A 57,671-nucleotide genomic window follows, 5' to 3' on the forward strand; every position below is an offset into this window, starting at 1 on the left:
AGGAAAACCTTTCTGACGATGTCATCAAAGCAACAGACGATTGGAAGAAGAAAATCGCGGACGGACTCGAGATCCCTTCAACTGAAAAAGAATTGAAATCCTTCAAGGCTGAGTAAGAATCAGGGGATAAGGAGACTTTCGTGCTTATCCCCTCTCTTTTTTGAAAAGAGCGGTGAAGGAAAAGCTGCATCTTTTGCAGCTTTTCTTTTGCCAAGCTCTTTTTCATCAAAGCATCTCTAAAAAGGAGCGTCAAATCGGTGGATTATATCATTGAAATGCTTAATATACGCAAGGAATTTCCGGGAATCGTCGCCAATGATGACGTCACGCTTCAAGTAAAAAAAGGCGAAATACACGCCCTGCTCGGTGAAAACGGCGCGGGAAAATCGACACTCATGAACGTTTTATTCGGCCTGTATCAGCCGGAAAAAGGCGAGATCCGGGTGCGGGGTGAACGCGTTCACATCAACAGCCCGAACAAAGCCAATGATCTCGGCATCGGAATGGTGCACCAGCATTTTATGCTTGTGGATACCTTTACCGTCTCAGAAAATATTATTCTCGGAAAAGAACCGAAAACATTGGGCCGGATTGACAGAAAGCGCGCCGCCCGGGACGTGCGCGATATTTCCGGCCGTTACGGCCTGCAGATTGATCCCGAAGCCAAAGTTGCCGATATTTCTGTCGGCATGCAGCAGCGGGCGGAAATATTAAAGACCCTCTACAGAGGTGCCGACATTCTCATTTTTGATGAACCGACCGCGGTGCTGACCCCGCACGAAATTCAAGAACTGATTCAGATTATGAAAAACCTGGTCAATGAAGGAAAATCAATTATCCTCATCACCCACAAATTAAAAGAAATTATGGAAGTCTGCGACCGTGTCACCATCATCCGGAAAGGAAAAGGCATTACAACACTCGATGTCGCACAGACGGATCAAGATGAACTGGCAAGCCTTATGGTCGGGCGCGAAGTTTCATTCAAAACGGATAAACAACCGGCTGATCCGAAACAAGAAGTGCTTTCGCTTTCTGATGTAACGGTTAAAGACGCGCGCGGAGTTGAGGCAGTCAAACAGCTCTCCCTCTCTGTCAGAGCCGGTGAAATCGTCGGCATTGCGGGCGTTGACGGAAACGGCCAGTCTGAATTAATTGAGGCGATTACAGGTCTCAGAAAAACACATGCCGGCACGATCACATTAAACGGCAGACAGTTGCAAAACATGCCGCCGCGGAAAATGACTGAAGCCGGAATCGGGCATATACCGCAGGACAGGCATAAACACGGGCTCGTCCTTGATTTTCCGATCGGAGAAAATATCGTGCTGCAAAGTTATTATCAAAAGCCCTACTCTTCTTTCGGCATATTAAATAAACACGCGATTTATGACAAAGCGCGAAGCCTGATTGAAGAATACGACGTCAGAACGCCTGATGAATATACGCCTGCGCGCGCGCTGTCGGGAGGAAATCAGCAAAAGGCCATTATCGGGCGGGAAGTGGACAGAAATCCGGATCTTTTAATTGCGGCCCAGCCGACGCGGGGACTCGATGTCGGCGCGATTGAATTCGTCCATAAAAAGCTCATTGAGCAGCGTGACGCCGGTAAAGCGGTGCTGCTATTGTCTTTTGAGCTTGATGAAATCATGAATCTCAGCGATCGCATCGCCGTCATCTTTGAAGGCAGCATCATCGCAAACGTCAATCCGCTTGAAACAAGCGAGCAGGAGCTCGGACTTTTAATGGCGGGAAGTAAGCAAATGGAGGCAGGGAAAATACATGATTAATCGACTTTCTCATCTGGCTGTGCCGCTGATTGCGATCATCCTTGGTTTGGCTGCGGGCGCAGTCATCATGCTCGCAAGCGGCTACAATGTCGCAAGCGGGTATTCGGCTCTTTGGAACGGCATTTTCGGCGAGGTGTATTACATCGGGGAAACGATCCGGCAGATTACGCCTTATATTTTGTCCGGATTGGCTGTGGCGTTCGCATTTCGGACCGGCCTGTTCAATATCGGTGTTGAAGGACAGCTCCTTGTCGGCTGGACCGCCGCGGTTTGGGTCGGTACTTCCTTTGACGCCCCCGCTTACATCCACCTTCCGCTTGCGTTATTGGCGGCTGCTGCCGCGGGAGGCATTTGGGGGCTGATTCCCGGATTTTTAAAAGCCCGTTTTTTTGTCCATGAAGTGATTGTCACGATCATGATGAATTATATCGCTCTTCATTTAACCAATTATCTCATTTCCGATGTCATGACCGATCACCGGGACAAAACAGGCAAAATTCATGAAAGCGCGTCGCTCCGCTCGCCGTTTTTAGAGCAGCTGACAGATTACTCCCGCCTTCACTGGGGCATTCTGATCGCTCTCTTCATGGCAGTCTTCATGTGGTTTATTATTCATAAAACAAAAAGCGGATTCGAATTCCGGGCTGTGGGATTTAACCAGCACGCCGCACAATACGCCGGAATGAGCGTCAGAAAAAATATGATGTACGCCATGATGATTTCCGGTGCATTCGCGGGGCTGGCCGGTGCGATGGAAGGACTCGGAACCTTTCAATATGCGGCGGTTAAAGGCGCGTTTACCGGAGTCGGATTCGACGGCATCGCGGTTGCGCTTCTCGGCGGCAGCACGGCAATCGGCGTGGTTCTTGCGGCATGTCTTCTCGGCGGCCTTAAAGTCGGCGCCTTAAATATGCCGATTGAATCCGGCGTGCCTTCTGAAGTCGTTGACATCGTCATCGCCATTATTATTTTATTTGTGGCATCAAGCTACGCCATCCGGCTCATCCTTGATAAATTGAAGAATAAGGGGGCGAAGTAAGTGGACTTCCTGCAGATTTTATCCATTATTGTCCCGGCAACACTCGTATATGCGGCTCCGCTTATTTTAACCGCTCTCGGCGGCGTGTTTTCCGAAAGATCAGGGGTTGTCAATATCGGTCTGGAAGGACTGATGATTATCGGCGCCTTTACAAGCGTCATGTTCAACTTATTTTTCGGACGCGAGCTCGGTGCCGCTGCTCCGTGGCTTGCCTTGGCTGCCGCCATGATTGCGGGCGGGCTGTTCTCGCTGATTCACGCGGCTGCCGCGGTTTCTTTCCGTGCCGACCAGACGGTAACCGGTGTGGCGATCAATATGCTCGCATTAGGAGCGACACTGTTTATCGTCAAGCTGATTTACGGAAAAGCTCAGACTGATAAAATTCCCGTGCCCTTTTACAAAGCGAACATCCCCGGGTTAAGCGATATTCCGGTTTTAGGAAAGATTTTCTTTTCTGACGTATATTATACGTCGATTTTAGCTATCGTACTGGCCTTTGTTTCCTGGTTTATTTTATTCAAAACGCCGTTCGGCCTCCGTATCCGTTCTGTCGGCGAACACCCGATGGCGGCCGATACGATGGGAATCAATGTGTTTGGCATGCGCTATATCGGCGTCATGATCAGCGGGCTGTTCGGCGGGCTCGGCGGCGGTGTATATGCTTCCACGATCGCGCTTGATTTCACGCACTCTACCATTTCCGGGCAAGGCTTTATCGCTCTTGCCGCTCTTGTTTTCGGCAAATGGCATCCGATCGGCGCGCTCGGAGCGGCGCTGTTCTTCGGATTTGCGCAAAGTTTAAGCATTATCGGCTCGCTTTTGCCCCTGTTCAAAGACATTCCGAATGTATACATGCTGATGGCCCCTTACATCCTGACCATTCTCGCGCTTGCCGGCTTCATCGGCCGCGCTGATGCGCCTAAAGCCAACGGCATCCCTTACATTAAAGGAAAACGCTGATCATCACACAAAAAAGAGTTCCGCGCCCTGGTGCCGGAACTCTTTTCATTTATAGACGATTCTTATATACTCACGCGGCTGAAACGGTGTTTGTATTGATTCAGCCGCACTCAGCTTGCCGTGTGCGTATTCCGCACCGAGAAAAAAACTCTCCCATTCATCTGCCTCCGTCTGCTGCCGTCCTTTGCAAAAACCGTCCGCTATGAATGTTCCTGCGATAATAGAGCAAAATATTCCAATACAGGCCGCCGCCTTTCTCTTCATCTGACCAGCTCCTTTTTTAAAGCTTGATCTGAAAGATAAAAGTATATACAAAGATCAGGAAATTTGATAAATTTATTTTGGGTTCAAAAGACCACAAAAATACAGAGAGGAATACATTATGCCGTAGCAGGGTAAAAAAAAGTGCGATATAATTTGTACTGGGTCCTATGACCGTGAATTGATTGGTTCACTCTTACATAAAGCAGTTGCTTGATGAAAAACAAGCAAAGGAGGTCTTTTGTTGCAGCTGTTACATTTCGCGATTTTGGCGCCTTTTTTATTTGCATTTATCGTTCCCTTTCTCTATAAACGGGTAAAACGGGTCCATACAGGCTGGTTTGTGCTGATATTGCCCGTTGTGCTGTTTGTTTACTTTATCAGCAAGCTCCCTATTACAATGGCCGGAGAGACCGTCCGGTATGCGGCCGAATGGATTCCGTCCCTCGGCATTAACTATACCGTTTATATTGACGGACTCGGGCTGTTATTCGCTTTATTGATTACGGGAATCGGCTCTTTGGTGACTCTTTACAGCATTTTTTACTTATCGAAGGACAAAGAAAAGCTCGGCCCCTTTTATGTGTACCTGCTGATGTTTATGGGCGCGATGCTCGGCGTTGTGCTCGTCGATAATGTCATTGTGCTTTATATGTTTTGGGAGCTGACAAGCCTGTCATCCTTCTTATTAATCGGGTATTGGTATAAGCGGGAGAAATCACGCTACGGGGCGGAAAAATCACTATTGATTACCGTCGGCGGCGGACTGTGTATGCTCGGCGGCTTTATCCTGCTGTATCTGATGACAGACTCATTCAGTATCAGAGAAATGGTCAACCAGGTGCATATTATTGCCGGCCATCCGTTCTTTATTCCGGCGATGATTCTCCTGTTACTGGGAGCCTTTACGAAATCAGCGCAGTTTCCGTTTTACATCTGGCTGCCTGATGCCATGGAGGCGCCGACTCCTGTCAGCGCCTATCTGCACTCGGCTACAATGGTGAAAGCGGGTATTTATCTGATTGCCAGATTCAGCCCGATTTTTGCATTTTCACCCGTCTGGTTTTGGACGGTTGCCTCAGTCGGTCTCATCACGATGGTATGGGCTTCCTTCAACGCGGTCAGACAAACCGATTTAAAAGCGATTCTGGCTTTTTCCACAGTCAGCCAGCTCGGTATGATTGTATCTATGCTCGGTGCAGGAGCCGCCGCGCTTCATTATCAGCATTCAGAGTATTTTACGTTGGCTGTGACCGCGGCTGTGTTTCACTTAATAAACCATGCTACTTTTAAAGGAAGTTTATTTATGGTGGTCGGCATTATCGACCATGAAACGGGGACACGGGATATCCGCAGGCTCGGAGGACTGATGGCGCTCATGCCGGTAACGTTCACCGTTTCATTGATCGGAACGTTTTCCATGGCGGGCCTCCCTCCTTTTAACGGCTTTTTAAGTAAAGAAATGTTCTTTACAAGCATGCTGCGGATTGCTCATGCAGATATTTTCAATCTTGATACGTGGGGCGTGCTGTTCCCCGTTCTCGCATGGATCGGCAGTGTCTTCACTTTTATCTACAGCATGAAGCTGTTTTTCAGAACGTTCAGAGGCGCGCGCAAACCTGATCAGCTTGAAAAGACGCCGCATGAAGCTCCGCTCGGCATGCTGATTTCGCCGGTAATTCTTGCCGCTTGCGCCGTCAGTCTGTTTTTCGCACCGAACGTTTTGTCCTACAGCCTGATTGAACCGGCGATGAATTCCATTTATCCGGCTCTGTTAACCGGCGGAGATACATTCCACGTCCATATTTCCCAGTGGCACGGGGTGACGGCTGAGTTATTGATGACCCTCGGGATCATCATTGTCGGCACAATCGGTTACGTGACGCTGTCTAAATGGGAGCGGCTGTACGGACTGTTTCCGAAAAAACTGTCATTGAACCGGCTTTACGATGCGGTGACGGGCAATATGGAAAAAAGATCTTATCAGCTGACGTCATCTTATATGACCGGATTCTTGCGGGATTATCTGCTGTATACTTTTGCGGCGTTTATCATTCTCATCGGAACGGCGTTTGTGATGAAAGGCGGCTTTTCCGTGACAACGAAAGGAATGGCTGAAATCGGCCTGTATGAAATCGTGCTCTCCCTCGTTATGGTGAGCGCGACGGCGGCGACTGTGTTTGCCAAATCGCGGCTGACGGCCATTATCTCACTCGGTGTTGTCGGGTACACGCTCGCGCTGTTTTTCGTGATTTTCAGAGCGCCCGATCTGGCGCTCACACAGCTTGTCATTGAGACGATATCCGTCGCCTTGTTTCTTCTTTGTTTTTATCATCTGCCGAAAATGCGGCGGAAAAAGAAGACAAGAACATTCCGGATGACGAATTTTATCATTTCTCTCGGCGTCGGCGTCATCGTGACAATGCTCGGGATCGCGTCTTCCAGCGAAAAAACAAAAGACAGCATCGCCTCCTTTTTCACCGCTTACAGCCATAAGCTCGGGGGAGGCAACAATATCGTCAACGTCATCCTCGTTGATTTCAGGGGATTTGATACGATGTTTGAAATCACAGTGCTGTCGATTGCCGCACTCGGCATTTACAGCATGATCAGAACGAAAGTAAAAGAGGAGGGAGAAGAGCGTTGAGACAGCAAAAAACAAACGACATCATCCTTCAGACGGCTACGAAGCTTGTATCTTTTATCATTCTGCTTTTCTCTTTCTATTTATTTTTAGCGGGGCATAACGCTCCCGGCGGAGGATTTGTCGGCGGGCTGATTACGTCTTCGGCCATCGTGCTTTTGCTTTTGGCCTTTGATTTAAAAACCGTCAAATCGATTTTGCCCGTCAATTTTATTTATGTAGCGGCCGTGGGTCTGCTTATCGCAATTGCGACGGGTGCAGGTTCGTTCTTATTCGGGGCGCCCTTTCTCACCCATACATTCGGCCATTTTCATCTCCCGGTGCTTGGGAATACGGAGCTTGCGACGGCCACTTTGTTTGATTTAGGTGTGTATCTCGTTGTTGTCGGCGTTACGATGACCATTATTCAAACGATTGGAGAGGAAGAATAGTGGAAATCTTAATGTCTGTCATAGCCGGTATTTTGTTTATGGCGGCAACCTACCTGCTGCTTTCTAAAAGTCTGCTGCGCGTGATTATCGGCACCGCGCTTTTAAGCCACGGCGTCCATTTGCTGCTTCTGACCATGGGCGGACTGAAAAAAGGCGCCCCTCCCATACTGGGCGGGAAAAGCACATTGTTTGTCGATCCGCTGCCGCAGGCACTCATACTGACGGCGATCGTTATTTCGTTCGGCGTCACGTCCTTCCTGCTCGTAATGGCGTTTCGCGCCTATCAGGAACTGAAATCGGACGATATGGATCGAATGAGGGGAAATGATCAACATGAATAACTTTGTGATATTGCCTATCCTGGTGCCGCTGCTTGCCGCGGTGCTGCTGATTTTTATGAACAGGCACATTATGCTGATGCGGATATTCAGCACCGCCGCTTCCGCTGTCTCCATCGTCATCAGCGCCATTCTCGTTCAGACGGTTTTTACACACGGGATTCAGACGCTGACGCTCGGCGGCTGGAAAGCGCCGTACGGCATTGTGCTCGCCGCAGATCAGCTCGCCGCACTGCTTGTTTTGACAACCGCGGTCATCGGATTGCTTGTCATTTTGTACTCCTTCCGCTCCATCGGAGAAAAACGGGAGCGCGCTTTCTATTATTCAGGGGTGCAGTTTCTTCTGGCCGGTGTAAGCGGAGCGTTTTTGACGGGTGATCTGTTCAACATGTACGTCTTTTTTGAGTTACTGCTGATCGCGTCTTACATGCTGATCGTGCTTGGCGGAACGAAAATTCAATTAAGAGAATCATTGAAGTATATCGTATTTAACATTGTGTCATCCGCGTTTTTTGTCATCGGTGTCGGTTACTTATATGCGGTGACGGGCACGCTGAATATGGCTGATCTGAGCGTAAAAATAAGCGAATCGGGCCAGACCGGGTTGATAACCGTCATCGGCGTCCTGTTTATCGTCGTTTTCGGTTTAAAGGGCGGGATATTCCCGCTGTATTTTTGGATGCCGGGCTCTTATTACGCCCCGCCGGCTGCGATTTCAGCCTTATTTGGATCTCTTTTGACGAAAGTCGGCCTGTATGCCATTTTGAGAGTATTCACCCTGATTTTTATTCACGATACAGGCTTTACCCACCAATTGATGATGTGGCTTGCGATGCTGACGGTGTTATTCGGCGTAATCGGATCTATCGCCTTTTCGGATGTCATGAAAATCGTCATCTACAATATTATTACAGCCGTCGGCGTGATTTTGTTCGGCATTGCCATGAACACGCCTGCCTCCATTCAAGGAGCGGTGTATTACTTGATTCACGATATGCTGATTAAAGGAGCCCTGTTTATGCTGGCGGGCACGCTTATCGCGTTGACAGGCACTGCCAGTCTGCACAAAATGGGCGGATTGATCACCCGTTATCCGGTTTTAGGCTGGATGTTCTTTATCTCCGCCATATCTCTGGCCGGCATCCCGCCGTTCAGCGGATTTGTAGGCAAGCTGAAGATCGCGGAAGGCGGTTTCGATAAGGGGGAAACATTGTTTTCCGTATTGATTCTGCTGTCAAGCCTGCTAGTGCTGTACTCCGTGCTGAAGGTTTTTACGACCGCTTTTTGGGGAGAAGAAAAAGAAATACCGGGCACCGCAAGACGGTCCGCAAAAGGACTTCTTTATCCGGCAGCCGCTTTTCTCCTATTGTCGCTTCTGTTCGGACTCGGAACCGAATGGGTTTCACCGTATGTCAATCAGACGGCTGAGAATCTGCTGAATCCGGAAAAATACATTGAAGCTGTTTTGAAGGAGTAGATGGCATGGCTTTTCAACTATTATTAAATGTGTTTCTCGCTGTTTGCTGGATGTTTCTCACAAACAGCCTCAGCACGGCGGGATTTATTACCGGATTTATCGCGGGCTTGGCGGCGCTGTTTTTTTTCCGGCGCTTCTTCTCGCAGCCGTTTTATATTTGGAAAATATGGTCAGTCATCAAACTGATGCTGATCTTTATAAAAGAATTATATCTGGCCAATGTCAGCGTGCTGAAAACCATTATGTCTCCGAAAATGAACATCCGCCCGGGTATTTTCGCGTTTAAGACGGAATTGACGGAGGATTGGGAGATCACGCTGCTCTCGCTGTTGATCACTTTAACACCGGGTACGCTTGTGATGGATATCTCCGATGATCGGTCGATTCTCTATATACACGCCATGGACATTGAAGATGCGGAGAAAGCGATTCATGACATCCGTGTCTCTTTTGAGAAAGCCATTCAGGAGGTGAGCCGCTGATGTTTACGTTTATTCTGCAATTATCGCTCGGCATTATGGCGGTTTCGACTCTTCTGTACGTCATTCGCGTCATTAAAGGGCCTACGATACCGGACCGGGTCGTCGCGCTTGATGGGATCGGCATTAATCTGATTGCCATGACCGCGCTTGTATCCATTCTCATAAAAACAACGGCCTTTTTGGACATCATTCTGCTGCTCGGCATTTTATCATTTATCGGTACGATTGCCTTCGCTAAGTTTTTGGAGAAAGGAGAGATTATCGAAAATGATCGATATCGTTAAATGGGCCGTCGCCGTTTGTATTCTGATGGGATCGCTGATCTGTCTGGTCGCGTCTTTCGGCACACTCAGGCTTCCTGATGTGTATACACGCGCCCACGCCTCCTCAAAAGGCTCGACACTCGGCGTTAATTTGATATTGCTCGGCGTTTTGGGTTACTTGTGGATGCTGACCGGAGAAATTTCTGTAAAAATACTGCTCGGGATGATTTTTATCCTGCTGACGGCTCCGGTCGGGGCGCACCTCATCTGCAGGGCGGCGTACAATTCAGGAGCGGCGCTTGATAAAAGAAGCGTTCAGGATGATTATAAAGGGATCAGAAACTTTGTGATCAAACGAAAAAAAGATTCATATTTGTAAAAACAAACAGCCGGACGATTCAGGGTTCCGGCTGTTTGTTTATTTTGTTATAACAGCCAGCGTGCAGCGGGAAACACAGATCAGCCTTTCTCTTTCATCAAAAATTTTAATCTCGTAAACAATGGTTGTTCTGCCTGTATGAACGGGTTGCGCAATCGCCGTGACCGTACCGCCCTCTTTCACGGATTTTAAATGATTGGCGTTAATCTCAAGTCCGACACACGCCTGTGACGACTGATCGATAAAATGCTGGGCCCCGACACTGGCTGCGGTCTCCGCCAGCGCTGCTGATGCGCCTCCGTGCAGATATCCGAAAGGCTGCACCGTCCTCTTATCCACCGGCATAACCGCGACGCATCTTCCCGCCGTGTTTTCAGTGATTTCAATGCCGAGTGCGCCGAGCAATGTATTTTTCAGATTCATAGGTCATTCTCCTTTCAAGGTTTATAGTACGTTATCTGACTTGGCGATCAGCACCGCTTCTGTACGGGAGCCGACATTCAGCTTGTTAAAAATGGATGTCAGGCTGTATTCAATCGACCGCTTGCTTAAGTGAAGCGCATCGGCGATTTCCTGATTGGTCAAACCTTTTTCGACCTCTTGAAGAATATGGCGCTCTCTCGGTGTTAACGATCCTGCTCACTTTGAGGGGAAGAAGACGTTTTTGTTTTTTGCTGGGTCAACAGCTGTTTGAAATAGGAGAAATCAACTAAAATCTGTCCGTTAAGCACGTGATATATGTATTGCATGATTTTCTCTTTAGACTCGGTTTTGCTGATGGCACCGTGCAGACCCGCGCGGATGGATTCTTCAAAATAATCTTCAACCTCATAACCTGTGTAAACAATAATTTTGCAGAGAGGATTCTCTTTTAAGATTTTCTTGGAAAGCTCTATGCCGCTGAGGTCATCACCCAGATTTAAATCCATTAATATGAGATCGTAAGCTGAAAAATCATGCCGAAGAACGAATTGTTCACTGGCATCGGGACTAAGGCAATCGACAGAAAGATTCGTGTCCGTTTCCAGAATCGTCTTGGTGCCCTCCATGACAGCCGGATGATCATCAATCACTAGTATCTTTTTCATGGTTTCCTCCCTTTTACTCATTCATTTCCATTTTATTAAAAAGACTTGGCTTCTGCCAAGTCGATTTAGTGATAAATTGGTTACAATTCCATTTCAATATCCGCTTTAAAACCATTTCCTTCACTTGTGTCGATTTTCATCCGGCCGTCAAGCGCCCGGACGCGCTCCTTAATACCCGAAAGCCCCATGCTCATCGCCTGTCCGCTGCCTTCCTCCTGATTGCATCCGACCCCGTCATCTTCATAATGCAGAATCACTTTATTTTGAATGCTGATCAGCATAATCAGCACCTCATTCGCCTGTGAATGCTTCATGGCATTCGAAAGAAATTCCTGAATGATGCGGTACAAATTCAGCTGCGTATCCAAATCCAGCGCCGCCGTAAACCGTCCCGTATTCAGACGGATATGAAACGGCGCACGCTCCTGCTGCTGAGCGGCAAGCTTGGATACCGCCTTCACCAGACCCAAATCATACAGCAGCTGAGGCCGAAGCTCATGACACGTCTCCCGGGTCATCAAAATCACATCCGACATCTGCTCATTCATCTGATGAAGCTTGTCCTGCACCTCTATGTGACAAGGCTCTTCTTTCTTAAAATCGGCCAGAAACAGCTCACACTGGCGTTTCAAAGAAATCAAATCCTGCAGCACCGAATCATGCAGATCACGGGCCAAATCCGACCGCTGCTTTTCCTCAATCGTAAACATCAGCTTTTTGAGCCAGACCGGGTTTGAACCTTGTTGTTTTAGATCTTGTAAATGGTTCATGAGTTCTTCGATCTGTAAAATGTTTTCCATCGAAACACTTGTATAAAAAGACAATGTCTTTAACCAAGAGATTTCATCCCTTGTCAGCCTTGGGGTATTAATGCTGGATAAACAGAGCAAAATGTATGAATTTGCCCCTCTTTCTCCAATCTTCATCAGAAATCCTTGATTTACTTCAATTATCTTCCCAATCTCTGATGTGACTTTATCAAATTCTTTTTTATACGGCTGCCAATTCGGTTCGATGTTTTGTTTATCAAAATAAAGAATATCTCCGTCTGAACTGATTTCAAAAATGTAAGCCTTACTTACAGGTAATACATCCAATATAGTCTTTTTCAGATTCATAAACACTTGATTTAAAGCTGACACACTTTTAAGAAGCTGTGTATATTTATAAATGCTGTCTTGATAATTGTATTTTTCTGAAAAACGTTTCAAACGGAATTTATAGTCTAAAACCTCTTTGGTGTAAAAGACCGCCAAAAAAATCAAAAACACATATAAAGTGATTTGAATGGTGTTAAAATGATTACCTTTACTTTCATATAAGATTGACAGCCATACAACCCCTATTGTAGGAACAATAGACAAAAAACTATAGTATCTAATTCTTCCCAACAAAAAATCTATATCATAAATCTTGTTGACAACAAATTGATAAACCAATGCCAATGGAATAATGAGCAGAAACGGAGCAGTTACTATAGCTGAATAAATATACTGTCCTAAAATAACTTCAGAAAGAAGATAAAGAACAGTAAATGGTAAAAAAGCTATTGTGTTAGATATTAGTAACACTTTTAATAGATAAGCATGATCTCTCTTTCTATAAATAATGGCATAATAAACAATATACATATACACTATTAGTATCTCGATAAAAAATGACAATAAATTCATGTCTCTAACAAAGTATAAATCATATCGATATCTAAAAAGTTCTGTAACAATGTTAAGGACAGGTAAACAGTAAAGAATATATACTATACTCTTTGCTGAAAATTTTATTTTTAATTCTTTAAAATATTGATATAAAAAATGCAGGTATAGTACAGGCACATTTAAAAAAGTAAAAAGATTAACATATCTATTTATCTCATATCCTCTTGTTACACCGCCTGCACTTAAATAAGCTATCGATATAAAAATTAAGAAGCAGATTAGAATATAAGCAGAAACTGTATTTTTTATACGATTGACTTTGTATATATAGAAAATACATAATAAGCTTAGTGCAAATAATATACAAGGGACAATATAAATAAAGAAACTAACTGAACTGTTTAAAGACAAATCCTCTGAACCATGCAATTGAATTTCATGATTACGTCTCTCAACCTTTAAGTTATTAGCCTTTGCTAAATAACCATTTTTGATATTTTGAGAAGAAGGCATGTGCCCATTTATCTGTAGAATTTTGTCCCCTTCTTTTAAATTCAAGTATCTTCCGTAAGAAGATTTTGTAATTTTAACAACTTCAAACTCATGTTTTGATGTTTCAACAACATAGGTTCCGACTAAAATTCCATTCTGGGTAAAGTATATAATATGTGCAATATAGAAAAAACTAAATATCAACAGTGCGATTGAAAGATGCTTAATAAAATACCTCAATGGATCACAACTCTCTTAAAAATTATTGATCCCAAAATGTAAATTCAGGTTTTTTCTTATAAGTGCTGTTACTGAATATTTCTATAATCGCGGGGATAATTGAATGGGGAATTCCGATCAAGCAAACTTCCCCCTCTTCCAATTGATGGATCACTCTTGGATTTTCTATAAGATAATTCACAATGTCTTGTTTCTTCATATTACTCCCCCATAATTCTCACCATAGTTTAATTCTTATGTTCAACTTTTCCATTTCGTTATAAATTTCATTTTCATATATTTTAATTAACATTAAAACATATTGTCTGACTCCTGCTTTACACAGCAATTCTTCAAAATAATTTCTGTCCGATATGAGAGAGTAATAGCTGTTTTTAGAATTCATCATATTTAAAACTTTTTTTGAGGCACTATTAAACTGACGATTTAAAAACAAGTTTATCAAAGTTCTTTTCTTCTTCTTTATATCACTACGGCTTTTATCAAATAAACCATAATAGTCATTTTCAATTTGTTTAATAACGCCAATTTTATAAGAATAATTCTCAATTGTTGCGTTAAATTCACCACTTGCAAGCATCGCCCCTAAAACAGCTGACATTGCAGTTAACGATCCTGATTTCTGTTTTATCATATGTAAACACTCTTCTTCAGTCTCCGGGAAATTTCTTAGATCATTATGCTGACCTTGCATTGCATTTAGGGCATATTTTATTGCAAGTCTTGAAAAATCGATGTTTGATTCAAGCTCACAAATGGCTTGCAGGCTTATTGAATACAGAGAAGTAGCCGCATTCAGGGATATAGCATGGTCAGTTTGCATCCATGCCTTATTAAAGTTATCTTCATCTTCAATATCGTCAAAAATATCAAAAGCTAAAATTAAAAGTTCAATTCCAGCGGCCAGTAGTGTGATTTCCGAGGAATGTGTACCCTTAAAAGCAACATAATGCTGGAAAGCAAGGACACCGAATGAAAAGTGCTTCTTTTCATTAATGAAGGTCAAAAGAGTCTCTTCTAAATGTAGATTATCGACTTTATCCCCAACAATTTCCTTCATCTTCCCTTTAATCGTTTCGGCATCTAAACACATTTGCTCAATAATTGTCTTCACCCTCCCATTCTATTTTACTAAATGCAGGTGATGAAAGACAGCAGGTTTTTCGTTTTTTAACAATCGTATAATACTTTATCCATGAAATGGGTGAAAAATGCACAAAAAAAAGACTTGTTTCCAAGTCTTTTTAAGAAATTTTCATTGCATATGAGAATTTATCGAGCTGATCAATGCTTTTGTTAATGTTTCGTAATGAGTCGGTTGTTTCTCTGATATCATTTTCAAGTCGGAATAATAATTGCTTTACTTCTTCTAATTTCTTTTCCACCGTTTCCACACTCCTTTTTTTGAAAGATCAATGAATTGTGTATGGTGAACGAGTCCTAGGTATTTGATCTGTTACTAATAGTGTAAACGTTTTTGCGGGATTTTTCACCGAAAAGTATGTGTAAAAGTATCTGCGTGACACCGCAAACCACGGTAATCCCATAGTCCCGAACAGAGCATTTGGCGAACAGGACTATATAACTACCATAAAGGCAGACGTTTGGGATGAAGCAGATCAATCTGGTGGTTCTGCTGGTTTTTTAACGGTTTTCCGACAAACCGCTAAGGACTATAGTCCCTGACGTCGCAATTTCAAAAGAGAATGGGCGAACAGCGTCGCATAACCACCGACAAACACCGAAAAGACCGCAACACCCGCATTGTGGTCTTTTTGCATGTCATAACTCGTTATCACGCCGCCTATACTCATGTATAACGAATGTTATCTCAGAAGGAGGCCGCCGCATGCTTTATGTGTATCCATGCTGTCCTGTTTTCGCCGCGCCATACCGCAATCCTGCGCCTGCTCCCACGATTCACGCAGATATTTTGACAGCGTCCGCAAAAGAGGCTGCGGGCATGCTGGAGGACGCCCGCCTGCTCCTTGCGCGGCTGTCGGCGTCAAAAGAGCTTGCGCGCCGCATCCTCACCGCAGCGCAATCATCTGACGCCGCGGCGGTCAAGCGGCTCATTAAGCAGACCGGCATCAAAAATGATTTTGATGTGACATTTAATCCCGACGGCATCCGTGTCAGTCTGTTCAGAGAGCAAAGCCGGTTCATCATCGCCCTCAGGTGGTCGGCTTAAAGCGCCTCAATTCACGATAAGCTGCCGGCACCATTCGATCGCCTGTAAGTAACATTCATATGCTTCTTCTTTGTCCAGTTCTTTTCCCCACTCGTCACAGTCCCAGTTGTTGCATTCAATGGCTTTGACGAGCCCGAGCATCATGTAATAATCGTTTTCATAACCGAGCAGCGCCTGTCCGACTTCATCAATTAAAGGCAGTTCTTTGACTATGTCCTCAAGCTCTCTCTGGAGAAGCGTATCGATGAGTGAAAACATGCCGATCAGCATGTAAGAGGAAGGCTGCGGTCTTCCGGTTCTTTTCGCCAGCAGTTCGCACAGCTTGGCCCTGATTAAAGAAATCTTAATGATTTCTTTTTGGCTTGAGTGGCTTTTCGCCGTTAAATCTCTGAATGAAAGAATGTAAATCAAACGCTTAATCTCATTCAGCCCAAGCATCATGATGGCCTGCTGGATGCTGTCTATCTTTTTTTTCAGCCTTGTTTGCGATCCGTTTAAAAAACGCAGAATCTGATACGATAATGTAACGTCCCGCTCTATGTATTCCGTTACGCGCTCTATATTGGGCTGGTCTTGGTTTAATTCGTTTAAAAGCTGGTAGTAAGAATGAAAATGAAACGTCAGATCATTTCCGCTGATGACACGCGGTTCACTGAAAAAATATCCTTGAAACAGGTGAAAGCCGTCTATGGCTGCCTGTTTATAATCTTTTCTTGTCTCCACTTTCTCCGCTAAATAAATCAGATTTTTACAGCTGTACGTCTGAATGATTTTTTTGCGTTCCAGACGCGAAGATTGCAGGAAATCGATTTTTAAAATATCAATATATTTCATCAGCTGTTCCAATAATTCTTCATTTGCCGGATTGATGGCGTAAAAATCATCAAGTGCTAATGTATATCCTAATTTCTTCAGCTGTCTGCATCTTGAGATCAGTGCCGGAGTGATCGGTATGTCTTCAAGAATTTCGATAATGAGCTGGTCAGGATCAAAGGAGGTAGGGAGATCTGAAAACATCAGGCTTTCTGTAAAATTCACAAAGCAGCGTTTCCCCTCTGTCAGCTTTTCGATCCCGATGTTGATAAAGCTGTTTATAATGAGATCTGTAGTAGCTTTATCTCCGTCCGCGGCCGAATAACGGTTCTCTTCACTCTCCCGGTAAAGAAGTTCATAAGCAACAACCTGTTCGTTTCTGTTGAAGATAGGCTGTCTCGCAACAAACACCTTCATTCATTTACCCCCTTAGGTGCGGCCTTCGAACATAAGTATATCAAATAACTTGACGAAATTTGTCTAAATGTGAAAAATATTATCACAAACAAAAAGCCTTTCCAGAGAAAGGAAAGGCCGTTTTATCATCTATTCAAGCTCCCGTTTCAGCTTGCTTTTGATCTCATGAATCCGCTGCATTTTGTTGCTCCAGCAGTCTTCACTTAAATCGACCGGATATTCTTCCGGCTTGCTGATCCGTTTGTATTCCTCCCACAGAAGTTTGAGGTTTTCCTGGACATATTGCTGGATATCGGTAATTTCTGGATTATCATAACATAAAACGCCGTTTTCAAAAATCGGCTCATGCAGGTCTTTCGCATAGAAATCAGTGACGAATTTACTGACGAATGTATGAACGGGATGGAACATTTTTAAGCGTTTCTGGTCGTTTACCCGCTCGTCATAAAGAGCGATATAATCCCCTTCAGAGTGATGATTCAGCTTGTTGATAATCCGGTATACTTTCTTTCTTCCCGGCGTTGTCACTTTTTCAGGGTTTGACGAAATTTTGATAGTATCGGTCAGTTTGCCGTCCTCTTCAATGGCCACAAGCTTGTAAACCGCGCCGAGGGCCGGCTGATCGTATGCGGTAATCAGTTTTGTGCCGATTCCCCACGTATCGATTTTCGCTCCCTGCGATTTCAGATTTAAGATCGTATGCTCATCAAGGTCGCTTGAAGCGATAACCTTTGCGTCTTTGAAACCCGCTTCATCAAGCATTTCACGCGCTTTTTTTGACAGGTACGCCAAGTCCCCGCTGTCCAGGCGGATGCCGATGAAGTTGATCCGGTCGCCGAATTCCTTCGCGACTTTAATCGCATTCGGCATGCCTGAACGGATCGTATCGTACGTATCTACGAGAAACACGCAATCTCTGTGCGTCTCCGCATATTTCTTAAAAGCCGTATATTCATCACGGTACGCTTGCACGAGCGCATGGGCGTGCGTGCCGGATACCGGGATATTAAAGCGCTTTCCGGCTCTTACATTACTCGTCGCGCTGAAGCCGCCGATCAGGGCCGCTCTCGCTCCCCACATAGCCGCATCCATTTCATGGGCGCGCCGCGTGCCGAATTCAAGGGCGTCCTCATCACCGACAACGCCTTTAATGCGGGCTGCTTTTGTCGCGATTAATGTTTGGTAATTCACAATGTTAAGCAGAGCCGTCTCAATCAGCTGCGCTTCAATGAGGGGCGCTTCGACCCGCATAATCGGTTCGTTGTTAAAAACGAGCTCTCCTTCTTTCATGCTGTAAAGAGACCCGGTAAAAGAAAGATCCCGTAAATACTCAATGAAATCATCATCATAGTGCAATTCCGTTTTTAAATAATTCAGATCGCTGTCGGTAAATTTGAAGTTCTCCAAGTATTCGATTGCTTTTTCTAAGCCCGCAAATACCGCATAGCCGTTTTCAAAGGGAAGCTTTCTGAAAAAAAGCTCAAAGATCGCTTTTTTCTCATGAATGCCGTCTCTCCAGTACGTTTCGGCCATATTAATTTGATAAAGATCTGTATGTAAAGACAAACTGTCGTCTTTAAAACCATGCTCCACCAAAATTATTTTCCCCTTCCTTACTCTGCCACTTGCGCTCCGATGCTGTTCTTAAAATGGGACAGGGCCCATTCATGCCCTTCAGGATTAAAGCTTGCCACAGCGTTTTGATGAATGACGATCTGAAAGCCCTTGTTGTAGGCGTCAACCGCCGTGTGAAGAACACAGATGTCGGTGCACAGGCCCGCAAGATGCAGTTCAGTGATCTGCCGTTCCCGCAGTTTCAGCTCTAAATCCGTTCCCGCAAAAGCAGAATATCTCGTTTTTTCCATATAGCTTACGTTTTTTGCGTTTTTATGTTTCTCATAAAGAGGCGAAAGCTTTCCGTACAGCTCCTTGCCCTCCGTGCCGTTGATATTATGCGGAGGAAACAGGCGTATTTCGGGATGAAAGTCATCGTCTGCATCATGTGAATCCACCGCAAAAACAACGTAATCACCGTTTTCTATAAAAGCTTGCGTCAAACTGACAATCGTATCTTCAATTTGCCTTGCGGGTTCTCCGCACGTCAATGCTCCGTTCTCTGCTGCAAAATCATTCGTATAATCAATGCATATAAATGCTTTTTTCATAGCCGGCCTCCCCGCCATTCATATGAAAACCATTATATCCTATCTCCACCTGTAAGTGAATTGGCATTGTAAAATGACATTTATTTCAGGAGTGAACGCTGAAAAATGTCATCCTGAACATAAATGCCGTCCAGGTTCACAGCATGATCGGCGGCAAAAACCAGGCCGAGCGGCGTTTCAAATTGAAGGTCCGAGATCACTGAGCTTCGGACACCGTCCAGTGCGGCAAGCTTCATATATGGTGAATAAGCATGATACGGCAGCCTTCCGTTTATATACAGCACCGCGTCTTTTCGGTTTTTCAGCGCCTGTTTCACTTCTTCATACGGCTTCTTTTGCAGCACCTGCCCCTTCGTCAGGGCAATGATGACTCTTTCACGCAGCGAGCCTAAAAATAAATGGCGTTCATCCGGTTTCGTCTGCAGAGGGCCATACATACCCTGCTGTAAATAAAGGTCAACTGTTTTGTCGCTCATCGGCCTGTCCCTCCTCAGCTTGTTTTACAATTATCGCCCCGGCATGGACGCGGTAAACCGTTTCGTTACATTTCAGCGACCCAATGGGAGATCTTGCCGGCGAGCTCTCCGGCAGGCTCTTCATCAATCAGTTTGCTGAATGATTGTAAAAGCCGCTGCGCCAGCGCCTTTTTCTCTTCCTCATAGGAAATAATCGTGCTCCACTCAAGTTCCGGAACGGCTACGAGGGTATGCTGTTCTTTTTTATTTTCATGCAGATACACATCGCCGATCATTCCGGACTGCACGGTAATATTCGCTTTTCTGATTTTCATAAAAATTCCCCTTTTATAAAGACTGATTCTATTATACTACAAAAAAGCGACAGCCTCCTAAAGGGAGGCTGTCACGCGTTAAACCAATCAGGTTCGTCAAACAGATCGATATCTTCAAAGAGCGTTTTGCTGAATTTATTAGTGACTTTGACAAAATCTCCGGAATGAAACGCCCCTGCCCCCGCGCCTGAGTGGTCAACGGCTTTGGGAGAAATGGCAAACACGTCACCGAAGCTCGCCGCAGCGTCTCCGGCGAAGCTCATAATATAAATCGGTCCCACAATTGCAGGCATACCCACACCTCCGCTTTTCTTTACAGCATTTTATGCGGCGCGTGCGGAGTTGTGCCCGTTTTTATTTCGGCTTGCGGTTGTCTTCGTGTTTTGACCGCTGACGAAGTTTGATAAGGCGGACGATATTTAAGACGAATGCTTTTAAGACCGCGTAAACCGGCACAGCCAGAATCATTGCGAGAATGCCGCCGAAACTGCCCGCTCCGACAAGCAGAAGAATAATGGTGAGCGGGTGGGTATTGAGCCGTTTCCCGATAACAAGCGGAGAAAGCAGGTTTCCGTCAAGCTGCTGGACGACAACGACAACAATAACGGCAAACAGCGCCTTAGCCGGAGAATCCATAAACGCGATAATTACCGCCGGCGCAGCCCCGAGAAACGGTCCGAGGTACGGAATGATATTGGTGACGGCAATCACCATCCCGAGAATTAACGCGTAAGGCAGGCCGATAATCCAATATCCGATAAAGCATGCCGTCCCGACAAAGAGACAGATCAGCAGCTGGCCTTGGAAATATGCGGCCAATGTGACATATAAGTCATTGAATATTTTCCGACCTTCCGCCCGGTAGGAAGAAGGCAGGATTTTGACCGCCAAGAGCGGAAAACGCCGGCCGTCCTTCAGCATATAAAACAAGATGAACGGAACGGTGATCACGACAAGCGTTATATTCGTAACGACGCCGAACACGGCGGACAGGCTTGCGGTAATATTTTGCGGAAGACTTTGTAAAAATCCCGTCAGAGACTGCTGAATTTTTTCTATCGACACATAATCCTGCGTCATCATCCACGTAAACCATTTGGAATGGGATAATTGTGTCGTCAAGCTTTGAATCTGATTAATGTAATCAGGGAAATTGTTAAACAGCCCCGTGACCTGGGAAGCCACAATCGGTCCGATTGCGGTGAACATAAAGGCTATCAGGCCGATGAAAACGAGATAAATGAGCAGGATCGCCAATGTCCGGGGGATTTTTTTCTCAAGCAGGCGCACGATCGGATTAAAAATGAAAAACAAAATGCCCGAGATCAGAATCGGAAAAAACAGAGTGGTGATAAAACCGAAAAACGGCTGAAAAATAAACGAGACTTTCGTTGATACGTAAATTATGAGCAAAACGAGCAAAATTTGCAGCGTCCAAAAATGGACCTTTGATTTCAACAAGCGGTTTCCTCCTATTGTTATGTGAACTTGTACTGTGATTGTACCAAAAAAAGCCGCCGTGCATCTATGTATCTCAAAAAAGAAGACGCACCGGGGTTTTGTAAGGACGGCCTCCGGTTTGCGCCTTATCGGGCTGTTACACACGTTCGGTATAATCAGGCATGACAGAAACCACATGGCGGTTTCTGATATAAAATACGCGGTCATGCGTTTCTTCAATGGCGATATGATCTGGAGTGGCATCAATCAGCCGTCCCCTGACAATGCGTCTGACGGTTTGAATGATAAACCTTGAGCCGATAAGCTTATGGATGGTCTGATAAACGTAAGGATCTACTAACGAGACGATTTGCGGGCTTCCTTGATGGGCCATTTTCGCTGATCCCCTTTACTATGTTTTCCTTCAGCATATGCAGCGGACAAAGGCTTTGACACAGTACGTCTATCGGAGGGGAAAAGGGTTAGTGAGCATGCGGAGTTATGTAAGCGGAAAAGGCCGCATGAGTGGCCTAGACTGAGCTTCTTATGGGATATTGGGCTTGGTCAATTAACTGATCAAGCTTTTGGATTTGTTTGAGCGCGGCCGTATGGTCCATTTGGCGGTAATGGTGATGTCCGCCGGGTTCTTCATCGAGTTCATCCGCTTGTTTCACAATTTGCTGGAGCGTATTCTTGTCCAGTTCGCCTTCAGGCAGATAGGAATCGGTGTGAAGCAGAATCGCCAGCGCAATCTCTTTCGCCGCTTTCGGTTCTTCACCGAGCCGGATGAGCAGCTTATGCGCCCGTTCAGCGCCTTTAATGGCATGGATATCGTTTCTTCTGTACTTTTCATAATCCCATTTGCCGTCTGTGTACCATTCGTAATGGCCGATGTCATGCAGTAAAGCCGCTTTCGCCGCAAGATCCGGGCTGACACCTGCTTTTACGGCAAGACGGTATGCATGAAACGCGCAGGCAACCGCATGGGCGACGCCGGAACGCTGTAAATACTTTTGTGCGATTGGATGGGTGAAGACATCCATTAACGTTACATTTCTCATGGAAACCCCTCCTTATTTATATTTTTAGAATCCTAACATAAATCGAGAAGAAACTCAATTCATCCGATACATTATTATACCCCTTATATTGCGTTTCAGTCATAATATGCCGCCGGGCCGCGAAGTGATTGTACAAATAAAAAAGAGCAGCGCGGAAGCTGCTCTACAAAAACTCTTTGATATCGTATATCCGTCCGTTTTCCGGCTCTCCTGCGATCAGTGAGCGGATGACACCAGCGATGTATTCCGGACTTCTGAGGCTGTTCGTTTCTTTCAGATTGCGGAACCGATCGATGTCGTGAAAATCTTCTTTGGATGAAGAACGAATGACGGCCTGCATGTCTGTATCCATCACTCCCGGTGAGAATGACAACATGCGGACCGGCAGCTCTTCATCTTCCTGTTCAAACCCGAATGTTCTCGTAAACATATCAAGCCCAGCTTTTGAGCTGCAATACGCGCTCCAGCCTTTATAAGGATTTTTCGCCGCGCCCGATGTGATGTTGACAATGGTTTTGCTGCCGGTGAACGCTTCGAAACGCTTCGTGAACATTTGGCTGAGCAAAACAGGCGCCGTCAGATTAAGGGTGTAATGGCGGTTCAATTCTTCTGCGGAAGCTTCTTTCGCCCGCTTGATCGGTTCTACCATTCCGGCATTATTGATCAGTGTGACGGCGGAATACCGCTTCTCATCAGCTTGATCAAGAATCGCCTTCATCTGCCGCTCGGTGTCTGACAGATCGGTTAAATCAACACTGTATTCTGTCAGTCCCTCGCGCTTTTCTCCGCTTATCGTTCTTGAAAGCGCGGCGACTTCGGCTCCTTCTTGAAGCGCCTGTTCCGCAAGCGCCCGCCCCAATCCTTTTGATGCGCCTGTTATCAGAAAAAACTGCATGACACTCCTCCTTTTTTTTCTTATTTTACGGACTGTCTTCCCGCAAACACAAGCGATCTGTTTACCGCTTTGCCTTTTCCTGCGCCGTGACTTTCGGAATCAGATAAATCATCGCCGCAATGCCGAAGAGGATCAGGACGGCATAAATGACAGGCAAAAGAAAAGAAGTCTTTTTCTCATCCGCTTCCATATCTGCCGAGGTATGGCGCACCGCCGGCTCGGCAAAAGTGATCCCCAGTTTTTTCGATTGCGCTTTGATCGTATTCGGCTCAGTGTCTGACGATGTAAACAAATTTGATATCAGTTTTTCATCCGGGCTTTCGGCCGGTTGATCAAACGTAATGTCCTTCTGCTCTTTCGGAAGCGCCGTTTTTTCTTCGGAGTAGGCGTCGTCGTGCAGGTAATCCGTACGAATTTCAATGTCTTTCTTTTCATATTCATTCGGCTTGACATCAGTATTGTCCTCATTCGCGGCTGCGGCTTGAGGAAGGAAAAGGAAAAAGGAGAGAGCAAACAGCAAGATCCCTTTTTCCATGAATGTGTTACGCCTCATAAGACTGATCACTTTCCTCCGTTTTTTCCGCAAACAGCCGAATAATGAGCGGAAGCACCGCCGCAATCAGCGTAATAATCACAAGAACCGTTATTCCCATCGCAAACAGATGGCCCGTACCGTATTGGATATCGATATAGACTTTCGAAACCGGGCTGTCAAAGGTAAAGTTCGGCATAATCAAGTCGATCAAAGGCGCCACATAAAAGAGAATGAGCGCTGACGAAGCGATCCATCCGGTGATCGAGCCAAAGACAAAGGCTGCCCGGATAAAAGCCGAACTCGCCGCGAGCAAGAGAATCGTAAAGATTGACCATTTAATCGTCTGATCGTCCGGAAGCGAGTAGATATTCAGACCGAACAGACTGATCATCAGTCCGACCATAATGTTTAAAATCCCAAAGAGCGCGCCTTTGACGAGAAGCGGCGCCTGCTGATAATACGAGCTGAAATAGCCGATCAGAAGACTGCTGATCAAAACGATCACCAAAATGACGACCGGCGGAACATTCTGAACCCGGTCTTCCGGCACCTCTCCGCTGATTTTAAGCGGGTTGGCGAGATAATCGTAAACGTATCCGTTTTCCTGTCCGTCAACGAGCGCGTTCCCTAAAATGCCGTACACGTCATTTCTGATCAATTTTGTGGAATCGACGTTTTTGCCCCAATTGCTGTTCAGGGTGTCCGCTTTCTGCTGTACGTCATTTACGCTTTGCTGCATATTGTCGGTATAGCTGATGATGCCGGACTGGCGTTCTGACAGATGGCCCATCGTGTCAGACATTTGCAGCACTTCGCGGCCGACGGTATCCTGAGCGCCGAGCGCCATCGTTCCGGTTAATCCGTCTCCGCTGAACGTTGCCGCTTCCTGCACAGCGCCTTCAGCAAGCTGATCAGATGCTTTAGCCGCGCTGTCTGCGATGCTGGCGAGCTCATCGAGCACTCCGGCTTGTTCATCTCTGATATATGAGCTGTAGTTATCCGAGAATTCGGTCATGCCTTTAATGAAATTGCTGATGTCTTCATCTGTCTGCATCTTATTGTTTTTCAGGTTTTCCCAGCTTGCCGTTTCAATCGGTTTGATGGCGAGAACGGTTTGGACTTCGCCTTGCTGGGCTTTCAGCACCCTGTTTTTCACATCAGGCAGCGAGCCTGCGTCGAGAGAATGATAAAGTGTTGCCTCATACAAAGATAAATCATTATAGTAACTCATTAAATCGGATATCACTTTTGTATTGATGTCAGCGGCAAATATCTGTTCAAGAGCAGATTTGCGGCCGCCGTCCAATGACGGGTAGTTCAAAATGTTCTGTTCTGTTTTTAAAATCATTCTGTAAACGGTATTGAAGTCTTGTTTTCTCGTTTCTTCTGATTGTTCCAGCTTTTTTTGTAATTTGTCCGCACGTTTTTCAACTTTGGCAATCTGGTCTTTAAGGCCTTGGATTTCTTCATCAAGAGCATCGAGACGTTTTTTCAGTTCTTCATTATGTGTCTGCTGTTTCTCTTCAAGCTCTTTTTCAATTTGCTGAATGCGCTCTGCGGCTTGGTTCAGCCTTTCTTTTGCCTTAGATACTTCTGTGCCGCCGTCTCCTTCAGAGCCGTTCGGATCGTCCGCGGGGTCATCAGCAAGCGGAGTGACGTTTTTAGCGGTTGCGGCTGTTTTTGTCTGCTGATCGCCTGTGTTATCGGAAGGAGACTGCTGTTCTTTTGTGCCGTCATCCGTTTTTCCGTCTTCTCCGGGAGCCGTCCCGTCATTCGGTTCGGTACCGCCGGAGTTTTCACCATTATCCCCATGGCCCGGGTTTTCAGGGTCTGGATTTTCTTTTTCCGGTTCTTTTAAACCGTCAGAAATAGAATTGATCTCAGCGGAGATGCGTTTTAATTCGTTACGCTGATCGTCAAGGTCAATTTTCAGATCACCGGGTTTTTCTTCTTCCGGTTTTTCTTCTTCTTTCGGTTCATCCGAGCCGTCATCCCCCGGGTCTTTTTCCGGAACGGTTAAGTTCTGGCGATCCCTTTTCATAAGGGCTTGAATGCTGTTCAGTGTTTCAAATCTTGCTTGGGCTTTATATTGAGTCAAATAATTGTCAAGTAAATTGGATTGAATATTTGCCATCCCTTGTTCCTGCTCAGGGACCTGCGCTTCTCTCACCTTTTGGGCGGCTGCCAGTGCCGATCCTGTCTGGTCAAGCTGTGTCTGCGCCCGGTTTATGCCTGAAGACAGCCCGCTCATCATGGTGCTGAACTGGTTGGCGGCCTGCTGCGCTTTAATAGCGTTCAGTCCGGTTGTGATTTGCTTTTGATTTTGTTCCTGCGCGGCCAGCAGCAGTTTTTTCTGATTTTCCTGATATTGTTTATAGCGCTCAACTGTATCGGCAAAGTCTTTGAGCGTGTTTTTGGCTTCATCTGCCGAGGTCAATTTTTCTTTTGCTGCGCCCTGCGCTTCGTTCATTGATTTTTTCAGTTCGTCAATCAGGTCTTTTTGCCGTTTGATCTCACCTGCCAAGTCATTGGAGCTCGGCTTGTAAAAGTTGTACATGACATTTTGAAATTCTGATTCTTTATTGACGATCTTGTCAAAATCGCCTCTGACATTGTTCACTTTTTGTGAGACGAAATTCCAATACAATGCCGACATTTTTTTATTCATTGATTTTTGGGCGTCTTCAAGCTCACGCTGCACTTTTTCTTTGTTGACGGCGTTCAGGTTGCTTTGAATATTGAATGTCAGCGTAGCTTTTTGCGGACGCTCCTTGTCATAGCTTAAAATGTCTTTTGAAAAATCGGATGGAATGTAAACGACTGCGTCATACTTCTTATCCGCCAGGCCGTTTTCAGCCGCGCTCCTGTTGACGACCGTCCAGGAATAATCCGGACGGTCGCCGAGAGCCGCCGCTACTTCTTTGCCGAAATGGACCGATTCCCTATCCTCATTTTCATCTGTTTCATCATGTAAGCCCATGTCTTCATTCACGACTGCGATTTGGCGGGTGGCATTGATTTTTTGTTTTCCCGGGTCATCGCCGATAAACCGGAAAAACAGCACCGGCAGCAGCAGAATAATGACGATCGCGGCTACTAATTTGATCAGGCTTTTTCGTTGTTCAGTCATCTGACGGCCTCCCTTTCCGCTGAACATAAAGGTATTTGGATTTTTTGCTCCTTGCCGTTTTCAACCAAATAGCCGAAGCCCGGCTGAATGTCCGGTTCCTGTCTCTGGTAAGGCAGCGGAATGACATTTTGTTCAGATTTTTTCACAAGCAGCATCGCGTGGCGGATCTGTTTCATTTCCGTCGTTAAGGAATCATAGCCTTTTGAAAATTCGCTGTGATTGCCCGCCGGGATAAAACTGAAGCCTACATGCGCGTAAGATTTCATAAACATCGCCAGCTTGTCCTGAATGGCGGTGTCGATTGTCTGCTGGAATCTTGTAATGCCGTCGGCCATTAACACGATCGGAGAGAAATTGAGTTTGTGCACATCGCCATTTTTGACGGCCTGTGCATACTGAGCTTCCCGCTCCGTGAAAATGGCTTCAGCCGCTTCAATCCACTTCTGTATGTCTTCTTTTGTGTCCAGATAGCTGACCTTTGTTTCCTGCGCATACTGCGACAATCCGCGGTCAATCGAGTCAAACAGTCCGATCCGTTCCGTGCTTTCACGCAGCAGGTGATTCAGCATGACTTTCAGGATGTTTGTTTTTCCCCGCTGTGTCTGGCCTAAGATGAGGCAATGCTTATATTTGCCCAGATCAAAGTATACCGGGCTGACCTTTTCCTCATGAAGCCCGACAGGAATGCGGAACGGTTCTTGGTCCGGGCCGAGACGGAGCGAAAATTCGCCGGCCGTCAGCATGTCCGGGAGCATCGGAATCGGGTGTGGACCGGCTGTTCCGGAATGGCGCTCAGCTAAAGCTTTGACATCGGCTTTCAGCGCTTGGAACATCTCGAGGTCATTTTCCGCTTCAGCCGGAAGAAACATTTGCGCGAAATGCAGTTCTTCTTTTTGAATCATGACGCGGCCCGGAATCGGTTCAAGACTGAACGGCGGGCGCCCGTAAATGGAATAACCTTCTGACTGATCCATTAAATAATGGACGATTTTCGTTTTTATATTATTTAACAATGACTGACGGACGGCGTTTACCCTCGTTGCGGTCAGCAGGAAGTAAATGCCTAAGCTTTGCCCGTCGCGTGAAATCTGGATAAATTCCGTTTCCAATTCATGCATTTCGTCTTTGACGATGTCGAAATTATCAATTGTGATAAATATAAACGGCAGCTCTTCTTCGCTGAGCGAATTGTACATTTTGATATGGCTGACTTCTTTTTCTCTGAACAGCCGTTTCCGCCGCTCGATTTCCTCCTTGATGCGGATCATGAATTTTTCGATCTTTCTCATTTGATCCATTAAGAAATAGTCTGCGGTGTGCGGAAGCTTTGCCAATGGCAGAAGCGTGCCGTTTCCGAAATCAAAGATGTACATATGAAGCTCTTTTGGCGTGTACCCTTCCGCGAAGTTCATCAGGAGAGTGATGGCAGCCACTGACTTGCCGTATCCGGATGAGCCGAAAATGCCGATGTTGCCGTCATCCATCATCGTATAAGCGAGAGGCGCCTGTCTTTGCTGATCAGGCTCATCCACGCAGGCGATGAAGAAGCGGTCTTTTTCCTTTGCGGGATAAAGCGTGCGCGGAATACGTTCGGCAAGCGGCGGAAGCCATGGGCTCGGCAGCTTTTCAATGCCCATTTCTTTTTGAATCCGCTCGATTTCTTCGACTACGGCTTCTATTTCTGCCGGGGCGTCTTTTTTCGCCAAGTCGTCCGCATCCACTTCAGACAGCGGAATTAAGCCGGTATCGGTAACGATGGCAATGTCATCCTCGGTGCCGTATACATCTTCCATGTAAGGGGCGCCGCTCCAGGCAGACTGGAACTGCTCATACACTTCATTATTTCCGACTTGCAAATAGCCGCGTCCGGTGACTGTAATATTCGCCGCATCACTGTTTTTCAGAATTTCTTTACTGTCACTTGCATCCTGGACTTTCAGCGCGACCTTAAAGCGTGAGTTGCTCCATATCTGGTCGTCAATGATGCCTCCCGGTTTTTGCGTGGCAAGGATTAAATGCACACCAAGGCTCCGCCCGATGCGTGCCGCGCTGACAAGCTCCCTGATAAAGTCAGGCTCTTCGCTTTTGAGCTCGGCAAATTCATCTGAAATCAAAAACAGGTGCGGCATCGGAATATCCGTTTCCCCCTGTTTATACAGCTTTGTATAGTCATTAATGTGATTGACGCGATATTGATCAAACAGCCGCTGCCGTTTTTTCAGCTCGCTTTTTATAGAGGCAAGCGCCCTGATACTGAAGTTTTTGCTTCCTTCGATATTCGTAATGGTTCCGAGAAGGTGCGGCATTTTGCGAAACGGCTGCGCCATTCCCCCGCCCTTATAGTCAATCAGCAAAAACGCCGCTTCATGAGGGTGAAAATGAACGGCCAATGACAGGATAAACGTTTGCAGAAATTCACTTTTCCCGGAGCCGGTCGTTCCCGCCAGCAATCCGTGCGGCCCGTGGGCTTTCTCATGCAGGTTTAAATACACGATATCGTCTTTACCTTTGTAGCCGATCGGAACAGCCAGTGATTTTGCCGACTCACTTGTCTCCCACTTCTGCCTGATGCCGATTTCTTTTACTTCCTTCGCATGAAACAGCTCCAAAAATGAGACCGTTTCGGGAATGGAATTCGTCATCCCGACCTGATGGTGCAATGTCCGAAGCGTTCGGGAAAACCGCTCGTTGTTTGTCCGTTCATGCCTGTCCAGCCTAAACGGGATCTGGACCGCTTTTTTCTTCTGAATGAGGATGTCTCCTTCATCTTCATTAATGTAGCGGACGAGGGTGTGAATGTTTTCTGCCAGGCTTTCCTTCGTTTCCGCGGCGATGATCGCTGAGATGCCGAGATGCTCATGCCGGCCTTCGATATATTCTAAAATGACGTGCTCTGCGATCAGCTGCTGATTCGTGATGACAAAGACAAAATGCGGCTGGAAGATCTTTTTCTCTTTATCTTCTTCCAAATCCCGCTCCCGCAGCAGCTCGTAAATGGAAGATAACAATTGATCACGGGTCTGTTCATTGTAAATAAACCCTTTCGCATACATATGAGGCAGCTGAAATTGCGGCAGCCACTTCATCCATTCCCATTCCTTATATTCATCTTCATGAAAGATAAAGACAAACCGCAGGTCATGGTAGCTGTTGAAGAAAGCGAGCTGGCCGATCAGCTGGTGAATTTCATTTTTGACGATCTGGGGTTTCCCGACAAGCCCCATCGGCCCTTCTTGTAAATCAACGGTCACGGGTGCATGGCGGATATCTTTATATACACGCTGCATGTGCTGCGACTGTTCCATTAAGTCATCCACATCACGGTTCGCCAGGTCCCCTCCGCTCATCGAGATCTCGTAGCTTGCCGGGACAGTGCTCGTTCCGAGCCGGAGCATCAGAAAATCCCTGCTTTCCAGCGATTTCTCCCAAATGCGGCCGCTGATTTCAGAGGTTAAATATTTCATTTTTTCAAACGTGGGAAAATGGTGCGTCAGCACTTGCAATTGTTTTTCCGACAGCGTCTGAAGTTCTTTCCGTTTACTCTCTAAATACTGCTTGTACACACGCTCACGCTTCTCCTCCCGTTTTTTCCGCTGGTTTTTTTCTCGGAAATATTGCACGGTGGACGTAATGAGAGTCATCATAAACATCGCTAAAGAAACGAGAATGAAAATGCCCCTCGGCTGTATAATGGCGACAACCCCCATTACAATCAGCATGACCACAGGAGGCAGAATGACGAGCCAGAGCCCCCTGTTATTCTGCTCGCTTTCCTGTGAGGGAAAGCTGAATGAAACGCGGTCTTCGGGAAGATCATAGACCATCCGCGGCGTTCTTCGATATTGCGGGTATTTCTTTTTCATTTCGGTGCTCGGCTTTACCGTTTTGATTAAGCCGGTTTGAAACTCCTCGTGATGAACGACTTCTAAAAGGTCGTCCTCCGCCAGCCTCAGACGCAGAAAATTCCACAGCAGCTCATCTCCCATCCGAAGCCTTTCAGGGACTTTTGTGAGCTCTCCGTTTACATAAACTTCCTGGCCATCAGGAATGACAGACCAGCTTCCTCCCGCTTTTCGGAGATAAAAAGCGCCTTTTTGAGCGGACGACGGCTCTTTGTATATATCCGCTTCCTCTGTTTCTGATGAGAAAACGATCTCGTCCTTTCTGCCGACAAAATAAACGGAGGATTCTTCCTGATCAGGAGTGAGAAGAAGCCGCATCGTCTCTTCTTCCATTCTGCAAGGCATTTCATTTCCTATTGTCAATTCGCCGGCACAGTTATTTCCCAGGAAAACATCATAACGGTCTGTTTCTTTACGATAAAGGGTGGCGGCGGTTTGCCGTAAAGGCAGTGTGCCGACCGTGATCGTATCCTTTATATCCGGGCCGATCGTTATCGGCTGAGACGGCGGGAGTTCAGACAGCTGAATCTTTTGTACGTGCTCTCGGTAAAAGACCCATAACAGACTCATATGGCGAACCTCCTGACAGCCTGATCGTTACTTACGGCCATTTGATGTGTGCTGTTATTTTTTTTCATCTTTTTTCTCATCTTTCTTGTCGTTCTCTTTGTTATCCTTCGCTTTGTCCTGTTTGCCGCCTTCATCCTGGCCGGCGGAAGCTTCGGCGGTGTCACGGTTTTCCTCCGCTTCTTTGTTCTGCTCTTCCTGCTCTTTTTTCGCCTTCGCCAGCTCGCTTTCCACGGCGTCCAGTTCTTTCTGCTTTTCATCGTCTTTCATACTGTCGTCCGCTAATAATTGCTGTTTATATTTTGTAAGCCCGAGCCAGATATACGGGTTGTACTCAAGATTGCGGCCGATATTGATGGCTTCTTCATTTTCCCCTCTGCCGATATCGATCCAATAAAGGAAGTGCTTCGGATCTGATTGCAGCGTGACCAGATTCCCAATGTTTTTCCGCTGTTCTTCGCTCAGATTTTCAACCGCCACATAAGAGGAAGCAAGCTCGTACTGCACAGATTCAGGGAGACTTTCCGCATCGTATTTAGCGAGTGTGTCAATGACTTTGCTGTACTGCTGATTGAGAAAATAGCGGTTGCTTTCCGTGATTGCCTCTTGCTTCGGCTGGGCGAAAAACAACACGTACAAGGAATACAGAAGCGCCGGCACAAGGAGAACTGCAAGCGCCAGACCGGTGTATCTTTGGATTTTCCATTTCTTTTTCGGCAGTTTTATGTATGTCTTGTCCCTCGCTTCGAGGGAATCAATTGTGGTTTGAATTGTTTCTTCCAGTTCTTCAAACGTCTCAGCCTCTAACACGCTTTTCACCTCAGGAGAGAATTGAAGCGTCTCCTTATACTTCAGATATTCTTCGAAGGTGTACGCCCCGTCAGCTGCAAGCGCCGCACAGGCTTTGAGCTCTTTCCACACCCTTTGTCTATCTTCTTCATAAGGCGGGAGACTCTCCTTTACGCCGTAATGAAGAAAGTAAGGCGTCAGCGCTTTATCAAATACGATATTTTCCGGCGCAGCAATCAGATTAAGGCGTTTCAGCTTGTGCTGTTTCACAGCTTGCACGAGACGGTAGGCAAATTGCCATCTGCTTTTTTTATCTTTTCCTTTTATATAGCGGAAAGCCTGATAAGAAGAAGGGGGTCTGATTGTTATGGTTACTTCGTCTTCTGAAACCGAAACCTCTTTTTGAAAAAAAGGATCAGCATCTTTAATCACGTTTGCTTCCAGCCCGTCAAGAAGCTTGACTTTTTCCCGCTGAAAGGTGAAGGTGAAGCCTGATTCGGTTTCTGCCCGGACGGCGTCTAATTCAGTTTCTAAATAAGATCTGTTATGATCTGTCATTCCACCATTTCCTCTCATAAAATTTCAAGACGGTCTCCGTTCGTAATGCCGCAGTCAGATAGTTTTTGTTCCCCGGAAAAAACCGTTTCTTTATTGACCACTCTGATCCAATAGCCTTCACGCGGCGGAACGGATACGTGCTGAGCCTGCCGGGCAATATCGATGACTTTTTTCACAGAATGGTAATCTGACAATCTGAGATCGAAGACGCTGCCGTTATATTGTGTTAAATCTATTGTAATATCGATATACATTTTCATATCACCCTTACATAGAAAGAGCGCCGTCTTCTTGATTGAATCAGGCGCTCCGTTTCTTCATTCATCTTATTATCCGCGAATTTGGTTAGCGATATCTTGGTCAGTAGACTCAAGCGTATTTGCCGTTTGTTCGAGCTGATGATTCACATCTTGCAGCAATTCAGACATTTTAATAAATGAAGGTTTCAGCTGCTCATATTGATCCGCAAATGCTTCACTTGAAGCACCGTCCCACATGCCTTTCAAATCAGAAATCATGCGGTTCAGGCGGTCAACCTGATTCATGACTTCCTGACTTTCAACGCCATATTGCTTAGCCATCGCTCTTAGCTCTTCGGGTGTGACACGAATTAATCCAGACATATTCCTTATACCCTCCTGTGTCATCAGCCTAAATATGGGCTAATTCACTTATTTTTTGAACGTCATTATTATAAAAACAACAATTCGGCACAGTCAAACAAATCTGTTTTAATTTTACAAAATGAGTCTTATGATATACTGGATTTTTCGTCGAATTTACACATTTTGTAAATACAATAGTATGATTTTCTTATTCTTTTTGATTTTGTCAAATGATCTTATTTTCCTATTTTATTTCCGTTCAAAGATGCCTTTCAGTCTGAAAAGCAAGATGGTAAGATCAAGATATGAAGCTATGAAAAAGTAGGGATACAGATGACCAATCCAAAAGATCCATTTAAGTACAGTTTCGACAGGCTTGAAGATGTTGCCGACCATATCAGTGAAGTTCTTCAATGCCCTATTACAATAGAAGACGTGAATCATAAACTGCTTGCATACAGCACGCACAGCGATTGTACAGATCCGGCCCGGACGTCGACGATTATCGGACGGAGGGTGCCTGAAAAAGTCATCAACAAACTGTGGAAAGACGGAACCATTCCGGCGCTTTTAAAAACAGACCAGCCGATCAAAGTGAAAGAAATCGACGAGGTGGGCCTGAGCAACCGCGTGGCGATTTCCATTTGGAAAAACAGCCAGGTTCTCGGATTTATATGGGCGCTTGAGATCAAAAAAAAGCTCAATGACGAGGACCTGAAGACGCTTCAGCTGGCCGCCAAAGCGGTGCGGAACAAGCTTTTGCACCTGCAGATCCGCAAAACAAAAATCGAAGAGCGGGGCCAGGAGTTTTTTTGGAAAATGCTGACCGGCCATATTTATCAGGAAGCCGAGATGGCCGAAGGGTTTCATAAGCTCGGAATGGCGCTGCCGTCCGTGTTCAGCGTCATGATCATCCGTTTACATGATGAGCTGACTGAAAAGACGGAACAGCAGCTGCAATATTTGCAGGAAACGACACAGCAGATTCATGTCATGCTGGCGACTGTCGATTCAAATGAATTAATCTTATTAGCCGCGCCGAAATCCGATCAGCCTTTTAAAGATTTAAAGCAGTTCGCCCTCTATGTTCAAAAACAGCTGAAAGAACGATATAAAATTGAGGATGCGTCGATTGCTTTCGGCGGTATTTACGAATCGATTTCTTACGTTTACCGCTCCTATCAGGAAGCGCTCTCCGTATTGAAAGCGAAAGAACGGTTTGTGAGAGAAACCAAACACCTTTTCAGCTTTTCTGAACTGGGGATTTATCAGTACCTTGATGTTTTGGATGAAAAACGCAAGCACAGCGGCTATATGAACTATTCCCTGTCAAAGCTTGAGCAGTATGACAGAGAGCACCAGGCCGATATGGTCAAAACGCTCGAACATTTTATCGATGCCGACAGCAATGTCAACACCGCCGCTAAAGCGCTTAACATCCATGTCAATACATTGAATTACAGGCTGAAAAGAATCAGCCAGATCGCAGAAATCGACTTAAAAAATGTGAATGAAAAGTTTACGATTTACCTCGATATCAAGCTTCGCAGTATGGATTCGTGAAATTTCACAAATCCGTGTTTTTTTATTTTCTGTTTCAAACAAAGAATTTTCGCAACAATCGCGCTACACTTGAAGCATCACACAAACATTGGGGGAAACAGACATGATTATCGGGGTTCCAAAGGAAATCAAAAACAATGAAAATCGAGTGTCATTAACACCTGGAGGCGTTTCACAGCTTATCGGAAACGGCCATCGGGTTCTTGTGGAATCCGGAGCAGGACTCGGAAGCGGCTTTACAAATGAAGATTATGTATCCGCAGGCGCGGAAATTCTGGAGGACAGAAAGCAAGTTTGGGATGCAGAAATGGTCATGAAGGTAAAAGAACCGCTGGCTGAGGAGTATGCGTATTTCCGTCAAGGCCTGATCTTATTCACTTACCTTCATTTAGCCGCAGAGCCGGAATTAGCTAAAGCGCTTACAGAAAAAGGCGTGACAGCTATTGCGTACGAAACGGTAACGGACGGACGTTCACTTCCGCTGCTTACGCCGATGTCTGAAGTGGCCGGCAGAATGGCCGCTCAAATCGGAGCTCAGTTCCTTGAAAAACCAAAGGGCGGAAAAGGAATTTTATTAGCCGGCGTACCGGGTGTATCCCGCGGAAAAGTCACGATCATCGGAGGAGGCGGCGTCGGAACAAATGCCGCGAAAATGGCTGTCGGACTCGGTGCCGATGTGACGATGATCGACTTGAACGCAGACCGCCTGCGTCAGCTTGATGATATTTTCGGGCATCAGATTAAAACATTGATCTCAAACCCTGTAAATATTGCAGACTCCGTCGCGGAAGCGGATCTTCTGATCTGTGCCGTGCTCATCCCGGGAGCCAAAGCGCCGACCCTCGTTACGGAAGAAATGGTTAAACAAATGAAACCGGGTTCCGTCATTGTTGATGTTGCCATCGATCAGGGCGGCATTGTGGAAACCGTTGATCATATTACAACACACGATAATCCGACTTATGAAAAACACGGCGTCGTTCATTATGCTGTCGCCAATATGCCTGGCGCCGTACCGCGTACATCTACGCTCGCATTAACGAATGTGACCGTTCCTTACGCGCTTGAAATCGCCAATAAAGGCGCGGCAAAAGCCATTGCAGACAGCCCGGCGCTTAAAGCCGGCCTGAATACGGCTAACGGACACGTCACGTATGAAGCGGTAGCCAAAGACTTAGGCTATGACTATGTGCCTGCTGAAAAAGCGATGCGAGGTTCAGCTGCAAAAGCTTAATAGATATGAAGAGGACGGCCTGATCAGCAGGCTGTCCTTTTTTTCTTTCTCGTAAAAGGAAAAACGGCCTCCGATCTCGAATATCAATTCATATCCCGGAAGAAAAAGGAGGATTCATATGGCTGTTCAGCACTATGGTGTATTAAAAGGCACTGTGTTAGATATGAGAAGGGAAACAGATGATGATTCTCCGCATTTTCAAGTCGAGGTGCTAGGCGAGCCTGATACGCACTATCGCTGTGCGATCAATGTCATGTCAAGTTCAAAAGAATCAGAGGTTCTGTATGCGGCGCGCGATCATTTTGACGCAAGCGCGATCACCCTGCTGCCCAACATACCGTATGGATACACCCCAATTGATGAAACCAGCCGTGAGCTGGCGCTGGATTACGTCCGCGGCGGATTGTTTGATCCCCGGAACATGGTGCCGCTCCCGCATGAAGTCACCGGTCCGGATAATGACTTAAATGATTTTATTGAAACGTATATGCAAAAAGCAAAAACAGAAAAAGCCACCGTCTATATTTACGGCTCTAAATTCGGGCCGGAGCAGGACGCTGATAAGATTTTCGGGTTCAAACCGACAAACGGCATGCATAATATTCATATGAATCAGGGAAATCCAATTGATACACGCTGGAAGAAGGATAACGGAACGTGGCATGACGGCGGTATTTTAATCCAGTTTGCAGACCAGTGGGCCGCGGTCTTTTTGGCTTTTCTGTCTCAGTCATGGTGCACGAATGAAGAAGGCCACCCTTATAAATTTTGTGATCACACACAGCTTAACAGCTGATTTCCGCATAAAAAGCCTGCCGAATCAACGGCAGGCTTTTTTTTATTACATCTTAGCGGGTTCAGCCCGTTTCAGGCTTTCAGGCCTCATGTCACGCCAGTTTGTTTCAATATATTCGAGACAAACGGAACGGTTTTCATTTGTCAGGCGGGTTTCCCACCCGTCCGGCACATCCAGATAGGCCGGCCACAGCGAGTACTGGCCTTCAGCATTGACGAGCACATGATATAAGCCGTCTTCCCGTTCAAATGGATTTGTCATATCAGCTCATTCCTTTCTTTACCGGACTGTACGCCGTCCGTTTAATTTCTCCGCCAGAATCGCGCCGATTTCGGCAAGCGGGCCCGGCTGGCACATATCTTTATGGCGGCAGTCTAAGTCATACCGCTCGATTTTCCCCGTAATATACGGTTTCCAAGTATCCGGTTCAATGGGGTCAAACCACTCGGGAATAATCGCGGATCTGAAGAACAGAACATCTCCATGGAACGGCTTCGGCTTGTATGTTCCTAACAGACCGACAGAATTAACGTATGTGTCTTTCAAATTCATCATCACTGACTCATCCAGGCTGGCTAATGCGCTTCCCTCACGGCGGAGAATGGTCAGCGCGGTATCAAAATCAAGCGGCTGATCCCCGAGGCTGTCCGGGTCGTACCCTCCAAGGGCAAGCAGGGCAATGACGGCTTCCTCATCATCAGGCGCATTTTTTATCGGAAGAAAATGATTCGGGTACGCATCAAGCATCACCAAGAGGGAAACCTCTTCGCCCCGGCTCTGTAATTGTGTCGCCATGGCCTGAATGACATTTCCTCCGAGTGACCAGCCCAGCAGACGGTACGGCCCTTTCGGCTGCACGGTGCGGATTTTTTCAATATAATCCGCCGCCATGTCATCTAAGCTTTGCGGAAGCGCTTCTTTTTTCCCGATGCCTCTCGCCTGTAAGCCGTAAATCGGATAATCAGCTTCTAAAGAAGACATCAGCCCGGCATAACACCAGCTGAGACCCCCGGCCGGATGGACACAGAAGAGCGGTGTTTCTTCTCCCGCCGTTCTGAGCGGAAGCAGAACATCAAGCGCGCTTGTGCCCGTGCCCGTCTCAAGCCTTTCAGCAAGGCTTGCCACAGTAGGAGCTTCGAATAATGTTCCGATACTCAGCTCAGCCCCCGTCGCTTCCCGAATACGGCTCATTAAATGAACCGCAAGTAAAGAATGGCCGCCTAAATCAAAGAACCTGTCATCAATACCGACACGCGGGAGGTGAAGCACCTCTGCGAACAGTTCACACAGTATTTCTTCCTGCGGGGTTCTCGGCCCCCGGCCGGAGACCTCCATTTGGAAGTCAGGCGCAGGGAGCGCTTTTCGGTCAAGCTTGCCATTCGGGGTCAGCGGCAGTTCATCCATTTGGACAAAAGCCGACGGCACCATGTAATCCGGCAGGCTTTCTCCGGCAAACCGGCGCATGTCCCCCGTATCCAAGGTACTGAGATCAGAAAGGACAAGGTAAGCGGCGAGCCGTTTATCTCCCGGCAGATCTTCACGAACGACCACGGCAGCGTCCTCGACACCCGGATGTTTGACGAGAACCGCTTCGATTTCGCCCAGTTCAATTCGGAACCCGCGGATTTTAATCTGGTGGTCCGCCCTGCCCATATAATCAAGCGAACCGTCCGGCCGCAGACGGGCTAAGTCCCCCGTCCTGTACATCCTTGTTCCCGGCGGGCCGTACGGATCAGCCACAAAGCGTTCCGCGGTCAGGCTTTGACGCCCTAAGTAACCGCGGGCCACGCCACCTCCGGCAACATACATTTCGCCCGTTATGCCCGGAGGCACAGGCTCCAGCCGATCATCAAGCACATATACGTTCAGGTCAGGAATACCGCAGCCGATGAGGCTGTTTGCCTTCAGTTCGGCAATGTTTTTATCTAATTCAAGATAACTGACGTGCACCGTCGTTTCCGTAATGCCGTACATATTCACGAGCACGGGTTTATTATCCGGGTGGCGTCTGTACCAGTCCTCAAGCCGGCTCAGCTCAAGCGCCTCGCCGCCGAAGATGATATATCTGAGTGCGAGCTGACGCCCCAGCTCTTTGTTTTCTTTTTCCGCATGCATCAGCTGGTAAAATGCTGACGGCGTTTGATTAAGCACGGTCACTCGCTCTTTTACGAGGAGATGCAGAAACGCTTCCGGAGATCTGCTGGTGTCATGCGGCACGACGACGAGACGTCCGCCGTGAAGCAACGGCCCCCAAATTTCCCAGACAGAAAAATCGAACGCGTAAGAGTGAAACATCGTCCATACATCATCAGAATCGAAGTGATACCAGTGCTGCGTCGACTCAAACAGCCGGATGACATTGCTGTGCGGAATGATGACGCCTTTCGGCACACCGGTCGATCCCGACGTGTAAATGACGTATGCCGGGTGAAGCGGCGACAGCGGACAAAGCCGGTCGGCATCCGCAGGGTTCGTGACGGCATATTGCTCAAGTATTTTTTTATTCTGCGGGTCATCTAAGATGAAGGCGGGCATACCGCTTCCGACAGAGAGCTTACTTGAGCCTTCACGGTTGGTGAGCATATATACGGGCTTGGCATCATGTAACATAAAAGCGATGCGGTCCGCCGGATAATCAGGATCAAGCGGCAAATACGCGGCTCCCGTCTTCAGGACGGCTAACAGCCCGACAATCATATCTAAAGAGCGAGGCAGAGCCAGCGCGACAAACTGCTCCGGGCCGACGCCGCGGGCAATCATCATATGCGCAAGCTGATTAGCCCTTTGATTCAGCTCTTTGTAAGTGAGTCGGCGCTCTTCAAATACTGCTGCCGTTTCATCAGGTTTTTCAGCGGCCTGTATTTCAAACAGTTCAGGCAGTGTCTGCTGAGGCTGAATGTGCTGTGCAGTCCGTTTAACCGGCAACAGCTTTCGGCGCTCTTCATCGGAAAGAATGGTTAAGCTTCCGATCGGCTTATCCGGGTCCGCCGCAGCATCTTCGAGCAGAAGAAGCAGACGTCCCGCAAGTGCCTCAGCCGTTTCTTTTTTAAATAAGTCCGTGCTGAATTCCAGCAGGCCTTCAATACCGGCAGGCGTGCCGTCGTCATGGCGCCGTTCAGCCAATTCAAGTGTCAAATCAAACTTGGACGCTCCGACGCTGCTGATTTGCAGGCTTGTTTCCATTTCCGGAAGGCTGAGCACAGGATCAGGCGTATTTTGGAATGCGAGCATCACTTGGAACAGCGGATGTCTTGAGCGGGAACGAACCGGATTCAATTCTTCCACGAGACGTTCAAACGGCACGTCCTGATTTTCATATGCCGCGAGATTCATCTCCCGCACCCTCTCAAGAAGCTCACTAAAGCTTGGATCGCCTGAGGTATCGGTTCTCAGTACCAGTGTATTGATGAACATGCCCACAAGATCGCCCAATGCGTCATCACTGCGGCCGGCTATCGGACTGCCGATCGGAATATCGGTTCCTGCCCCGAGCCGGGTCAGCAGCGCCGAAAGCCCTGATTGAAGCACCATAAACAGACTGACGCGCTGATTTCTGGCTAGCGAGAGGAGACGGCTGTGAAGCTCCTGACCGATTTTGACCGGAATGACGCCGCCTCTGTAGCTTGATTCGGCGGGACGCGGAAAATCAGACGGCAGCTCCAGCTGATCCGGCACATGTTCAAGCGTTTTCTTCCAAAAATCAAGCTGCCGTGCTATTAAGCTCTCAGAATCAGACACACTGCCTAAAAGCTGCTGCTGCCAGAGCGCATAATCCGCGTATTGAATCGGCAGGGGTGTCCATTCTGCTTTTTCGCCTGTTTGACGGGCGGTATAGGCTGCGGATAAGTCACGCATGAGCGGATTCAAGGACCAGCCGTCACCTGCGATGTGATGCAGGAGAACCATCAGCGTATACTCACCGTCACCAAGATCAAACAGCTCAGCCCGGACGGCCGGCTCTTTTGCCAAATCAAACCGGTAGCGTGCTGCAGCGGCAATCATGTCTTGAAGCTCACTTTTGTCTGCATGTGTCACTGTAAACGCAGGCCGGGCTTCTTCAGCGGGTAAAATGAGCTGATGAGATGATCCCTTATTTTCCGGAAAAACGGTGCGCAGGCTTTCATGACGGCTGACAACATCGTAAAAAGCGTGTTTCAGCGCTGACTGGTTAAGGTTTCCTGACATGCGGACAATCACCGGAATGTTGTAAGTCGGGCTCGGACCTTCAAGGCAGTAAAGGAACCACAAACGCAGCTGCGCAAATGACAGCGGGATGTGCTCCGGCCGGTCAAAAGGCTTGAGCTTAGGGCGCGCACTCTTTGCGGTGTCAAGCTGCGCGGCGAGCCCGGTAACGGTCGGTGTATCAAACAGGCGGCCAATGCCGAGCTCTGCGCCCATCGTCTCCCGAATCCGGCTCATCAGGCGTCCGGCTAAGAGTGAATGTCCGCCCAGTTCAAAGAATCCGTCATCAATTCCGACCCGAGCGAGGCCGAGAACCTCGGCAAACAGATCGCATAATATTTCTTCCTGCGGCGTCCGCGGCCCTCTGTCAGACAGAACGGCGGAAAAATCCGGCGCAGGCAGAGCGCTGCGATCGAGCTTCTTATTCGGTGTCAGCGGCAATTCTTCCAGCTGTACAAACGCGCCCGGCACCATATAATCCGGCAGGCTTTCGCCCATAAATGCACGGAGCCCGCCGATATCAAGGGGATGATCCGCGACAGCATAAGCCGCCAGCCGCTTGTCTCCCGGCTGATCTTCACGGACAATGACAGCGGCCTGCAAAATACCCGGATAGTTCGACAGCACCGTCTCAATTTCTCCTAATTCTATCCGGAAGCCGCGAATTTTAATTTGATGATCGGCTCTGCTGATATAATCAAGAGAGCCGTCCTTACGCCAGCGCACAAGATCTCCCGTCCTGTACATCCTCGCACCTGCTGACCCGTACGGATCGGCAATGAACCTCTCGGCTGTTAAATCAGGCCGGTTATAATATCCTCTGGCAAGTCCTTCGCCCGCGATATAAAGCTCGCCCGCAACCCCCGGCGGGACGAGCTGCAATGCGGCGTCCAGCACGTATACCCGCGTGTTCCAAATCGGCGTTCCAATCGGAGGCGCCCCTTTATGGCCTTTTGCAAGCGGCTGTGCTGCCGACCAGATTGTTGTTTCAGTCGGCCCGTACAGATTCGTCACCGTACAGTCCAATTCAAGCAGAGCATGCATAAGCGCATTCGGAAGCGCTTCACCTCCGACAAGCACCTGCAGCGCCCGGAGTGAATCCGGTTCATTTGTGACCAATGAATGCCACAGTGTCGGCGTTGCCTGCATGATTGAAATACCGTATGAGTGAATCATGTGTGCAAGCGCCTGCGGTTCCTGAATCGTCTCTTTACGGGCAATGACGCAGCCCGCCCCGCTGATAAGCGGAAGGAAGAGCTCAAGTCCGGAAATATCAAACGCAGCAGTCGTAACGGCAAGCAGGCGGTCTTGTGCGCCGAGCGGGAACATTTCCCACATGGATAGGAGGAAATTGCTTACGCTTTTTAATGTGACGACAACGCCTTTCGGTCTGCCCGTTGAGCCTGAGGTATAAATGATATAAGCAGGGTGCATAGGTGAATATTCCATGTGAGCAGGACAGTCAGCATTTTGACCGGCAACGGTTTTTACCGTATCCGGGTGATCAAGAATAATCGTTTGTGCATCGCTTTCCTCCGGCATACGGCCCGATAATTCCATCGTTGTAATCAGACAGGCGGGCTGTGCATCTTTGAGCATGTATGTGATCCGCTCAGAAGGAAAATCAGGATCAAGCGGCAGGTACGCGGCTCCTGTTTTCAAAACGGCCAGCATGCTCACAACCAGTTCCTGTGACCGAGGAAGCAATAAGGCGGCAAATTGTTCCGGCCCGAGCCCTTTTTTCTTTAACATGCGGGCAAGCTGGTTCGCGCGCCTGTTCAATTCGGCATAGCTGAGCTCTCCGTTTTCCGTGATGATTGCCGGGCTGTCAGGTGTTTTTGCAGCCTGATCATGAAACAGCTCCGGGAGACTTTTCTGCTTTTCGGCCTTGCGCGTGTCATTCCAGCTTTCCAGCACGCGGAGACGTTCGTTTTCAAGCAGAAGATTGAGTCTGCCGATTTTTTGCGTCTGGTCTTTCAGAGCCGACTCCAGCAGCAGCAAGAAGCGTTTTTGATGGTTTTCGATATCTTCGGCACTGTAGACTTCCGGATTCGCATCAAAGTCCACACGCAATCCGCGGCCGTCCGCTCTGTCGTAAACGTTAATTGACAAATCATCAACGGGCCCCGCTGATAAGTTATGGACGGTGCCCGGCACTCCGGCGAAATCAAGCGCATAATCAAACGGCATCACATTGACTTGCGGGCCGAACAGCCTGCGGTTTTCTCCTAACAATTTAAGGTCACGGCGCAGGTCTTCATGGCGGTATTTCTGATGGCGCCGGATGCTTCGGATTTCTTTTGCCACTTGGCTGACGGTCTCGTGAACATTCATATCCGGGCGGAGAGAAAGCCGTAAAGGCAGAAGATTCATCGTCATACTCGGAATATTCAGTGAAATCGAACCAATTCGTCCCATCATCGGTAAACCGAGCACGATATCCCCGGCGTTTGTCATCCGGTGGACGTATATCGCCACTGCGGCCGTTACGGCCTCGTGCCAGTTTGGAATCGCTTTTACATGCTGTAAAACCGTTTCAGAAAGATAAGCCGTGCTCCTCCGAAAACTTGTTGACGTTCTCGGCGCTCTTTCTGCCAAGCTGACGACATCAGGTTCATCCGCAAATTTCTCCATCCAAAATTCCCGATCTTTCAGAAATTGATCAGACGCTCGGTACTCTTGATCTTCTTTTACCAGCTCCTCCAAAGAACCGAAGGAGCGCCCGTTATCCGGACGTCCCTCCCGTATCGCGGTGTATAATTGCGCCGTACGCCGTGCCAGCAGTGAAAAACCGTAGCCGTCTATCGCAATGTGGTGAATGCGCTGATACCAGAAAAAGCGTTCCGGCCCGGCTTCGAATAAAATGTCGCGGAACAAAGGCCCAGCCGCCATATCAACGGGCTCAGCCAAATCCGACTGCATGATTCTGAGAGCGGCCTGCATCGGATCAGGTTCTGCGCTCACATCCATGACATCGATTGCCACCTCACAAGAAGGATTGATGATCTGTCTCGGCCCGTCAGTTCCTTCTGTGAAGCGGGCGTGTAATGACGCGGCTTCCGTCAGCACGCGCTCAACAGCCGTTTTAAATATGTTCACATCAATTGTGCCGTTAATCTCAACGTACTCGCCTGTATTGTAAATCGGATTATCAGGATCAAGCTGCTGCGCAAACCAGATACCGGCCTGTGCGCCTGTCAGAGGCAGCTGTTGTGTTTCATGCATTCTATTCTCTCCCTTATAAATAATCTGCGTTCGGCAAGACTTTTTGAGATCGGGAAGAAAGCAGTCTCCACCACTCTTCCAGCGTCGGATTCTCCGCCAGTTCCACAAACGTCACTTCAGCTCCGTCACGGCGCCATTGTTCGACAAGGCTCATGATTCTGACAGAGTCAAGGCCTCTATCCAGCAGGTCTTCCTGATCCAGAATATCAGACGGTGATTCTTGAAGAATCGCCGCAATTTGCTCCCTCATCCGTTCTTTTGTCAATGCGGCTGAAGTCTTCTCTTCTCCGTCAGCAGAGCCTGCCAAGAGCTCCAGCACTTCGTTTGTCAAAGCCGTGTAAGCACAGCGCTGGGACGCATATTCGATGGCCATCTTATGTTTTTCTGAAGAAAAATCAGCAACGGCGTCTCCGATAAAGAAGCTTTGGATATCATCCATAAATGCTTCACAGGCTGTGACGAGGCAGCCGATGTGTGCATAAATTCCCGTAATCATGAGCTGGTCCCTGCCGCTTTCACGCATGATGTCAAGGAGATTCGTCCGTTTAAACGCGCTGTATCTCCACTTTGTGAGGACAATGTCCTGATCATCAGGGGCAAGTTCCGGAATGATCTTTTCCTCATAAGGCCCGCTTTTGAGTCCCGGCCCCCAAAAATCCGTCAGCAGCGCACGGTCCGCCAGGTCTTGGCTGCCAGGCTGCGCGGTGTACACCACCGGAATTCCGAGCGCTTTGCATTGCTCTTTTATTTTTTTGATATTCTGAGCCGCCTCCGTGATCGGAGCCTCCCCTTTCGTAAACGCATCGACGAAATAATTCTGCATGTCATGGATTAAAAGCACCGCGCGGTTCGGGTTCAGAGTCCACGATACTTTATTTTCAGGCATATCTGACGCTGTCGGCAGCGCATATGCGGGAATAGCCGGTATAGCCAATGTAAACACTTCCTTTTTTAAGATTGTTTGATTTCAGCAGGCTTCAATTTTTGGGCGATCGTTTCGCGAAGGTCCTTTTTGCTGACCTTGCCGACGCCGGTTTTCGGGAAAGAAGCGGTAAATTCAATCCGGTCGGGAATTTTATAGGCCGCCAGTCCGCGCTCACGCAAAAATGCTTTCAGCTCTCCCGGTTTCGGCGCTTCTCCTTTCGGAATGACGAACACACAGGACCGCTCTCCGAGAAAATCATCCGGCATTGATACCATGGCCGCATCATGAACGGCAGGGTGGGCAAGAAGGTGATTTTCCACCTCTTCAGCAGCAATCTTTTCGCCTCCCCGATTGATTTGATCTTTCGCCCGTCCTTCGACGACAATATAACCGTCTTCCGTCAGTTTGACGATATCGCCGGTCTGATAAAAGCCGTCGGCTGTGAAAGATCTCGCATTATGCTCAGGCGCTTTATAATATCCGTGAATCGTGTAAGGACCGCGTGTAAACAAATGTCCGGTTTCGCCGGGAGCCACATTCCGCCCGTCATCGTCTAAAACCCTCACTTCATCAAATGGTGACATCGGTCTGCCTTGCGTATTGATAATAATCTCCTCAGGATCATCCAGTCTCGTATAATTCACTAATCCTTCCGCCATTCCGAAAACCTGCTGAAGGGTGCATCCGAAAGCGCTCTTCACGCGGCGGGCCGCTTCAGCGCTGAATTTGGCGCCTCCCACCTGCAGCACTTGAAGGCTTGATAAATCATCACTTCGCGATCCGGATGCTTCCATCCACACCATGGCAAGCGGCGGGACGAGCGCCGTAATCGTGACACGTTCTTTTTCAATTAACGGGAAGCAGTCATCCGGACTCGGCGTCGGTGACAGAACAACCCGGCCCCCGGCATATAAAGTTCCCAGCACACCGGGTGAGCTGAGCGGATAATTATGCGCTGTCGGCAAAGCGGCTAAATAAACGCTGTGATGATCCAAGCCGCATATTTCCGCGCTGAGGCGCAAGCTGTATATGTAATCATCATGTGTCCTCGGAATCAGCTTGGACAGCCCCGTACTGCCTCCTGAAAGCTGTAAAAAAGCGACTTCCGCCGGGCTTACGTCTTCCAGCTGAACAGGCTCTCTGTGCAGGCTGCTCAGTTCCAGAAACTCTTCAGCCTCGCCGGCCACAATGACATGCGCCAAAGCCGGAAGTTTATCTTTCACCTGTCTGGCAAGCTCTCTGTAATCAAAGCCTGAATGCGTATCAGGAATGATGTATGCTTTCGCCTCTGCAAACTCGCAGAAATACGTAATCTCACTGCTTCTATGAGAAGGCAGTGCGAAGACGGGGAGCGCTCCGAGCCGGAACAGCGCGAAAATCACTTCAAAAAACTCAGCGATATTCGGCAGCTGAACAACAACGCGGTCTTCCTTTTGAATCCCGAGCTTGTGCAGTCCCGCCGCTAAACGATCGGCCCTTTCATCTAATTCTTTATAGGTCCAATGTACATCTTTATACGTCACGGCAGTTTGATTTCCATATAAAGCCGCGCGCTCCTTCAGAATTCCTCCGAAAGTTTCACCCTTCCAGCAGCCTTCTTTGCGGTATTTGTCAGCCCATTCTTCCGGCCATGGCGTAAATCCTGTCAGCACGATCCGTATCCTCCTTTTTCACATCTCATCTTGATATAGCCCCATCGCCCGGAGCATTGTGCGGAATTTTGCCGAAGTCTCGTCCAATTCATCCTGCGGCTTTGATCCGGTGACAATCCCGGCACCCGCAAAGAGCCTGAGAGACCTTGTTTCCGCCTCGGCGCAGCGGAGTGCAATAATCCACTCTCCATCACCTTCAGCATCACACCAGCCTGCCATTCCCGTGTAGAAATTGCGGTCAAACGGCTCAATATCCTGAATCGCTTCTCTCGCCGCATCCGTCGGCGTTCCGCATACAGCGGGAGTCGGATGAAGAGCGATGGCCAATTCAAGCGATGTCGTTGACGGATCAGCAAGTTCTCCCTTGACTTCGGTTGACAGGTGCCACATCGCCTCGGTTTTAATGAGTGACGGTTTTTCCGGCACATCAAGCACGCGGCAGAACGGTTTAAGAGCAGCGGCAACGGCGGCAACGACTACGGCATGTTCATGCAGGTCTTTGGGTGATTGCAGCAGTTCCTCCGCTCTTCTCTGATCCTCGGCGGGATCTGTGCTGCGCGGTCTGGAACCAGCCAGCGGATTGGACAAAATTGATGTCCCGCTTTTCGACAGCAGCAGTTCAGGACTTGCTCCGAAAAGCGTTTTTCTTGTTTCTGACGTTCCCGTCACATCCGCAGCGAATGTATAGCCGCGCGGGTTGTGCTGCGCCAAATGCTTGACGGCTTGGGGAATGTCTATATCCTTTTCAGCGGTCAGATGAAGCGTCCTTGACAGCACAATCTTGCTGAGCGGTCCGTCCGTAATGCTTAAAACGCCTTTTTCCACACCGCTCATGAAGCCCTCAGGCTCCGGAACAGGCCGGATGTCATATGTATTGGATTGCGGTTTTTCTGCGGAAGCTTCTGTAAACGAAAGCGGGCCTGCCGTATGGACATCCTTCGGTACAAAAAGCCGGGAAGCTTTTCTTCCGTCAAACGGAATGGCGCCAGCCGCAATCGGATGTTTGATGCCGGCCTGCTTTGCCTCAAGAAGCGTCTGCCGCACACGTTCAGGCAGCGATTCCAGCTGTTTCTCCTCACCCGCATCAGGCACTTTTGAAAAAATTCCTTCCGCAAGCATCGTACTTTTCGGGGAAGCTAAAAAGAACGCCCCGGGCTTGTAAGCGTCAAGCACCTCTTTTGCAGATACTTCCGTCAATAAATATTGATTTGTCATGTTTGTCCCTCCTTCTCGTAAATCACACGCCTAAAGTAGCGCCGCCATCAACGCATAAGTCATGCATCGTGATATGGTTTGCCTGTTCAGAGGCCAGAAACAAAACAGCATTTGCAATATCAGAAGGCTTTGCCAGCTTTTGAAGCGGAATTCCCGTTTTATATGTATCAAGCGAACCTCTGATGACGTCCCGTGCTCCGTTTTCATCCTGCCACATCGCCCGCTGCATCTCGGTTTCCGTTGAACCGGGAGATACGATGTTGCAGCGGATATGATAGGCCGAAAGCTCCAGTCCAAGGCATTTCGTAAACATGACGGCAGCCGCTTTTGACGCCGCATAAGCCGCCATGGAAGCGCGCGGAACGCCGGCCGCGTTTGAACCGACCGTAACGATGGCGCCCTTTTTCCGCTCCATCATGTACCGGCTGACGGCGCGTGATACATGAAACACGCCGGTCGTATTAACTGAAAATGTTTGAGCCCAATCTTCATCACTGAGGGAATGCACCGGACCCGGCCGCAGTACGCCCGCAACGTTCGCCAATATTTCAATAGGGCCCATGTCGTGTTCAACGGCGGCGATGATATCATTGACAGCCGCACTGTCTGATACATCTGCGGCAAAAGCCTGCGCTTGGACGCCTTTTTGCCGGAGCCTGTCAGTAAGACCGAGAAGCAGGCCTTCATTCGTATCTATAGCTGCCACATTTACTCCTTGTTCAGCAAGGGCAAGCGCTGTTGCTTCTCCGATGCCTTGAGCGGCGCCGGTGACAACCGCCGTTTTCCCTTTCATTCCCAATGCGGTCATATTATCATTCCCTTTCTCTATTGATAATGATTATCATTATCAATTATGGTTCAAGACAATCATATCCAAATCAAAACACTCAGTCAATTAGAAAATTAGAATCAGCCTCATTTAGTTCGAAGGGCCTGTTTTCTCAAGAAGGGGAATACGGGGTATGCGGCCCTCCCGGATTCAGGCAGAAACGCAGGGCTCTGCTGATTAAAACCGGCAGAACAGAGATATGGCCTTCTCCTTCAAACTCGCAGTATTCAGCGCGGACTCCGTCACCTTCAAACGCAGATAATACAGAGTACAGCGCCTCTGCGTGCTGCGGAATCCTGCTTTTATGCGTCTTTTCAATTTCTCCCGCTGCCAGCAGTACGCTGACTTGAAGATTTCCCTCAGAGATCCGGTCTGACAAACGCTCCGCTTCTTCCTGAATAAAGCGCTTGTTCCAATGGATTGACGGACTCCCGGCAACATAGGTCCGGAACATGTCCGGCCTCGTCAAAAGCACTTGCAGCACAAAAAGACCGCCCAGCGAATGGCCGAAAATCGTCTGCCTGTCTCTGTCGATCGGATAATCCCGCTCCACCGCGGGCTTTACTTCTTTTTCTATAAATGCCAGAAACGCTTCCGCTCCTCCCTGCTCGGGCCACGCCGCCCCGCGCGGATGCACCGGCAGTTCTGATTCAGAGAGCGGCATCGTAAAATCACTGTGGCGTTCGGCGGAAAACGGCTGATCAGTCGGATAGCCGATTCCCACAATCACCGCCGGGACAACGCCTGTTTTTTCAGGCCGGCGGCTTTGCACCCGTAAAGCTTCAGCCATTGTTCCGAACACGGAATTCGCATCGAGCAGGTATATGACGGGAAAACCGGATGCAGGCGGTTCTTCCTGAGGAAAAGAGACAAAGAGACGATACGTACGGCCTCCTTTTGAACGCACTTCTCTTACTTCTGTGCCCGGCATCGCATATCGACCGGCCGGCGCGGAACCCCGCTTTGTTTGATTTCCGTCCATTATGAGTTCATCCCCTCTGTGACAATTGCTTTATCTATTCTCATTGATAATGATTTTCAATATCAAAAGACACCTCAAATAATAGGTTTTTTGCCAAACAAAGTCAATGGATTTTTGATATAAAAAAAGCACCTTATTCTAATAAGGTACCTAAGAACTATATGTTGATATGTGCTTAATCCCATGTAAAGCGCTGATTCTTCCATGGGTCTCCCCTCATATGATAGCCGTTTTTCTCCCAAAAGCCGGGGTGGTTTTCCTTTGTGAACTGAATGCCGCGCAGCCATTTAGCGCTTTTCCAAAAATAAAGATGAGGAAAAACGCCTCTGAGCGGATAGCCGTGCTCCGGCGTTAACGGCTCTCCATTATGCGCATATGCCAGCAGGGATGTCTCCCGCGTAAAATCGGAAAGCGGCAGATTGGCCGTCCAGCCCTCTTCAGCGTGCAAAATGACGAAACCCGCTTCTTCATGCACGCCCGCTTTCTCGGCGATATCTTTCGCGCGTATTCCCTGCCAGACGTTATCAAGTCGGGACCAGCCCGTAACGCAATGAATGTCATTTTTCAATTCGGCTTTCGGAAAGGCTTTGATATCTTCAAAGCTTAACAGCATAGGACGGTCCACAAGCCCGTACACCTGCAGATTCCATTTTGACATATCTTCATAATAAGGAACATTTCCGGCGTGAAGCACGGGAAACTTCGTTGTGACATTTTGATTTGGCGGAATCCGATCCGACTGCCTTGTTTGTTTCGTTTTTCCGAAAAACATATGGCTCCCTCCATTTAGTAAACCTATATAAAATTCGTGTTGACAATTAATTTTCCTTCGATTAAGCTAATCTGGTACAAGTGTAAGGGGGAAAATCAAATGAAACAACGCAATCTTCGCGCGGGCGATATGGCGCTTATCGGCATGTTTGCCGCACTGATGGCCGTCGGCGCCAACATTACATCAATGGCTCCCTTTTTGCAAGTTGCGGGAATTCCGTTATCACTGCAGCCTTTCTTTTGTCTGTTAGCTGCGATGCTTCTCGGCGCAAGACGGGCGGCCATTGCGATGACGGTATACGCATTGGCCGGACTCGCGGGGGCTCCTATTTTCGCTCAATTCTCAGCAGGCTTTGCGCCGTTTATCGGAAAAAGCGGCGGATTTATTCTCGCCTACATCCCGGCGGCATTTGCAGCCGGATGGCTGCTGGAAAAAACAAAAGAACCCGGCCGCCTGCATTATGCATGGGCCTCTTTGATCGGCACCGCCGTCATCTATATCATTGGCACGACCTATACGTATATTGCGCTGAAATTATGGCTTCATGCTCCGATCAGCTACGGAATGGCCTGGTTTTATATGATTTGGTTTTTCATAAAAGATATCATTTTAGCACTGTTATTGGCATCTATCGCGCCTGCCGTTTACAGGTCCGTTCATAAAGCGACGGGGTTCAATCGAAATCCTGCGTAAGTATTTTTAGAACATACAAAAAAAGGCTCCCCTTTCCGGGAGCCTTTTTTTACAGGACAAGTGCGGCAATCCAGCCGAATATCACAAGCGGAATGTTATAGAAAATAAATGTCGGTACGCACGTATCCCATATGTGGTGGTGCTGGCCGTCGGCACTGAGGCCTGACGTCGGTCCGAGCGTACTGTCACTTGCAGGAGAACCTGCATCACCGACCGCAGCGGCCGCTCCGATTACGGCGATCGTCGCCATTGGGCTGAAACCGAGCTGAGCGCACAGCGGAACAAATATCGTCGTAATGACGGGTACGGTTGCAAATGACGATCCGATTCCCATCGTGATTAACAAACCGACGACGAGCATCAGGAGTGCGCCCAATGATTGGCTGTTGCCGATCAATCCTGTTGATGCTTTGACCAAGGAAGCCACATCACCCGTTTTGTTCAATACATTTGAAAAACCGGCCGCAACGAGCATGACAAACCCGATAAAGGCCATCAGAATCATGCCGTCCGTAATCAGCTTATCCGCTTCATTGCGCTTCATGACTCCGCTGATAAACAGCGTAAACAAGCCGGCAAGCGCGCCCATGATCATGCCTTCCACTCCGAGCACCTGAGACAGATAGAGCTGAACGGCAAGCGATACGCCAATGGAGATCAGGGCGATGGCGATGCTTTTTTTCGTATAAGGAGAAGACGATAATCCCGCAATTTCCTTCGTCTCATATTTCTTCGGTTTCCGAAAGACGATGACAGCTAAAATTAAACCGACTGCCATCCCCGCCGTCGGAATGATTAAAGCATACGGGATATCACTGAGCGGCACCTTTAAACCTGCTGACGCCATATTATCTCTCAGCATCCCCTGGAAAATCTGTCCGAACCCGACAGGCAGAACAATATACGGCGCAGTCAGTCCGAATGTCATCACACACGCAATCAGCCTGCGGTCCATTTCCAATTCATTAAATATTTTTAAAAGCGGCGGAATCAGTACCGGAATAAACGCAATGTGAACGGGCACCACGTTTTGCGAGAAACAAGATATGATTAAAATAATGAGTACGATTAACACTTTAGACAGTGCTTTTTTCCGCGAATCTTCCTTTTTTCCGATTAATTTGACAGACGCTTCGACCATCGCATCGGGAAGCCCCGTCTTTGTCAGCGCCGCAGCAAATGCTCCGAGCAGCGCGTAGCTGACCGCGACGGTGGCATTTCCGCCGAGACCGTCCGTAAATGCCTTCACCGTCTCACCGAGGCCTAAGCCTCCGGTCAGTCCGCCGGCAAGCGCTCCGATCATTAAAGCTATAATTATATTGACACGCAGCAGGCTTAAAACGAGCATAAGCAGTACTGCGACAACAACAGCGTTCATGTGATATGTCCCTCCAAAAATCCTTTAGTTTGCTAATGTAGTAGATAATTAAAGTTAACATATATTCTGCGCTTTAGTCAACTAAAGATTTTAGAAATGAACAACCCGCTGCATCAAGGCAGCGGGCTGCAGTTATTTTTCTGGAGTAAACCGTTCAGTCAAAACAGCCAACGTCCTTGCCATGACGCCTGTTGCGCCGGCAGGTCCGAAGCATGTCGCTTTATTGGCTGTCGCGGTTCCCGCGATATCGAGATGAACCCACGGGGTGTTTTCCGCAAATTCACCAAGGAATGTCCCCGCCATAATCGCATGGCCTTCTCTTCCGGGAGAATTGTTCAAATCAGCCATCTGACTGTTTCTCACCCGTTTTTTATCCTTTTCTGTTATCGGAAGCTGCCAGATCGGTTCCCCGGATTCTTTCGCCGATTCTGCCACCTGTTCATAAAACGCGGCGTTATTGGTCATGGCGCCCGTCATTTCGTTTCCTAAGGCGACAATGACACCGCCCGTTAATGTGGCGACGTCTACGAGGACCGAAGCTCCGTGCTGCTTGGCATATGTAATGCCGTCGGCAAGCACGAGGCGCCCTTCCGCATCGGTGTTCAGGATTTCAATGGTTTTTCCGCTGAGTGAGACGATGACGTCATCCGGCTTCATGGCATCGGACGAAATCATGTTGTCCGTAGACGGAATGACGGCAAGCACGTTTTGTTCAGGCCGCAATTCGCCGATAATTTCCATTGCTCCCAGTACGGAAGCGGCCCCGCCCATATCGCTTTTCATGCCAACGATGCCAGTTTTCGGTTTAATCGAATATCCGCCCGTATCAAAGGTAATTCCTTTGCCGACCAGGCCGATGACATCTTCCCACTGATCTTTGCCCTGATACTTCAGAACGATCATTTTCGGCGGTTCGGATGAGCCCTTGTTAACGGCAAGCAGCCCGCCCATGCCGAGCTCTTCCATTTCATCTTTTTCTAAAATTTCACACTCGAAATCATATTTTGCCGCAAGTTCAGCGGCATATGAGGCAAGATCAGTGGCCGTCAGCATATTTCCCGGCATATTCACGAGCGTGCGGGCCGAATTCGTCCCTTGACCGTATGCCGCGCCGACATTCAGGCCGGCCTGCACTTCCCTCAGGTCTTCTTCGGTCACGGCGCAGACTGAAGTCAGTTCCTGATCCGGTTCATTTGATTTATGTTTATAATCCTGCACTTCATAAACCGCAAGCAGACAGCTTTCCGAAAGCGCATGAGCGGCATCGGCGGCAGGCACTTCGCCGGAGACGAATGTATCAAGCAAAACAGATACTTCCTGTTTCTTATCTTGATGAATCTGCTGAAACACGCGTGCGAAGCATTCCTTCGTATCTTCAAACGAATAATCCGCTTCCCTTCCCATGCCGATAAAATAAATACGTTTCATACCGGTTGCGGCCGGAGGGTATACTTTTGATACACGATTGCGTTTGGCAGAGACATCACCGTCCTTTAACAGCTGTGTCAGATGTCCGTCCAGTTTATCATCCAATTCCTTCGTAAATCCGCTCAGCGTGCTTTTTTGAAAAAGACCGATGACAAGTGTTTCGGGATGCCGCAATTGATCAGATGCATAAAACATGAGTACACACTCCTTATGTGGGTATTTGTTATGTAAAGTGGTATAATGAAAAAACATTTTTCCATTGATTTTATTTTACCAAACTAAGGGCGTTTTCTGCAGTTTTTCGATACGATCGGACTTCGCAGATACAGAAAGGATGTCGCATATGGGTGTACTTATGAATTTTCCTTTACTGGCGAGTTTTGCCGCCATTATTTTTGCCCAAGTTGTAAAAGTGCCTATTCAATTTATCGTATCCAAAAAACTTGACTGGACTCTCGTGACGAGCACCGGCGGCATGCCGAGTTCCCATTCCGCCGCCGTCACCGCGCTGTCAACCGGAGTCGCTTTGGAACAGGGACTGGACTCCCCCCTGTTTGCAGTCGCCGCGATTTTCGCCGTCATTACGATGTTTGACGCTACCGGTGTAAGGCGGCATGCGGGTGAACAGGCGACGGTCATTAATAAGCTGGTTATCGATTTTAACCGGTTTGTCAGCGAAGCGAAGGACTTTCCGAAAGCGGAAGAGAAAGAAAAACAGAAAAAACTGAAAGAATTGCTCGGCCATCAGCCGATCGAAGTGTTCTTCGGCGGCGTCACCGGTATTGTGCTGACTCTGATTTTAGATTATTTCTTTATGTAAAAAACGCTTCAGCGGATGCTGAAGCGTTTTTATTCTTTTACCGTTTTGTATTGGTTTCTGAACACTTGCAGCGACTTTGTTTCGTTCAGCTTTACAAGTTCGTCCTCGGTCACCGTGCCGTTCCCTTTTTTAATGATGTAGACTTCAAGTGTTTTTTTACCCCAGTTGTTATAGACGTCCTTTACGGTGTCAAAGTAGAGATCAAGGCGGCTGCCTTTAATTTTCGAACCGGTATCGGCGACAACCCCGTATCCGTAATTCGGTATAAACAGAATCGTCCCGATCGGGAAAACAGACGGATCGGCCGCCACCGTTGAATATAAATCACGTTTGACCTTCACGCCTGAATATGTAATTCCGTATTGCGGATGCCCAGGAGATTTTCCCGTAGATTCCGCTCCGGCGGTATAACCTGTGGCCGTCACCTTTTGAGACGGATAACGGTTCCAGTCAAAAGCTTCTTCCAGGGGTTTCACCTTGCCTGATGCCTTCTTTTCCGGCTGATTCTGTAATGACTGAAACGGAATACCGATGTTTTTCAACGCGGCACCGCGATGTTCCGTCATCCAATTTGACAGATCCTTTGCTTCAACACCCGTTATGGAAAAGTATGTCGCATGGCATGCGCCTAAAAAGAGCACGATCATGAATACGCGTCTGATTATCGTCACTCTAAAATCACCTCTCCTCCGAGTCAGTGTTCCCAACTCGATGAGGCGCTATACAAACACAAAAAAAGCTTTCTTGAATAAGAAAGCGGCTTAAAACATTTGATATCCTCTTTTTCTGAGCGCCTTTATGGCAATGCCTGACATGACGGCTCCCGCCAGTCCGCCTGCCAAAATCACGACATCTGCGGCTGCCAATGACATGATGCGCTGAAACAGGCTTTGAAATGATTCCCCCGGTGCCTGCACGTAACTGATCATCTTTTTATTGCTGATAATGAAAAGGCATACAATCGGATAGATAACAGCCATAATCCACGACATTCTCAGCAGCATGTTCAACAGAAAGCCAATGCCGAAAAACAGTACAAAAAATAGTACGATTGAGATCAGGACGACCGGCAAACTAATCACAAACATCCACCCCCTACAGCACTTTCAGTGTACCTCGGGGGCGGTAAAAAAGTCAACGTCTGGAAAAATCAGCGTCTCTCTTTGCCGCTTCCCCGGCAGGAGGGACATGTTTCGGAGCCGCCAAGAAGCAATTGAAAATACCCTTTTCCTGAGCAGAACGGACATGCCGCAGTGCTTTTTGCTGTCGTTTTCATGCGGATCACCCTTTTTCTTAATTTTCTGATAATATACCATATTTACTTGTCAAGCACCAAGTCAGAATATGTAACAAATCAACTCATGTAAGCGGAAACATTCGTTTTTTTCTCTTACATGCTTTTCGCAGCGCTCTTTTTTGAGAGAAGAAAAAACCCGCGGCCGCGGGTTTTCAGAAGAATTTAAACTTCCCTTTTTTCAATGTCAGACCGAGTCCGCCAATCATAAATAACGAGCGGTTGTCAATTACCTTTTTCATAAAGGACGCCGGCGTGCCTTTGAGCTTCCTGCCGTATACGACACCGACCGCGTTATGTTCACCAAGAGAGGCGACGGTCCCTTTAATGTCGGGCTTGAACTCTTCAAGCTGGCCTCCTTTAATCAAACGGCCCAGGTTTTTGGCGACTGTTTCTCCTTGCTGCATCGCGATCTGAGCAGTCGGCGGGTACGGCCGTTCCGTCTCTTCATTAATAAAGAGCGAGCTGTCGCCGAGAATAAAAACGTTATCGTGGCCGGGCGCCCGAAGATCAGGATTGACCTTAACACGGCCGCGCATATTTTCAAAACCCGCTTCCTCCACGATCGGATGTCCGCGCACGCCTGCGGCCCAGACTACGGTCTGCGATTTGATTTCCTCTGGCTCTTCATCTTTCTTGCCGACTGTGACACCGTCAGCGCGGCATTCTTGAACCGCGGTGCCGATTTTAAACTCAACGCCCTTGCTCTCAAGGTATTGAACGGCATAATCGACAAGCTCCGGATCAAATCCCGGCAAAACCGTCGGTGCGGCCTCGACGCAGACGATCCGGACGAGACTTTCATCTATATCATAATTTCTGCATAACTCCGGCTTGCGGTTCGCGAGTTCTCCGAGAAATTCAATTCCCGTAAATCCCGCTCCGCCGACGACGATGGTTAAACGGTCAGGGCGTTTTTCGGCCTCCGTATTGTATGTCGCAAATTGGAGCTCAATGTGGTCTTTCAGCTGGCGCGACGTATTAATATTTGCGATCGGAAAGGCGAATTCTTTTAAACCTTTAATCCCGAATGTTTCAGGGACTGCGCCAAGCCCGATGACGAGATAATCATAAGGGATGTCCCCTTGTGAAAGCGTCACCTTTTTATTTTGAACATCTATCGCTTTTACGGTATCCTGCACAAATTTGACACGTGATTCATTGATTACATCTTTTATTTGATATCTGCAGCGGTCATGGTGCAGCGTTCCTGCGCTCGCTTCATGCATCCATGTCGTTTCATAATGATAATTGTGTTTATTGACCAAAGTAATGTCGGCGTCATT

The 57,671-nt window shown here is 47.8% G+C and carries 53 protein-coding genes and 1 pseudogene (2 of these 54 only partly in view); 17 read left to right on the forward strand and 37 right to left on the reverse strand.

All coding sequences use genetic code 11. The features are described from left to right. The 4 genes from MHH91_RS15715 to MHH91_RS15730 form a co-directional block, all read left to right on the forward strand. On the forward strand, positions 1–116 hold the final stretch of the coding sequence (locus tag MHH91_RS15715; protein ID WP_013353381.1) for a BMP family lipoprotein. 958 nt of this gene lie to the left of the window's left edge; only the last 116 of its 1,074 coding nucleotides appear in the window; its start codon lies off the left edge, out of view; the stop codon is at positions 114–116. 141 nt (positions 117–257) lie between these two features. Further along, on the forward strand, positions 258–1,790 hold the full coding sequence (locus MHH91_RS15720) for an ABC transporter ATP-binding protein (RefSeq protein ID WP_013353382.1): 1,533 nt from the start codon (positions 258–260) through the stop codon (positions 1,788–1,790). Further along, on the forward strand, positions 1,783–2,829 hold the full coding sequence (locus MHH91_RS15725) for an ABC transporter permease (RefSeq protein WP_013353383.1): 1,047 nt from the start codon (positions 1,783–1,785) through the stop codon (positions 2,827–2,829). Before MHH91_RS15720 ends, MHH91_RS15725 begins: the two co-directional genes overlap by 8 nt. Next, a complete protein-coding gene (locus MHH91_RS15730) occupies positions 2,830–3,789 on the forward strand; it encodes an ABC transporter permease (protein WP_013353384.1) in 960 nt (319 codons plus the stop codon). 45 nt (positions 3,790–3,834) lie between these two features. Here MHH91_RS15730 and MHH91_RS15735 read toward each other — a convergent pair whose 3' ends face one another. Continuing rightward, positions 3,835–4,053, reverse strand: coding sequence for a hypothetical protein (locus MHH91_RS15735; protein WP_013353385.1), 219 nt, complete (start codon positions 4,051–4,053; stop codon positions 3,835–3,837). A 241-nt stretch (positions 4,054–4,294) separates the two neighbouring features. Here MHH91_RS15735 and MHH91_RS15740 point away from each other — a divergent pair, with 241 nt between their 5' ends. Genes MHH91_RS15740 through mnhG form a run of 7 tightly spaced genes read left to right on the forward strand, consistent with a single transcriptional unit; the run spans position 4,295 to position 10,064 of the window. Further along, positions 4,295–6,697 (forward strand): Na+/H+ antiporter subunit A, encoded by a 2,403-nt coding sequence (locus tag MHH91_RS15740; protein WP_014470898.1) that lies wholly within the window; start codon positions 4,295–4,297, stop codon positions 6,695–6,697. Continuing rightward, positions 6,694–7,125, forward strand: a complete 432-nt coding sequence (locus tag MHH91_RS15745) for a Na(+)/H(+) antiporter subunit B (RefSeq protein WP_013353387.1) — start codon at positions 6,694–6,696, stop codon at positions 7,123–7,125. Before MHH91_RS15740 ends, MHH91_RS15745 begins: the two co-directional genes overlap by 4 nt. After that, on the forward strand, positions 7,125–7,466 hold the full coding sequence (locus tag MHH91_RS15750; RefSeq protein WP_013353388.1) for a Na(+)/H(+) antiporter subunit C: 342 nt from the start codon (positions 7,125–7,127) through the stop codon (positions 7,464–7,466). The genes MHH91_RS15745 and MHH91_RS15750 overlap by 1 nt, the downstream gene beginning before the upstream one ends. Then, a complete protein-coding gene (locus MHH91_RS15755) occupies positions 7,459–8,940 on the forward strand; it encodes a Na+/H+ antiporter subunit D (protein WP_013353389.1) in 1,482 nt (493 codons plus the stop codon). Before MHH91_RS15750 ends, MHH91_RS15755 begins: the two co-directional genes overlap by 8 nt. Before the next feature lie 5 nt (positions 8,941–8,945). After that, on the forward strand, positions 8,946–9,422 hold the full coding sequence (locus MHH91_RS15760; RefSeq protein WP_013353390.1) for a Na+/H+ antiporter subunit E: 477 nt from the start codon (positions 8,946–8,948) through the stop codon (positions 9,420–9,422). Beyond that, positions 9,422–9,706 carry a Na(+)/H(+) antiporter subunit F1 gene (locus MHH91_RS15765; RefSeq protein WP_013353391.1) on the forward strand — a complete coding sequence of 95 codons (285 nt, stop codon included), beginning with the start codon at positions 9,422–9,424 and terminating at the stop codon, positions 9,704–9,706. Before MHH91_RS15760 ends, MHH91_RS15765 begins: the two co-directional genes overlap by 1 nt. Next, positions 9,690–10,064 carry a monovalent cation/H(+) antiporter subunit G gene (gene mnhG / locus MHH91_RS15770; RefSeq protein ID WP_013353392.1) on the forward strand — a complete coding sequence of 125 codons (375 nt, stop codon included), beginning with the start codon at positions 9,690–9,692 and terminating at the stop codon, positions 10,062–10,064. Before MHH91_RS15765 ends, mnhG begins: the two co-directional genes overlap by 17 nt. 39 nt (positions 10,065–10,103) lie before the next feature. Here the strand turns inward: mnhG and MHH91_RS15775 are convergent, their stop codons facing one another. The 6 genes and pseudogenes from MHH91_RS15775 to degQ all read right to left on the reverse strand — a co-directional run bounded on the left by MHH91_RS15775 (position 10,104) and on the right by degQ (position 14,924). Beyond that, complete coding sequence (locus tag MHH91_RS15775) at positions 10,104–10,487, reverse strand: hotdog fold thioesterase (RefSeq protein WP_013353393.1); 384 nt, start codon at positions 10,485–10,487, stop codon at positions 10,104–10,106. Between the two features lie 21 nt (positions 10,488–10,508). Beyond that, positions 10,509–11,152 (reverse strand): annotated as a pseudogene (locus tag MHH91_RS15780) (response regulator transcription factor). A gap of 80 nt (positions 11,153–11,232) precedes the next feature. Then, a complete protein-coding gene (locus tag MHH91_RS15785; protein WP_013353395.1) occupies positions 11,233–13,539 on the reverse strand; it encodes a sensor histidine kinase in 2,307 nt (768 codons plus the stop codon). A gap of 22 nt (positions 13,540–13,561) precedes the next feature. Next, positions 13,562–13,738 carry a competence pheromone ComX gene (comX, locus tag MHH91_RS15790; protein WP_013353396.1) on the reverse strand — a complete coding sequence of 59 codons (177 nt, stop codon included), beginning with the start codon at positions 13,736–13,738 and terminating at the stop codon, positions 13,562–13,564. A gap of 18 nt (positions 13,739–13,756) precedes the next feature. Then, positions 13,757–14,632, reverse strand: a complete 876-nt coding sequence (locus tag MHH91_RS15795; RefSeq protein ID WP_013353397.1) for a polyprenyl synthetase family protein — start codon at positions 14,630–14,632, stop codon at positions 13,757–13,759. 151 nt (positions 14,633–14,783) lie between these two features. Beyond that, complete coding sequence (gene degQ / locus MHH91_RS15800) at positions 14,784–14,924, reverse strand: degradation enzyme regulation protein DegQ (protein WP_013353398.1); 141 nt, start codon at positions 14,922–14,924, stop codon at positions 14,784–14,786. A gap of 464 nt (positions 14,925–15,388) precedes the next feature. On the opposite strand from degQ, the gene MHH91_RS15805 reads away from it, so the two are divergent. Beyond that, a complete protein-coding gene (locus MHH91_RS15805; protein ID WP_013353399.1) occupies positions 15,389–15,730 on the forward strand; it encodes a hypothetical protein in 342 nt (113 codons plus the stop codon). A 6-nt stretch (positions 15,731–15,736) separates the two neighbouring features. Here MHH91_RS15805 and MHH91_RS15810 read toward each other — a convergent pair whose 3' ends face one another. The 16 genes from MHH91_RS15810 to MHH91_RS15885 all read right to left on the reverse strand — a co-directional run bounded on the left by MHH91_RS15810 (position 15,737) and on the right by MHH91_RS15885 (position 33,415). Then, entirely contained in the window at positions 15,737–16,960 is a 1,224-nt protein-coding gene (locus MHH91_RS15810; RefSeq protein ID WP_013353400.1) for an EAL and HDOD domain-containing protein, read from the reverse strand. A gap of 129 nt (positions 16,961–17,089) precedes the next feature. Beyond that, complete coding sequence (locus MHH91_RS15815) at positions 17,090–18,556, reverse strand: nicotinate phosphoribosyltransferase (RefSeq protein ID WP_014472199.1); 1,467 nt, start codon at positions 18,554–18,556, stop codon at positions 17,090–17,092. Positions 18,557–18,573: 17 nt separating this feature from the next. Next, entirely contained in the window at positions 18,574–19,125 is a 552-nt protein-coding gene (locus MHH91_RS15820) for a cysteine hydrolase family protein (protein ID WP_013353402.1), read from the reverse strand. An 80-nt stretch (positions 19,126–19,205) separates the two neighbouring features. Next, positions 19,206–19,601, reverse strand: coding sequence for a YueI family protein (locus tag MHH91_RS15825; protein WP_013353403.1), 396 nt, complete (start codon positions 19,599–19,601; stop codon positions 19,206–19,208). 65 nt (positions 19,602–19,666) lie between these two features. Further along, positions 19,667–19,915, reverse strand: coding sequence for a YueH family protein (locus tag MHH91_RS15830; protein ID WP_013353404.1), 249 nt, complete (start codon positions 19,913–19,915; stop codon positions 19,667–19,669). Between the two features lie 71 nt (positions 19,916–19,986). Then, positions 19,987–20,208, reverse strand: coding sequence for a spore germination protein (locus MHH91_RS15835; protein ID WP_340978175.1), 222 nt, complete (start codon positions 20,206–20,208; stop codon positions 19,987–19,989). Between the two features lie 61 nt (positions 20,209–20,269). Further along, complete coding sequence (locus MHH91_RS15840) at positions 20,270–21,376, reverse strand: AI-2E family transporter (RefSeq protein WP_014470902.1); 1,107 nt, start codon at positions 21,374–21,376, stop codon at positions 20,270–20,272. Between the two features lie 136 nt (positions 21,377–21,512). After that, on the reverse strand, positions 21,513–21,749 hold the full coding sequence (locus tag MHH91_RS15845; RefSeq protein ID WP_003152023.1) for a DUF2642 domain-containing protein: 237 nt from the start codon (positions 21,747–21,749) through the stop codon (positions 21,513–21,515). Positions 21,750–21,885: 136 nt separating this feature from the next. Continuing rightward, positions 21,886–22,416, reverse strand: coding sequence for an HD domain-containing protein (locus MHH91_RS15850; protein WP_013353407.1), 531 nt, complete (start codon positions 22,414–22,416; stop codon positions 21,886–21,888). A gap of 163 nt (positions 22,417–22,579) precedes the next feature. Further along, positions 22,580–23,311, reverse strand: a complete 732-nt coding sequence (locus tag MHH91_RS15855; protein WP_013353408.1) for a (S)-benzoin forming benzil reductase — start codon at positions 23,309–23,311, stop codon at positions 22,580–22,582. A 61-nt stretch (positions 23,312–23,372) separates the two neighbouring features. After that, positions 23,373–23,846: a type VII secretion protein EssA gene (essA, locus tag MHH91_RS15860; protein WP_013353409.1), complete on the reverse strand. Its 474-nt coding sequence runs from the start codon at positions 23,844–23,846 to the stop codon at positions 23,373–23,375. A gap of 7 nt (positions 23,847–23,853) precedes the next feature. After that, a complete protein-coding gene (esaA, locus tag MHH91_RS15865; RefSeq protein ID WP_013353410.1) occupies positions 23,854–26,976 on the reverse strand; it encodes a type VII secretion protein EsaA in 3,123 nt (1,040 codons plus the stop codon). Then, positions 26,973–31,448, reverse strand: coding sequence for a type VII secretion protein EssC (gene essC / locus MHH91_RS15870; RefSeq protein WP_014472201.1), 4,476 nt, complete (start codon positions 31,446–31,448; stop codon positions 26,973–26,975). The genes esaA and essC overlap by 4 nt, the downstream gene beginning before the upstream one ends. Before the next feature lie 54 nt (positions 31,449–31,502). After that, a complete protein-coding gene (gene essB / locus MHH91_RS15875) occupies positions 31,503–32,792 on the reverse strand; it encodes a type VII secretion protein EssB (protein ID WP_013353412.1) in 1,290 nt (429 codons plus the stop codon). A gap of 14 nt (positions 32,793–32,806) precedes the next feature. Next, entirely contained in the window at positions 32,807–33,046 is a 240-nt protein-coding gene (locus MHH91_RS15880) for an EsaB/YukD family protein (RefSeq protein WP_013353413.1), read from the reverse strand. 75 nt (positions 33,047–33,121) lie between these two features. Continuing rightward, positions 33,122–33,415: a WXG100 family type VII secretion target gene (locus tag MHH91_RS15885; RefSeq protein WP_013353414.1), complete on the reverse strand. Its 294-nt coding sequence runs from the start codon at positions 33,413–33,415 to the stop codon at positions 33,122–33,124. A gap of 315 nt (positions 33,416–33,730) precedes the next feature. On the opposite strand from MHH91_RS15885, the gene MHH91_RS15890 reads away from it, so the two are divergent. The 3 genes from MHH91_RS15890 (at position 33,731) to MHH91_RS15900 (ending at position 36,990) form a co-directional block, all read left to right on the forward strand. Further along, a complete protein-coding gene (locus tag MHH91_RS15890; RefSeq protein WP_013353415.1) occupies positions 33,731–34,960 on the forward strand; it encodes a PucR family transcriptional regulator in 1,230 nt (409 codons plus the stop codon). Positions 34,961–35,063: 103 nt separating this feature from the next. Then, the gene (ald, locus tag MHH91_RS15895) at positions 35,064–36,194 is read left to right on the forward strand and encodes an alanine dehydrogenase (protein ID WP_013353416.1); all 1,131 of its coding nucleotides are present in this window, start codon (positions 35,064–35,066) and stop codon (positions 36,192–36,194) included. Positions 36,195–36,312: 118 nt separating this feature from the next. Next, complete coding sequence (locus MHH91_RS15900; protein WP_013353417.1) at positions 36,313–36,990, forward strand: YukJ family protein; 678 nt, start codon at positions 36,313–36,315, stop codon at positions 36,988–36,990. A 45-nt stretch (positions 36,991–37,035) separates the two neighbouring features. Here MHH91_RS15900 and MHH91_RS15905 read toward each other — a convergent pair whose 3' ends face one another. The 8 genes from MHH91_RS15905 to MHH91_RS15940 form a co-directional block, all read right to left on the reverse strand. Then, positions 37,036–37,251 (reverse strand): MbtH family protein, encoded by a 216-nt coding sequence (locus MHH91_RS15905; protein WP_013353418.1) that lies wholly within the window; start codon positions 37,249–37,251, stop codon positions 37,036–37,038. Between the two features lie 18 nt (positions 37,252–37,269). Continuing rightward, complete coding sequence (locus MHH91_RS15910; RefSeq protein ID WP_014472203.1) at positions 37,270–44,397, reverse strand: amino acid adenylation domain-containing protein; 7,128 nt, start codon at positions 44,395–44,397, stop codon at positions 37,270–37,272. Positions 44,398–44,410: 13 nt separating this feature from the next. Further along, entirely contained in the window at positions 44,411–45,331 is a 921-nt protein-coding gene (locus MHH91_RS15915; protein ID WP_013353420.1) for an isochorismatase, read from the reverse strand. Between the two features lie 17 nt (positions 45,332–45,348). Further along, complete coding sequence (locus MHH91_RS15920) at positions 45,349–46,974, reverse strand: (2,3-dihydroxybenzoyl)adenylate synthase (RefSeq protein ID WP_013353421.1); 1,626 nt, start codon at positions 46,972–46,974, stop codon at positions 45,349–45,351. 18 nt (positions 46,975–46,992) lie between these two features. Then, the gene (gene dhbC, locus MHH91_RS15925; RefSeq protein WP_013353422.1) at positions 46,993–48,189 is read right to left on the reverse strand and encodes an isochorismate synthase DhbC; all 1,197 of its coding nucleotides are present in this window, start codon (positions 48,187–48,189) and stop codon (positions 46,993–46,995) included. A gap of 22 nt (positions 48,190–48,211) precedes the next feature. Beyond that, the gene (locus MHH91_RS15930) at positions 48,212–48,997 is read right to left on the reverse strand and encodes a 2,3-dihydro-2,3-dihydroxybenzoate dehydrogenase (protein WP_013353423.1); all 786 of its coding nucleotides are present in this window, start codon (positions 48,995–48,997) and stop codon (positions 48,212–48,214) included. A 133-nt stretch (positions 48,998–49,130) separates the two neighbouring features. Further along, positions 49,131–50,000 (reverse strand): alpha/beta hydrolase, encoded by an 870-nt coding sequence (locus MHH91_RS15935; protein WP_013353424.1) that lies wholly within the window; start codon positions 49,998–50,000, stop codon positions 49,131–49,133. Positions 50,001–50,175: 175 nt separating this feature from the next. Further along, positions 50,176–50,772, reverse strand: coding sequence for a sulfite oxidase-like oxidoreductase (locus MHH91_RS15940; protein WP_013353425.1), 597 nt, complete (start codon positions 50,770–50,772; stop codon positions 50,176–50,178). A 99-nt stretch (positions 50,773–50,871) separates the two neighbouring features. On the opposite strand from MHH91_RS15940, the gene MHH91_RS15945 reads away from it, so the two are divergent. Then, positions 50,872–51,465 carry a biotin transporter BioY gene (locus MHH91_RS15945; protein ID WP_013353426.1) on the forward strand — a complete coding sequence of 198 codons (594 nt, stop codon included), beginning with the start codon at positions 50,872–50,874 and terminating at the stop codon, positions 51,463–51,465. Positions 51,466–51,514: 49 nt separating this feature from the next. Here MHH91_RS15945 and MHH91_RS15950 read toward each other — a convergent pair whose 3' ends face one another. Beyond that, entirely contained in the window at positions 51,515–52,843 is a 1,329-nt protein-coding gene (locus MHH91_RS15950; protein WP_013353427.1) for a Na+/H+ antiporter NhaC family protein, read from the reverse strand. Positions 52,844–52,975: 132 nt separating this feature from the next. Next, entirely contained in the window at positions 52,976–54,466 is a 1,491-nt protein-coding gene (locus MHH91_RS15955; RefSeq protein ID WP_013353428.1) for a leucyl aminopeptidase, read from the reverse strand. 148 nt (positions 54,467–54,614) lie between these two features. Between MHH91_RS15955 and MHH91_RS15960 the strand changes: the two genes are divergently transcribed. Next, positions 54,615–55,091, forward strand: a complete 477-nt coding sequence (locus tag MHH91_RS15960) for a divergent PAP2 family protein (RefSeq protein WP_013353429.1) — start codon at positions 54,615–54,617, stop codon at positions 55,089–55,091. Positions 55,092–55,120: 29 nt separating this feature from the next. On the opposite strand, the gene MHH91_RS15965 is transcribed toward MHH91_RS15960, so the two are convergent. From MHH91_RS15965 to MHH91_RS15980, 4 genes are all read right to left on the reverse strand, one after another. After that, positions 55,121–55,762 carry a 3D domain-containing protein gene (locus tag MHH91_RS15965; protein WP_013353430.1) on the reverse strand — a complete coding sequence of 214 codons (642 nt, stop codon included), beginning with the start codon at positions 55,760–55,762 and terminating at the stop codon, positions 55,121–55,123. A 90-nt stretch (positions 55,763–55,852) separates the two neighbouring features. Further along, a complete protein-coding gene (locus tag MHH91_RS15970) occupies positions 55,853–56,173 on the reverse strand; it encodes a YuiB family protein (RefSeq protein ID WP_014470918.1) in 321 nt (106 codons plus the stop codon). A 68-nt stretch (positions 56,174–56,241) separates the two neighbouring features. Beyond that, positions 56,242–56,367: a YuiA family protein gene (locus MHH91_RS15975; RefSeq protein WP_013353432.1), complete on the reverse strand. Its 126-nt coding sequence runs from the start codon at positions 56,365–56,367 to the stop codon at positions 56,242–56,244. A 173-nt stretch (positions 56,368–56,540) separates the two neighbouring features. Then, positions 56,541–57,671: the 3' portion of an NAD(P)/FAD-dependent oxidoreductase gene (locus tag MHH91_RS15980; protein ID WP_013353433.1), read on the reverse strand. It continues 90 nt past the right edge of the window; the window shows 1,131 of its 1,221 coding nt (coding positions 91–1,221); the start codon falls outside the window, past its right edge; it ends in the stop codon at positions 56,541–56,543.

The sequence above is a fragment of the Bacillus sp. FSL K6-2819 genome, assembly GCF_038008305.1.
GTDB lineage: Bacteria > Bacillota > Bacilli > Bacillales > Bacillaceae > Bacillus > Bacillus amyloliquefaciens.

What these genes read in the sequence shown, in the direction of transcription:
- ald (WP_013353416.1), top strand. Translation starts at nt 35,064, where the DNA reads ATGATTATCGGGGTTCCAAAGGAAATCAAAAACAATGAAAATCGAGTG.
- MHH91_RS15900 (WP_013353417.1), top strand. Translation starts at nt 36,313, where the DNA reads ATGGCTGTTCAGCACTATGGTGTATTAAAAGGCACTGTGTTAGATATG.
- MHH91_RS15935 (WP_013353424.1), bottom strand. Translation starts at nt 50,000, where the DNA reads ATGGACGGAAATCAAACAAAGCGGGGTTCCGCGCCGGCCGGTCGATAT.
- MHH91_RS15880 (WP_013353413.1), bottom strand. Translation starts at nt 33,046, where the DNA reads ATGTATATCGATATTACAATAGATTTAACACAATATAACGGCAGCGTC.
- MHH91_RS15795 (WP_013353397.1), bottom strand. Translation starts at nt 14,632, where the DNA reads ATGTGTTTAGATGCCGAAACGATTAAAGGGAAGATGAAGGAAATTGTT.
- MHH91_RS15975 (WP_013353432.1), bottom strand. Translation starts at nt 56,367, where the DNA reads ATGAAAACGACAGCAAAAAGCACTGCGGCATGTCCGTTCTGCTCAGGA.
- MHH91_RS15835 (WP_340978175.1), bottom strand. Translation starts at nt 20,208, where the DNA reads ATGCCTGCAATTGTGGGACCGATTTATATTATGAGCTTCGCCGGAGAC.
- MHH91_RS15820 (WP_013353402.1), bottom strand. Translation starts at nt 19,125, where the DNA reads ATGAAAAAAGCATTTATATGCATTGATTATACGAATGATTTTGCAGCA.
- dhbC (WP_013353422.1), bottom strand. Translation starts at nt 48,189, where the DNA reads ATGACAAATCAATATTTATTGACGGAAGTATCTGCAAAAGAGGTGCTT.
- MHH91_RS15845 (WP_003152023.1), bottom strand. Translation starts at nt 21,749, where the DNA reads ATGGCCCATCAAGGAAGCCCGCAAATCGTCTCGTTAGTAGATCCTTAC.
- MHH91_RS15910 (WP_014472203.1), bottom strand. Translation starts at nt 44,397, where the DNA reads ATGCATGAAACACAACAGCTGCCTCTGACAGGCGCACAGGCCGGTATC.
- MHH91_RS15765 (WP_013353391.1), top strand. Translation starts at nt 9,422, where the DNA reads ATGTTTACGTTTATTCTGCAATTATCGCTCGGCATTATGGCGGTTTCG.
- MHH91_RS15755 (WP_013353389.1), top strand. Translation starts at nt 7,459, where the DNA reads ATGAATAACTTTGTGATATTGCCTATCCTGGTGCCGCTGCTTGCCGCG.
- mnhG (WP_013353392.1), top strand. Translation starts at nt 9,690, where the DNA reads ATGATCGATATCGTTAAATGGGCCGTCGCCGTTTGTATTCTGATGGGA.
- MHH91_RS15805 (WP_013353399.1), top strand. Translation starts at nt 15,389, where the DNA reads ATGCTTTATGTGTATCCATGCTGTCCTGTTTTCGCCGCGCCATACCGC.
- MHH91_RS15905 (WP_013353418.1), bottom strand. Translation starts at nt 37,251, where the DNA reads ATGACAAATCCATTTGAACGGGAAGACGGCTTATATCATGTGCTCGTC.
- esaA (WP_013353410.1), bottom strand. Translation starts at nt 26,976, where the DNA reads ATGACTGAACAACGAAAAAGCCTGATCAAATTAGTAGCCGCGATCGTC.
- MHH91_RS15885 (WP_013353414.1), bottom strand. Translation starts at nt 33,415, where the DNA reads ATGTCTGGATTAATTCGTGTCACACCCGAAGAGCTAAGAGCGATGGCT.
- MHH91_RS15760 (WP_013353390.1), top strand. Translation starts at nt 8,946, where the DNA reads ATGGCTTTTCAACTATTATTAAATGTGTTTCTCGCTGTTTGCTGGATG.
- MHH91_RS15825 (WP_013353403.1), bottom strand. Translation starts at nt 19,601, where the DNA reads ATGAGCGACAAAACAGTTGACCTTTATTTACAGCAGGGTATGTATGGC.
- essA (WP_013353409.1), bottom strand. Translation starts at nt 23,846, where the DNA reads ATGGAAAAAGGGATCTTGCTGTTTGCTCTCTCCTTTTTCCTTTTCCTT.
- MHH91_RS15725 (WP_013353383.1), top strand. Translation starts at nt 1,783, where the DNA reads ATGATTAATCGACTTTCTCATCTGGCTGTGCCGCTGATTGCGATCATC.
- MHH91_RS15775 (WP_013353393.1), bottom strand. Translation starts at nt 10,487, where the DNA reads ATGAATCTGAAAAATACATTGCTCGGCGCACTCGGCATTGAAATCACT.
- essB (WP_013353412.1), bottom strand. Translation starts at nt 32,792, where the DNA reads ATGACAGATCATAACAGATCTTATTTAGAAACTGAATTAGACGCCGTC.
- MHH91_RS15890 (WP_013353415.1), top strand. Translation starts at nt 33,731, where the DNA reads ATGACCAATCCAAAAGATCCATTTAAGTACAGTTTCGACAGGCTTGAA.
- MHH91_RS15855 (WP_013353408.1), bottom strand. Translation starts at nt 23,311, where the DNA reads ATGCAGTTTTTTCTGATAACAGGCGCATCAAAAGGATTGGGGCGGGCG.
- MHH91_RS15830 (WP_013353404.1), bottom strand. Translation starts at nt 19,915, where the DNA reads ATGAAAATCAGAAAAGCGAATATTACCGTGCAGTCCGGAATGATCGGC.
- MHH91_RS15810 (WP_013353400.1), bottom strand. Translation starts at nt 16,960, where the DNA reads ATGAAGGTGTTTGTTGCGAGACAGCCTATCTTCAACAGAAACGAACAG.
- MHH91_RS15930 (WP_013353423.1), bottom strand. Translation starts at nt 48,997, where the DNA reads ATGACCGCATTGGGAATGAAAGGGAAAACGGCGGTTGTCACCGGCGCC.
- essC (WP_014472201.1), bottom strand. Translation starts at nt 31,448, where the DNA reads ATGAGTCTGTTATGGGTCTTTTACCGAGAGCACGTACAAAAGATTCAG.
- MHH91_RS15955 (WP_013353428.1), bottom strand. Translation starts at nt 54,466, where the DNA reads ATGTTTTATGCATCTGATCAATTGCGGCATCCCGAAACACTTGTCATC.
- MHH91_RS15735 (WP_013353385.1), bottom strand. Translation starts at nt 4,053, where the DNA reads ATGAAGAGAAAGGCGGCGGCCTGTATTGGAATATTTTGCTCTATTATC.
- comX (WP_013353396.1), bottom strand. Translation starts at nt 13,738, where the DNA reads ATGAAGAAACAAGACATTGTGAATTATCTTATAGAAAATCCAAGAGTG.
- MHH91_RS15850 (WP_013353407.1), bottom strand. Translation starts at nt 22,416, where the DNA reads ATGAGAAATGTAACGTTAATGGATGTCTTCACCCATCCAATCGCACAA.
- MHH91_RS15945 (WP_013353426.1), top strand. Translation starts at nt 50,872, where the DNA reads ATGAAACAACGCAATCTTCGCGCGGGCGATATGGCGCTTATCGGCATG.
- MHH91_RS15940 (WP_013353425.1), bottom strand. Translation starts at nt 50,772, where the DNA reads ATGTTTTTCGGAAAAACGAAACAAACAAGGCAGTCGGATCGGATTCCG.
- MHH91_RS15960 (WP_013353429.1), top strand. Translation starts at nt 54,615, where the DNA reads ATGGGTGTACTTATGAATTTTCCTTTACTGGCGAGTTTTGCCGCCATT.
- MHH91_RS15950 (WP_013353427.1), bottom strand. Translation starts at nt 52,843, where the DNA reads ATGAACGCTGTTGTTGTCGCAGTACTGCTTATGCTCGTTTTAAGCCTG.